Origin of the sequence: Roseicyclus mahoneyensis (genome assembly GCF_003148775.1) — a bacterium.
In the GTDB taxonomy this organism is placed as follows: domain Bacteria; phylum Pseudomonadota; class Alphaproteobacteria; order Rhodobacterales; family Rhodobacteraceae; genus Roseicyclus; species Roseicyclus mahoneyensis.
Genome location: NZ_QGGW01000001.1, coordinates 899,475 through 953,538, shown reverse-complemented (window position 1 = coordinate 953,538; position 54,064 = coordinate 899,475). Strand labels below are relative to the sequence as shown.

Sequence of the window (54,064 nt, the reverse complement as noted above, 5' to 3'; positions counted from 1 at the left end):
GCGCAAAGCTTGCGTGCAGCAGCGGCATTGCGATGACGCCATCCAACCCGCTGACCTGCCGGGGGATCAGGCCGAAGGCCGGGTTCAAACCGTAGCCCGTGATCCAATTGACCAGCTGCACCGCCCAGAGCAGGGCCACGAAGGCCACAAGCATCTTGGTGCGCCGAAGGACCGCGCGCATGTGATCCCGTTTCGTCATGTCAGCGACAGTAGACGTCTCCACAGCGCCTTCAACGGTTTTCGCGCGCTGCGCAGGATGCCGTCTGTGGGAACGGGAATGCGCGGCCGCCAATCTCCTCAAGGGCCGAGCCAAACGAGCGGCTGCTTGTGGACAGCCAAGATGCGGCATCCGAGCAAGTTTTCCACGGCGGTGGTTCCCTCAGCCCCGCGGTCAGGGTCGATCCGTCTCCCGGTCCGGTGCTCGAAAGGCTGCGAACGGAATGTCGACAAAGCCTCCGATGCGGGAAACCATCGCGCGGTCGGGCAGGAACGCGGCCGGAAAGTCGGTGTCGTCGGGCGAGGGCGTGATCGGGCAAAGGCCTTACCAGCCGCCCGTCGCGGACTGCGGGGCGTGCCAGATGTTAGCCCCCCGCATCACCTCCACACCATCTGTCGCACGGCATGGTGCGACACGGGCCAGCCAGTAGAGCCGATCACGCAAGACGCCTGACCGCGCGCGCTGTTCGCGCGAAGGTGTGGGCAGCGAGCATATCGGCTGGCTGCATTTCCCGACGATCTGGAACCAGTTGCTGATCGATCAGCGGGACAGGTTCGACTGACCCTTTGCAGGTGCAGCGACGAATGTTCTGGACAGCGCCCGTCCCCGCACCAACCTTAGCGCGTCATCTTGCGGCACCCGCCCCAGACCGGCGGTTGCCATCCATCTTTCAAGGGGAGGGGCGCAAGCCATGTGTGAAGTCTTTGCCGGACAGGACCCGCATCGCTATGCCCTGACGACGCGACGGCTCAGGATCAATGGCCAGAGCACCAGCATCAGGCTGGAAAACGCCTTTTGGGACATCCTCGACCAGATCTCGACCCACGACGGGGTCAGCACGCCCGCCTTCATCTCGCAACTGCATTCCGAGGTGCTGATCCTGCGCGGCGAGCCGCAGAACTTTACCTCTCTCCTGCGCACGGCCTGCCTTGTGTTCATGGCCTCGGGCACCCGCCCCCAAGCGGCGCAACTGGCCGCCGAATAGCGCGGCCTGCGGCGGGTCATGCGGGGTAGTATCCTGATACTACCCGGCCCGGATCCGCCTGAGTCTATCCTGTTCCGAGACAAGACAACGGACAGGAGTGAGTGTTGGCCAAGGCAATCCACAGCATGATCCGCGTGCTGGACGAGGCGCGGTCGGTCGCCTTCTACCGCGAGGCCTTTGGCCTGACGGTGGCGGACCGGCTCGATTTTCCCGAATTCACACTGGTCTATATGTCGAACGACGAAAGCGCGTTCGAGTTGGAACTGACTGTCAACAAGGGCCGCTCCGCCCCTTATGATCTGGGCGACGGCTATGGCCATTTCGCGGTCTCGGTCGTCGATGCCGCCGCCGAACACGCCCGTTTCGAAGCTGCCGGGCTTGCCCCGCGCAAGCTGGTGGATTTCGCCCCCGCGGGCGAGGTGATCGCGCGCTTCTTCTTCGTCGCGGACCCGGACGGCTACCAGATCGAGGTTCTGCAAAGAGGCGGCCGGTTCCAGTAACCGGCCAATGGCGGTGCGGGGAGGCATCGCCACATTCAAAGGGAGGAACTACCATGAGCAAGCCACAGACCACCCAAGGTCTGACACGTCGCCAGCTTTTGGCACGCGCCAGCGCCGCGGGGGCCTTTGTCCTCGGGGCGGGATTTGTCGCAGCACCCGACGCGGCCTGGGCCATCGAGACAACCCATCTCGACCCCGAGACCTTTGCGACGCTGGTGCAGATGGCCCGCGATATCTACCCGCACGATCACGTCGGCGATGAATACTACGTCATCGCCTTGCGCGGCTACGACAGCGCCGAACAGGCCGCAGCGATCACCGCGGGCATTGCCGCTCTGGACGCGGCGGCGCGCGGGCGCGGCTTTCCCAGCTATCTCGGCACCGGATGGGAACGCGACCGCGTCGACATCCTGCGCGCCATGGAAGAAAGCGCCTTCTTCCAGCAGATCCGCGGCGGACTGGTGACCGGCCTCTACAACCAAAAAGAGGTCTGGCCGCTCTTCGGCTACGAGGGCGAAAGCTACAGCCAGGGTGGATATCTCCACCGTGGCTTCGACGACATCACCTGGCTGTGATCTGAAAGGGAGGAACACACCATGGCAGCTCCATTCGACCTCAACGACGACGGCGTGGTCGTCATCATCGGCACCGGCGCGGGCGGCGGCGTTCTGGCCAACGAACTGGCCCAGCGTGGCGTCAGCGTCGTGGCACTAGAAGCAGGCGGGCGCTACCTGCCCGAGGATTACCTCAACGACGAGTGGGACAGTTTCGGGCAGCTTGCCTGGACCGACCCGCGCACCACGAGCGGAGACTGGCGCGTCGCGCGGGATTTCTCGGGCCTGCCCGCATGGATCGTGAAAGCGGTCGGCGGCACCACAACCCATTGGGCGGGTGCCTCGATCCGGTTCCAGCCGCATGAGTGGAAGGCGGCCACCACCTATGGCCGGGTGCAGGGGGCCAACCTGCTCGACTGGCCCATCGACGATGCCGAGATGGCGCCATGGTACGAACTGGCCGAGACCAAGCTGGGCGTGACCCGCACCGGCGGGCGCGAAGGGCTCCCCGGCAACAACAACTACAAGGTCTTCGAGGCGGGCGCCCGCGCGCTCGGTTACGAAGAGGTTCATACCGGCCGGATGGCGATCAACGCGGCCGATTTCGACGGTCGGCCCGCGTGCCAACAGACAGGTTTTTGCTTTCAGGGCTGCAAATGGGGCGCCAAGTGGTCGGCGGCCTATACCGACATCCCGCGGGGCGAGGCGACCGGCAACCTCGAGGTGCGCGAGAACGCCCATGTCGCGCGCATCTTGCATGATGACCGCGGGCTGGTCACGGGGGTCGAATATTTCGACCGCGACGGCAACCTTCAGTTCCAGCGCGCGCGCATCGTCGCCGTGGCGGGCAATTCCTTCGAAAGCCCGCGACTGCTGCTCAACTCGGCCTCGTCCATGTTCCCGGACGGGCTGGCGAATTCCTCGGGTCAGGTCGGGCGCAACTACATGCGCCATGTGACCGGGTCAGTCTATGGCGTGTTCGACCAGCCGGTGAAGATGTGGCGCGGCACGACCATGGCGGGCATCGTTCAGGACGAATCGCGCCACGACCCGTCGCGCGGCTTCGTCGCGGGTTATGAGCTGGAGACGCTGGCGCTGGGCTTGCCCTTCATGGCCGCCTTCCTCGATCCGGGCGGCTGGGGCCGCGAATTCACATCGGCGCTGGACAGCTACGAGAACATGGCGGGCATGTGGATCGTGGGCGAGGACATGCCGCAGGAAACCAACCGCGTGACCCTGAACCACGCCGTCACCGACCGTTGGGGCCTGCCTGTGGCCAATGTGCATTTCGACGATCACCCCAATGACGTTGCGATGCGGAACCACGCTTATGCGCGGGGTCAGGCGATCTACGAGGCGGTGGGCGCGACCCGCACCTTCCCGACGCCGCCCTATCCCTCGACCCATAACCTGGGCACCAACCGCATGTCCGAGAACCCGCGCGACGGTGTGGTGAACCGCTGGGGCCAGACGCATGACATTGCGAACCTGTTTGTCTCGGACGGCTCGCAGTTCACGACCGGCGCAGCCGAGAACCCGACGCTGACCATCGTGGCCTTGGCGATCCGGCAGGCAGACCATATCGCGCGGCAGATGTCGGCGGGGGCCCTCTGACAGCCGCGAGGCCCGGGCGCCCTTGGGTGCCCGGCACGATCGTGACCGAAAGGCCGCGTCCCCCGGGGGGCGCGGCCTTTGCGCGGGCAAAGGGGAACGGCTGTTTGGCGACCCACGGGTCGCGCAGACCCGCGCCATCTCGGCCAAGGCTTCAAGATCGCCGCGAATGCACAGGTTGCCGGGCTGGCACAGATCGACCTGCCCCTCAGGCGTCCCCTTCCTGATGGCGCCACCCCCTCCAGTGCGCACTCATCCATGCCGAGTTTGCGGATCTGGCGTTGGGAGAAACTGAACGACTTGCAGCCGGTCAGCTCGGGCAGGAGAGCGACCCGGCGGCGTCTGGGCCGCGGGCCCGAGGGGATGCGGAGGCATGACCCCGGCCTTCCCGACCTCGTGGAAGAAGGCGACAGGGCTCCGTGCAGCTCTGTGCTTCGGTCAGGGTGCACGGTCAGCGCGGGCGCGCGCCGCATATCGATCAGCGGCACACCACGGCCTTGAGAAAGCGTTCCAGCGGGGTGACATGCCGTTGTCACCCGAGATGCAGACGATGGCGTCGGTGATACGGCGGGCGATCACGGCGGAGCCAAAAGCAGCAATGGAAAGGAACGGGACAGATAACCCGAGTCGAAAACGGCCAGAGCCATCGCCCCATCTGCTGCCTGCGCGCCATGGGCGCCGAAGCATTTGGGACGCGGTCGCGCCCATGCTCAGGAATGTAGGTCCGACCGTGGGACAGGGGCGGCGGACACCTACCCGCCGGTGCCATGCAGCCCTTGGGTAGATCGTTTTGAATCAAAGATTTACCGACAAGTGGCAGAAAACACCCCCGGAAAAGACTGGCCGAAACGCCCGATTTGGCAGAGTTGCCCCCGCAGGAACACACAACACCCGAGGGGAATGGTAGGCCCGGCAGGACTTGAACCCGCAACCAAAGCGTTATGAGCGCTCTGCTCTAACCAATTGAGCTACAGGCCCCCCAAGCCACGGATTACCAGACGCTCCCCCCCCGTCAAGCGCCCCTCGCTTGCTCCGGACCCGATCCTGACCTATTGCCTCGGGCAATGCGCCCCAGACGGAGAACCCCGCCGATGCCGCCCCTGTCCTTGCTCGCGCTGCGCTATCTGGCCTGGCTGATCGGTCTGCGCGTGCTCTTCGGTTTGCTGGTTCAGGTCGCGGGCCTGCCCAATTCGGCGGCGACGGGCGTGATCCTTGCCGCGGCGCCGCTTACCGATGTCGGCATGCAGGCTGTCCGGCGCGCGACCCGCGCCTTGCACCTCAAGGATTGGGCAGCGATTTGGGGCCTGTGCCTGTCGATCTTCATCACGGTGCAGGTGATCTTGCCGGTTATCTTTCTGGCGCCGATGCGTGCGCTTCTGGCCGACCCAGAGGGGCTGCGGCAGGTCGCCCTGCTGATCGCGCCCACGGCCGCGATGATGGCGCTGTTTCTGTGGATCGGGCAACGCTCGGTCAAGGGTCCGGGTCGGCCGGGCAACTGACACATGGACGGGGCCGCGCGGCCTTGCTAGGGCCTCTCCCAAATCCGAGAAGGAGCGCCTTTGATGACCGACCGCAAGAATGGCCTCACCTATGCAGAGGCGGGCGTCGATATCGACGCGGGCAACGCACTGGTCGACCGGATCAAGCCCGCCGCCGCTGCCACCGCGCGGCCCGGCGTGATGAGCGGGCTTGGCGGGTTCGGCGCGCTGTTCGATCTCAAGGCTGCGGGCTATGACGACCCGATCCTTGTGGCCGCGACCGACGGGGTGGGCACCAAGCTCAAGATCGCCATCGACACCGGCGAGTTTGACACGATCGGCATCGACCTTGTCGCGATGTGCGTGAACGATCTGGTGTGCCAAGGCGCGGAGCCCCTGTTTTTCCTCGACTATTTCGCCACCGGAAAACTCGAGGTCGACGCCGCCGCGCGTATCGTCGAGGGTATCGCGCTGGGTTGCCGCCTGTCGGGCTGCGCGCTTGTCGGCGGCGAGACGGCCGAGATGCCGGGGATGTATGCGCCCGGCGATTTCGACCTTGCGGGCTTTGCCGTTGGTGCAATGAACCGTGGTGCGGCGTTGCCCGCGGGCGTGGTGGCGGGCGATGTGCTGCTGGGGCTGGCGTCGGACGGAGTCCATTCCAACGGCTATTCGCTGGTGCGCCGCATCGTGGAACGCTCGGGTCTGGCGTGGGATGCGCCCGCGCCCTTTGCCGATGGCCCCTTGGGGCGCGCGCTGCTGGCGCCGACGCGGCTTTACGTCAAGCCGGCGCTCGCCGCGATCCGGGCAGGGGGCGTGCATGGGCTGGCCCATATCACCGGCGGCGGGTTGACGGAGAACCTGCCGCGTGTCCTGCCCGAGGGGCTGGGGGCCGAGATCGACCTTGGCAGCTGGTCGTTGCCGCCAGTGTTCCAGTGGCTTGCCGCCGAGGGTGGGCTGGCCGAGGCCGAGATGCTCAAGACCTTCAACGCCGGGATCGGCATGGTTCTGGTCGTGGCCGAGGATCGGGCCGAGGCGCTGGCGGCGCTGCTGTCCGACGCGGGGGAGAGCGTGCATCGTCTGGGCCATGTCGCGCCCGGCGCGGGCGTCAGCTATACGGGTGCGCTTGCTTGACCAAGCGCGTTGCCATCCTGATCTCGGGCGGCGGGTCGAACATGGTGACGCTTGCCCGGTCCATGACCGCTGATCACCCGGCGCGGCCCTGCTTGGTCCTGGCCAATGATCCGGCGGCCGGCGGGCTGGCGCGGGCCGAGGCGATGGGCATCCCGACCGCCGTCGTCGATCACCGCCCGTTCGGCAAGGACCGCGCGGCATTCGAGAGCGAATTGACCCGGGTGCTGAAGGGATATGCGCCAGACATCATCTGCCTTGCGGGGTTCATGCGCGTGCTGACCGAGGGGTTCGTGACCCGCTGGCAAGGACGGATGCTGAACATACACCCATCGCTGCTGCCCAAGTATCGTGGCCTGCACACCCATCAGCGCGCCATCGAGGCAGGCGATGCCGAGGCGGGTTGCACCGTGCACGAGGTGACGGCGGAACTGGACGGCGGCCCGATCCTCGGACAGGCGCGGGTGCCGGTCGAGGTGGGCGATACGCCCGAGCGGCTTGCCGCCCGCGTGCTGGAGCAGGAACATCGGTTGTATCCGATGGTGCTGAGGCGGTTCGCGGCGGGGGATCGGGATCGGGTCGATCTGTGAAACGGAAAGGTGCGCCGTGACAGGCGCACCCTACATTCGTCCCGGTTGCCGGTAGGGTGCGCCTGTCACGGCGCACCACCCAATCACAACAGCGATTTGACCTTCTCGGCCACCGCTTCGGCGGTGATGCCGAAATGCTTGTACAAATCGCCCGCGGGCGCGGATGCCCCGAACCCGTGCATGCCGACGAAGCCCGATTTCTCGCGGCGTCCCCGCTCGCCGAACAGCCAACGGTCCCAGCCAAAGCGGATCGCGGCTTCGACCGCCACCCGCACCGGGCCCGCGGGCAACACGCGCTTGCGGTAGGCTTCGTCGGTTTCCTCGAAGATTTCCCAGCAGGGCATGGAGACTACACGGGTGCCGATCCCTTCGGCCTCCAACAAAGCTCGCGCCTCCATCGCGATGGCGACCTCGGAGCCGGTGGCGAGCAAGATCGCCTGCCGCTTGCCCGTCGCCTCGGCCAGAACATAGGCGCCTTGGGCGACCATGTTCTTGGCCTTATGCTCCGTGCGCAGCGTCGGCAGCGCCTGACGGCTCAGCGCCAGTACGCTCGGCGTGGTCTTTTGCATCAAGGCAACCTCCCACGCTTCGGCGGTCTCGACCGCGTCGGCGGGGCGCATCACCAGAAGGTTGGGCGTGGCGCGCATCATCGTCAGATGCTCGACCGGCTGGTGGGTCGGCCCATCCTCGCCCAGACCGATGCTGTCATGGGTCATCACATAGGTCACCGGCAACCCCATCAGCGAGGCAAGCCGCATCGCGGGCCGGGCGTAATCGGTGAAGACCATGAAGGTGCCGCCATAGGGGCGCACGCCGCCATGCAGCGCCATGCCGTTCATCGCCGCGGCCATCCCGTGTTCGCGGATGCCGTAATGCACGTGGCGGCCCTTGCGGTCCTCGGGGCTGAAGACGCCCAAGTCCGCGGTATCGGTGTTGTTCGACCCGGTCAGGTCGGCCGAGCCGCCCAGATGTTCGCCCAAGATCGGGTTGATGACCTCCAGCGCCATCTGGCTGGCCTGACGGGTCGCGACCTTGGGGGCGTTGTCGGAATGCTGCTTTTTCAGCGCCTTGATCGTTGCCGACAGCTTTTTCGGCAGCTCAAGGGCAAAGGCGCGTGTGAACTCGGCCTTCTTGCCATCGGACAGCAGCGCGAATTGCGTCTCCCACTCTTTCCGCGCCTCGCGGCCTTTGGCGCCGACGCTCTCCCACCAGCTTTTCAGATCGGCGGGGATCTCGAAGGGGCCGTGCGGCCAGCCATAGGCGTCCTTGGCCGCCTGCAACTGCTTGGCGTCGGTCAGCGCGCCATGGCCCTTTGCGGTATCCTGCGCGGCATGTCCCAGCGCGATATGGGTCTTGCACGCGATCATGGCGGGGCGGGGGGATGCCTTAGCCGCCGTGATCGCACCATCGATCGCCACGGGGTCATGGCCGTCGACCTCGAACACATCCCATCCGCTGGCGGCAAAGCGCGCCTTCTGGTCGGTGCGGTCGGAAATCGACACCTTGCCGTCGATGGTGATGCCGTTGTCATCCCACATCACGATCAGGCGCGACAGTTCCTGACGGCCCGCCAGCGCGATGGCCTCCTGGCTGACACCCTCCATCAGGCAGCCGTCGCCGGCGATGCACCAGGTGTAATGGTCGATGACCCGCTTGCCCCATTTGGCACGCAGGAATTCCTCGGCCATGGCGAAGCCCACGGCGTTGGCAATGCCCTGACCCAAGGGACCGGTCGTGGTCTCGATGCCTTGTGCGTGGCCGTATTCCGGATGCCCCGCGGTGATCGCGCCCAATTGGCGGAAGTTCTTCACCTGCTCCAGCGTCATGTCGGGCGAGCCGGTGAGGTAGAGCAGCGCGTAAAGCAGCATCGACCCATGGCCCGCCGACAAGATGAAGCGGTCGCGGTTGGGCCAGTCGGGGGCGCTTGCATCAAAGCTCAGGTGTTTGTCGAACAGAACGGTGGCGACATCGGCCATGCCCATCGGCATGCCCGAGTGGCCCGAATTTGCAGCCGCGACGGCATCGAGCGTCAGCGTGCGGATGCAGGCGGCGCGGCGCCAGTGGTCGGGGTGGGCGGTGGCAAGCGCGGTCAGATCCATGGCGCGTCGGTCCTTCGTCAGGCAGCTTTGCAAGGGGGCGGCGGGCGCGAGTGTCCCGGCGCGTGTCGCCCGTCTCTTACCAGAGGCGGGGGGCGGCGCAACCGAAAGGGCGGCGAAACCACGCGAATGGGCTGCTGCGCGCGCAGGCGGGGTGCCGCGGGTCTTGCAAATCGGGGGGAATTGCGATTCGCTACACGCGCAAGGATGCAGGCCGCGATCTCGGGCAGGGACGGGCCGACCAATGACCGGGGGCGCAGGCACCAATGGGCGACAACGCCGAATTCGAGAAACTTTCGACGCTCGAGGCGCGGCTGGCCGCCGCGCTGGACCGTATCGCGGTGGGTCTGGGCGAGACGCAGGTGATCGCGCCGGTCGAGGATCCGGGCATCACCTCGGGTGCCTTCGAGGATGCGCTGATCCGCGCCGAGGCCGCCGAGGCGCGCGCGGCCGAGTTGGAGGCCTATCTGGCCGCGCAGTCCGGCACAGCGGAATTGGACGATAGCACGTCCCTCATCACGGCGCTCGAAGCTCAGGTGGAACGCCTGTCCGCCGAACGTGCCGAGCGGGATGCGCGGATCGAGGCGCTGAACGCCGATCTGGCCGCCGTGGCCGCACAGGCCGCCGACCCGGCGCGTGACGACAAGATCGACAGGCTGACCGCGCAGGTCGCCGATCTGGAGGGGCGGGTGGCCCGCCTGCGCGCCGAACGCGCCGAGGCCATCGCCGAACGCGACGAGGCGCGCGACATCGCCGAGGAATTGCAGGCGGCGGGCGGCATGGGCCCCGACGACCGCGCCATGGCGTTGCGCGCCGAGGTGCAGGAACTGCGCACGATCAACGAGCGGCTGACCAAGAATCTCGCCCGCCTGCGTGGCGAGAACGCGGGCGATCCGACGGTGTTGAACAAGGCGCTGGTGGTGGAGCTGGACGCGCTCAAGGCCGCGCGCGCCTCGGAGGCAGCGGAACTGGAACGCATCTTGGCCGATCTCGATCGCGCCGGGGCAGGGGAGAGCGGACATGCCTGAGGTTCAGATCGAGATCGGGGGGCGGCAATTTGCCGTCGCCTGTCAGGACGGGGAAGAACCCTATCTGCAGGCGGCCGCCAAGATGCTCGACACCGAGGCGGCGGTGATCCTTGGCCAGATCGGGCGGATGCCCGCCGACCGGATGCTGCTCATGGCGGGGCTGATGCTGGCCGACAAGACCGCCGCGCTGGAGGATGAGATCAAGACCCTGCAGGGCCGGATCGCGGCGCAGGAAAAATCCCTTGCCTCGGCCGAGGAACGTCTGGCCGACCGCGCGCGGCGCATCGGCGAGTTGCAAGATGCGGGCCCGCGTACGGAACTGCCCGACCGCTTCACCGACGGTCTGGCCGAACTTGCCGCGCGCGCCGAGGCCATCGCCGACGAACTGGACGCGCGCCGCGCCTAGGCTTGGCCGGTGCGGGGGGCGCCCAGCTGCCATCTGACAATGACGTTTTCCGACCGCCAAAGGGGGCCTGCGTCGATGAAGGCACCTGTTTCCGTCCCGCCCATGGCGGCGTAGAATGTCCGCGCGCGGGTATTGGCCGCGACCACCGCAAGGCACGCATCAGGCAGGCCAAGGCCGCGAAAATGGTCGAGGGCGCCCAGCAGCAAGCGCGCGCCAAGACCCGCGCCCCGCGCTTGGGCCAAGACATAAAGGTGCTTGATCTCGACAGCGCCGCTCAGCGCGGGCTGGCTAGGCGAGCCAAAGCTGACAAGTCCGAGGATATCGCCGGACCGTTCGGCGAGCATGGCCCCCGTGGTAGGCTCGCCCGAGGCCAGCGTGGCGCGCCAATAGGGCAGGCGGCGCGTCTCATCGAGCAGCCGGTACGCCTCGGGTGGTGCGATGTGGCCGTAGGTGTCGCGCCAGACGGCCACATGCAGCCGCGCCAGTCGCTCTGCCTCAATGGCGTGGGCGGCGCGGATGCGGATCAAGGCACAGGGCCGCGCGTTTAGCCCAGCAAAACCGGCAACAGCCGCGCCGCCTCGTCGCGCGGATGGCTGAGGTGGCTCCGATCCTCGCCGGGGTAGAAGCGCCCGCGCACGGCGGTCGGCATGGGGTTTGGCTGCAGCAGATGCACCGAGAGCGGGAATTTCGCCGTTTCGGCCTGCCACGACTGGATCAAGGCGCGCTGCGCCGCCTTGGACATGGCATAGGACCCGGCATATTTTTCGTCCCATCGGTCGTCGAAGAACACCGCCTGCGGCTTGGCCGAGGGTGCGATGAGCGGGTCGACGAACCCCACAAGCCGCGACAGCGCGCGGATGTTGGTGGCGATGCCACGGTCCAGATCCTTGGCGGTGATCTGCGGGGCGGGCGTCAGCGCGCTGACATGGATCGCCGAATGCACCCAGATATCGGCCCGGCCCCAGCGGTCGTGGATGGACCGGCACAGATGCGCCATCGCGGCCTCATTGGTGATGTCCATGGGCGCCAGCGTCGCCTCGCCGCCAAGCGCCTTGATGCGGTCGTCCAGCTCCTCGAGGCCGCCCACGGTGCGCGCGACCGCCACCACATGCGCGCCGCGCATCGCCAGCCATTCGGCGCTGGCCGCACCGATCCCGCGGGATGCGCCGGTCACCAGTGCGATCTGTCCATCAAAAGGCTTTTCCATGGCGCGCCAGTTGCCCCTTTCACGCCCGAAACGCAAGAGCCCGCGACAGGTCTGCGGCGGTGCGGCGCGCTTGACTTGGGCCTGCCGCACGAGGATACCCGGAGCAACGGTATTTTCGACCCTTGCACGGAGGCGACCATGGGCCGCGACACACTACTTTCCGCGACGATCGGGGATCAGGGCACGCTGAAAAAGGTGGCTTTGGTCCTGTTGGGCGCGCTGTTCATCGCGGCCGCGGCCAAGGTCACGGTGCCGATGTGGCCGGTGCCGGTGTCGATGCAGACATTGGCGATCTTGCTGGTGGGCTTTGGCATGGGCAGCCGGTTGGGGGCCGCGACGGTGATTGTCTATCTGGCGCAGGGCGCGATGGGTCTGCCGGTCTTTACCCCCTCGACCTTGCCGGGGATTGCGGGCCTGACGGGTCCGACCGGCGGTTTCCTGATCGGTTTCGTGGGTCTGGCCTGGCTTGCGGGCTATGCTGCAGAAAAGGGCCTTGCGCGCGGTGTCGTCTCGACGGCTGCGGTGGCGCTGGTGGCCTCGGCGCTTTTGTATGTGCCGGGGATCCTCTGGCCGATGGCGGTGGCCGGTGCGGCTGGTCTCGAGGCTGGATGGGTTGCGCGCGACGCCGCCTTCTACTGGGGGGCCTTTGTCGCGCCCTTCCTGCTGGGCGACGCGCTGAAGGCCGTGATCGCCGCGCTGGTCGTGACCGGGGCGTGGTCGGTGCTCAAGCGCCGCGCCTGAAACGCAAGGCAGAGCTTGGGAAGGGCCGCCCGCGGGGGCGGCCTTTTTCGTTTTGCGAAATCAGCTGCGCAAATGCTTCAGCACCTCATTAGCGCCCAGATCCTCGTAGAGCACCACGATGTCCGGCGCGCTCATCCCGCCGTCTTGTTGCGCGGGAAAGAGCGGATGTTTCTCGTCCGTGATCCAGTAGACGGGCACGCCGCCCCCGCCCACGGGCACGATCACGCCCTTGGTCAGCACCGGCCCGGATGACGCCGGGATACGGCAATAGAGCCAGCCGAAGAGATCGCCCAACCGGTCTGCATCGCCCCGCCCCTGCGCGGACCGGAAGCGCGCGAAATCTCCGATCGAGACATTGGCCCAGACGCTCAGGAAGACATGCTCATCCGTGCCCCTTACCGGGATCGGCAGATGCGCGCGCACCAGCAGGTCGCGGCCCCGGCGCGCATAGCGTTCGGTGATGATGTCGCCGCCGCCGTCAAAGGCGCTGTCGGGCTGCGGGGCGGGCGGATGGGTCCAGCCGAAGGGGCGCAGGCGCACTGCATGCGCCGCATCCACCACTTCGTTGCAGCACGCGCAGCGATAGCCGGGCGCTGTCAGACGCCGGGCAAGTTCATCATCGGGGATCGGTTTCGGCCCCTTGTTGCGCCGGAACAGTTTGAGCATCACTCGGCCGGTTCGACGGCATCCGCCAGCTTGAACCCGCGCGCCATCTGGTCGGTCGGTTTCACCGGGTAATCGCCCGAGAAACAGGCGTCGCAATAAGCAGGCTGCCGGGCGTCGCGCCCGCCTGCCACGCCCACCGCACGGTAGAGGCCATCAAGAGAGATGAAGCGCAGCGAGGCAACACCCAGATGCACGCGCATCTCATCCTCGGACATGGTCGCCGCCAGAAGCTTCTCGCGCTCGGGCGTGTCGACGCCGTAAAAACAGGGCCATGCGGTCGGCGGCGAGGCGATGCGGAAATGCACCTCGGCCGCACCTGCATCAAGGATCATCTCCTTGATCTTGCGCGAGGTCGTGCCGCGCACCACGGAGTCGTCGACCAAGATCACCCGTTTGCCGCGAATGAGCGCGCGGTTCACGTTCAGTTTCAACCGCACGCCCATGTTGCGGATCTGCTCGGTCGGCTCGATGAAGGTCCGGCCCATGTATTGGTTGCGGATGATCCCCATCGCATAGGGAATGCCGCTTTCCAGCGAATAACCGATGGCGGCGGGCGTCCCTGAATCGGGCACGGGGCAAACCAGATCGGCGTCTACCGGCGCCTCCTTGGCCAGTTCGCGGCCGATCGCCTCGCGCGTCTCGTAGACCGATTTGGTCCCGATGATGCTGTCGGGGCGGGAGAAATAGACGTGCTCAAAAATGCAAAAGCGCGGGGACTGCCGCTCGAAGGGCTTGAAGCTTTCGACCTTGTCGCCGGTGATCACGACCATCTCGCCCGGCTCGATCTCGCGCAGGTAATCCGCTCCGATGATGTCGAGCGCGCAGGTCTCCGACGACAGCGCGTAGCCATCGCCAAGCCGGCCCAGCACCAGCGGCCGCACGCCCAGCGGGTCGCGCACGCCGATCAGCTTGGTGCGCGTCATCGCCACGATGGAAAACGCGCCCTCGACGCGGCGCAGCGCGTCCTTCATCCGCTCGGGGATGGTGCGCTGCAGCGAGCGCGCCATCAGGTGGATGATGCATTCGCTGTCCGAGGAAGACTGGAAGATCGAGCCGCGCTCGATCAGCTCGCGGCGCAGCGCATCGGCGTTCACGATATTGCCGTTATGTGCAATCGCGGCGCCGCCCATGGCAAATTCGCCGAAGAAGGGCTGCACGTCGCGGATCTGGGTCGCGCCTTTGGACCCGGCGGTGGAATAGCGCACATGCCCGATGCCGATTTCACCGGGCAGCGTGTCCATGATGCTGGCCGAGGTGAAACTGTCCCGCACAAGGCCAAAGCGGCGCGCCGAGGAAAATCCGTGTTCGGGGTCGTGCGTCACGATCCCGCCCGCCTCTTGCCCGCGATGCTGGAGCGCATGCAGACCTAGCGCGATGAAATTCGCCGCGTCCGACACGCCGATCACGCCGAAAACGCCGCATTCCTCGCGCAGCTTGTCGTCGTCACTCGGGTCGAAAGGGTGACGGGGGAGGGCATCCATGTGGGGCGAATCTCCGGGCTGCGTCATCATGGGTGACATAGGCCCTCGGGGCGTCGCTGTCATCAAACGATCACAGATTTCGCCGGGGTGGCGCAAGCTGGACGGCGGGCTTGTGCCCGCGTAGCGTGGTGACGCGGCAAAAACGGGCATTGGAGGCACGCATGCGGGCAATCATCCTTCTGGCCGGGGTGGCGATGGCGGCAAGCTGGGGGCTGACATGGTTCGAGCCGCCCTTTGCCGGGTCCGACATCTCGCCGATGTCGTTGGTCAGCGACGGCGTCATCGCGCTGTCGGCGGATGCCGCATGGCAGACATGGGTCTTTGTCGGCGGCTTTGCCGCGGCGGGGCTGGCGGCCCTGTCGGCGATTCTCGGCCGGGGCTCCGCGATCCTTGCGCTGGCGGCGGGTCTGTCTCCCTTGGTGGTGTTGGGCGACGCGATCTTGCGCGCTGACGCCACGCGCCGTGATCTCGGCCTGCCCGTCCCGGTCGATTTCGGCGACCTCGCCCAAAGTTGGGATGTCTTGCAGGATTTCGTGCGTATGGGGCTTTACGCCTATGCGGGGGGCGCGGCGCTCTTGCTGCTGGCCGGGCTCTCGGTCTTCGCGTCGCGGCGCTAGGCGCTATTGCGGGGTGGCGCAGGTCGCGGTCAGTTGTTCGTAGCGGGCAAGGATCCAACCCGGCGCGTCCGAGGGGATTTCCGCCTCGACGCGGGTCTGCAAATGGGCAAAGACGCTCGCCGACCGGCTGTCGGACACCATCGCCACAGGCTCGGACCCCACCACGCGGTCATAGGCGATGAAGGCGACAACCACGAGCAGCACGCCCCGCGCCACACCGAAGAGGAACCCAAGGCCCGCATCCACGCCCCCGATGACCGAGCGTTGCACGGCAGTCGAAAACAGCGGCGTGAACAGTGAGATCACCACCAGAGCCACGGCAAACACGCCGGCAAAACTGGCCATCACGCCGAGCTCGCAGCTTTCGCCGATGAAATCGCCCAGGTAAGGCACTTCGCGGATCAGCGGCATGGCGTTGGGCGCAAAGATGAAGGCGACGACGGCCGCCAGTATCCAACCGCCGATCGACAGCGCCTCGCGCACGAAGCCCCGCGCATAGGCCAAGATCGCCGAAACGACGATCACGCCGGCCACGATGCCGTCGACAAGGGTGAAACCGTCCATACGCCTGCCTTTACCCGTTCTTGCCCCGGCTTACACCCGCGGCCCTATCCTGCCCCGAAAATCTCGCCCACGAAAGCGGGCAGATCCGCTATCGCCTGCACCTTCACGCCGCTGTCGGCGCCGATCTTGCAGCCCGCGGGTGCAATGGCCGAGGAAAAACCAAGTTTCGCCGCCTCTTTCAACCTGTTTTCCGCTTGCGACACGGGGCGCAGCGCCCCCGATAGCGAAACTTCGCCAAAGACGACGCAATCATGCGGCACGGCCACATCCTCGCGTGCCGACAAAAGGGCGGCAGCGACGGCCAGATCCGCGGCGGGCTCCGAGATGCGCATGCCGCCCGCGATGTTGAGATAGACGTCAAGCCCGGCAAACGAGATGCCGGCCCGTGCCTCCAGCACTGCAAGGATCATGGACAGCCGCCCGCCATCCCATCCCACCACCGCGCGGCGCGGTTGGCTGAGCGAAGACGGCGCCACAAGCGCCTGGATTTCCACCAGCACGGGGCGCGTGCCCTCTATGCCTGCGAAAACGACCGATCCGGGGGCGGGGGTTTCGCGGTCGGAAAGGAAGAGCGCCGAGGGGTTTGTGACCTCGGCCAGCCCCATGCCGGTCATCTCGAAGACGCCGATTTCATCCGCCGGGCCGAAGCGGTTCTTGACCGACCGCAGGATGCGGAACTGGTGCCCGCGCTCGCCTTCGAAGTAAAGGACCGTGTCGACCATGTGTTCGACCACGCGCGGGCCCGCGATCTGGCCGTCCTTGGTGACATGGCCCACCAGCATGACGGCGACGCCACGCCGCTTGGCGAAGGTCGTCAGCTCATGCGCGCTGGAGCGCACTTGCGAGACGGAGCCGGGCGCTGCCTCGACCGTATCAAGCCACATGGTCTGGATCGAATCGATGATGGCCAGATCGGGCGCCTCGGCCTCCAGCGTGGTCAGGATGTCGCGCAGGTTGGTCTCGGCGGCCAGCATGACGGAACTGTCGGCAAGGCCAAGGCGCTGGGCGCGCATGCGGACCTGTGCGGTGGCCTCCTCGCCCGAGACATAGATCACGCGGGCGCCCGCACGGGCGAAACTGGCGGCGGCTTGCAACAAAAGCGTGGATTTCCCGATGCCCGGATCGCCGCCCACCAGCGTGGCCGAGGCCGGCACCAGCCCGCCGCCCAGCACGCGGTCAAGCTCGCCCATGCCGGACGTGCGGCGCGGCGGTGCGTCTTCCTCGGTGCGCAGGTCGGTCAGGCCGATCCGCTTGCCCTTCATCGCGCCAAGCGCGGTCTTGCCGGGTCCCGAGGACAGTGGAGTCTCTTGGCTGATGGTGTTCCAGTCGCCGCAGGCGTCGCAGCGGCCCGACCATTTCTTGTGGGTCGCACCGCAGGCGGAACAGACGAAAAGGGTGACGGGTTTGGCCATGGGGCAGGCTTAGCCGAGCGGGACCACAGGCGCCAGTGCCCGGCTCAGATCACGCCCGCCTGCCACAAGATGGCAAGGCCAAGCCCAAGCGCCAGAAGCACCCTGATGCCGACAAAGCGCGCATCCGCCTGCCGCACATCGACAAGACCACGGTGAAAGCCGAAGGCAAGCCCGCCCGCCACCAATAGCCCGCCCAAGGGCACATGGCCCGCAAGGCGCAGCACTGCCCCCGCGACCAGCACGATCAGCCCGCCCGCCACCGGCGGCCCCGCGCGGCGCAGCAGGTTCAGCGCCATGCCCTGCTTGCGCGCACCCGTGCGCTCGCCGATCAGGCGTTGCAGCCACGCCAGCCCGGCAAGGGCAGCATAGACCGCCAGAACGACGGCAAGGGTGAGGGCGATCCGGTCCATCGGCTTGCGCTAGACCAAGTTCCCGCGCCGCGCCATCCGCTTGGTGGCCAGCGCGATACCGAAAGACATCACGACGCAGGCGGTGAAAAGCCAAAGTCCCCATGCGGTCTCCACCCTTCCGACGGCGATGCCCTTGGCCAGCGTGATGTAGACGGCGATCAAGAAGACATCCGCCATGGCGAGCTTGCCCAAAAGCTGCACGGCGGGCAGCAGCGTCAGCGGGGCCCTCGACAGGTGCATCAGCGCCAGTGCCATGGTCTTGGCCATCGGGGCGGCCAGCGCGAACAGGGCGACGAGGACGGCCAGCACCGCTTCGCCCTCGGTCCAGAGCGTGCCGATGCCCGACAGGATCGAAATCTCCGACAGCCCGAACAGCGGCAGCAGGCCCGCGCGCATCAGCGGCGCGGCCCATGCGATGGGGAAGAGGATCAAAAGCGCGAGGTTGAGCGCGGTCAGAAGGCGGAGCATGCGCGGCATATGGGGCGGCCTTGGGCCAGCCCGCAAGTCTCAGCGCACCGCCGCGATGGGGCCAACGGCCGAGCCGGTCACGAATTGGCGCAGATAGGGATCGGTAGCGCTGTCGATTTCAGCCACCGGACCATGCCAGCGGATCTTGCCGTCATGCAGCATGGCGACCTTGTCGGCGATGGCGCGGACAGACGACATGTCGTGGGTGATGGTCAGGGCGGTCGCGCCCATCTCGGTCACGATCTCGCGGATCAGGTCATTGATGACGCCCGACATGATCGGGTCGAGGCCAGTGGTGGGCTCGTCGAAAAAGATGATCTCGGGTTCCGCCGCGATGGCCCGCGCCAACCCCACTCGCTTTTGCATGCCGCCCGAAAGCTCGGACGGGTATAGGTCTGCCACGTCAGGTGTCAGGCCCACGCGGCGCAGTTTCTCGATCGCGATTTCGCGGGCCTCAAGCTTGGGCCGCTTTTGCGCCCCGCGTTGCAGGCGGAAGGCGACATTTTGCCAGACCGGCATCGAATCAAACAACGCGCCGCCCTGAAACAGCATCCCGAAGCGGGCGAGAAAGGCGTCGCGGTCGCCGGTCGTCACGTCTTGGCCGTCGACGGTGATGGTGCCGCTGTCGGGGATGACGAGGCCGAGGATGCATTTGAGGCAGACCGATTTGCCGGTGCCCGAGCCGCCGATGATGACGCAGCTTTCCCCCTTCGCCACGTCGAGCGTCAGGCCCCGAAGGACCTGCTTGGCCCCGAAGGCCTTGTGGACATCTGTAAGCGCGATCATGCGGTGAAGAACAGTTCGGTCAGAAGGTAGTTGGCGGCAAGGATCAGGATCGAGGCCGAAACGACGGCATTGGTCGTGGCCCGCCCCACGCCCTGTGCGCCGCGGCCCGAATTCATCCCGTGATAGCAGCCCATCAGCGCCACGAGGAAGCCGAAGACCGCGCCCTTGATCAGGCCCGAGGTGACATCCCATGGCTCAAGGAAATCGACGGTGTTGCGCAAGTAAGCGGCCTCGTTGAAGCCGAGCCTTGTGGTCGAAACCAGATAGCCGCCGAAAATCCCGATGGCATCGCCCACGGCCACCAGCACCGGCAGGCTGATCGTGGCAGCAAGTATGCGCGGAACGGTAAGGTATTTCAATGGGTTGGTGGATAGAGTGACCAGCGCGTCGATCTGTTCGGTGACCTTCATCGTGCCGATCTCGGCGGCGATGGCGGCGGCGACGCGCCCTGCGACCATCAAGCCGCCCAGCACCGGGCCAAGCTCGCGCACGATGCCGATGGCCACGATCTGCGGCACCACCGCCTGCGCATCGAAGCGCGAGCCGCCGGCATAGATCTGAAGCGCCAGCGCGCCCCCGGTGAAAAGTGCTGTGAGCCCCACGACCGGCAGCGAGAGCCAGCCGATGTGCAGAAGCTGGTGCAGGAATTCGCGCGGGTAGAAGGGCGGGCGCAGGATGTGGCTGACCGCCTGCGCGGCGTAGATCGCCACACGCCCGATGGCCGAAAGCAGCGCCAGCGTAGAGCGGCCGATAGCGGCGATTGGAGACAAGAACACCATCATGCGCCGATATAGCGGCGTTTGTAGCGCCGTCCGAGCGAGGTCAGGATCTCGTAGCCGATGGTGCCCGCCGCCTCGGCCAGCTGGTCGACGGTCTGTTGGGGGCAAAGGATGTCGAGATGATCGGGCACTTCGGGCAGGTCGGTCACATCGACCGTCAGCAGATCCATCGAGACGCGGCCTGCGAGACGGCATATGTTTTCGTTGGCATACAGTTGCGCGGTGTTGCTCATGTAGCGGATGAGCCCGTCTGCATAACCCGCTGAAACCGTGGCAATCCGTGTCTTTCGCCCGGCCGTGAAGCTGGCGGAATAGCCCACGGTTTCGCCAAAGGCCACGTCGCGGACCTGCACCACGGGCAGCGACAGGCGCACCACGGGTCGGGCTTGCGCGAAGGGCTGGCCGCCATAGAGGCCGACGCCGGGGCGGGTGAGGTCGAACTGGTAGTCTGCGCCCAGCAAGATGCCGCCGGTGGCGCTGAGGCTGCGGGGCGCGCTCACGCCCGCGGTCATTTTTGTGAAGGCGGCGAGCTGTGCGGCATTCATCGGATGCGCAGGGTCGTCGGCGCAGGCAAGGTGCGACATGACGAGGGTCAATGGCCCGGTTTCCAGACCCGCGCGGGACGCGCCCCAGTCGGGCGCTTCCATTCCCAGCCGGTTCATGCCCGTGTCAAGCTGAACCCCATAGGGCGCATCGGGCAGGGCCGTGCGGTGACGGGCGGCCTGTTCGGGGCTGTTGAGCATCGGGGTCAGCGCGTGGTCGCGGATCAGGCCGGTGTCACTCGCCATATGGCCGGAAAAGACGTTGATCGCGGGGCCGGGGCCTAGCGCTTTGCGCAGGGCTGCGCCTTCCTCGGCGGTCGCGACAAAAAAGCTGCGCGCCCCTTCGCGGGCGAGCCTGCTCGCCACCTCGGCCGCGCCGCAGCCATAGCCGTTCGCCTTGACCACCGCGCCGGTCTCGCCCCGTGACAGCCGGGCGAGCGCGCGCCAGTTGGCCGCGATGGCGTCGAGGTCGATGGTGAGGATGCCGGTGCCCATGGCGCTGTGTCCGGGTTCATGGTGGCGGGGTCAAGGGGGGGCTCTGCCCCCGGTCGCCTTTGGCGACCTCCCCCGGGATATTTTCGAAACAGAGAAGCGCGCGCGTTAACCTTGATGAAAGGTAACCGTCAGTAGCCCGGATCGGACCCCTGTTGCCAGGGTTTCACCAGATTGCCAAAGCGGGTGAAGCGGCCCTCGAAGCTCAGTTCCAGCGTTCCGATGGGGCCATGGCGCTGCTTGCCGATGATGACCTCGGCCTTGCCGTGCAAAAGCTCCATCTCCTGCTGCCAGCGGGTCATCGCCTCGAGGTTCTCCTCGCCCGGTTTCTCGCGTTCCTTGTAGTATTCGCCGCGGTAAACGAACATCACGACATCCGCGTCCTGTTCGATCGATCCCGATTCCCGCAAATCGGAGAGTTGCGGGCGCTTGTCTTCGCGGGACTCGACCTGGCGCGAGAGCTGCGAGAGGGCGATCACGGGAATGTTGAGTTCCTTGGCGATGGCCTTGAGGCCTTGGGTGATCTCGGAGATCTCGTTGACGCGGTTCTCGGACCGGCCCGAGCCGCGCAAAAGCTGCAGGTAGTCGACGATCAGAAGGTCGAGGCCGGCGGGCGTTCGCTTGAGGCGGCGGGCGCGGGCCGCGACCTGGCCGATGGGCAGGGCGGGCGTGTCGTCGATGTAGAGCGGGCAGCGTTCGAGGTCGCGGGCGGCATGCAGGTAGCGCTCGAATTCCGCCTCGGTCAGGTCACCCTTGCGGATCAGTTCCGAGGGGATTTCGGCTGCTTCCGACAAGATGCGCTGTGCCAACTGGGCCGCCGACATCTCGAGGCTGAAGAAGCCCACGACGCCGCCGTCGACCGTGCCTTCGGTGCCGTCTTCCTTGAGCCCGCGTTTCCATGCCTTGGCGATGTTGAAGGCGATGTTGGTTGCCAGCGAGGTCTTGCCCATGGAAGGACGGCCGGCAAGGATCAGCAGATCGGATTTGTGCAGGCCGCCCAGCATCCTGTCCATGTCGGTCAGGCCCGTGGAGATGCCCGCAAGCTTGCCGCCGCGGTTGTAGGCGGCGTTGGCCATGTTCACGGCGTCATAGAGCGCCGAGAGGAACGAGACGAAACCGCGGTTGGTGGTGCCGGCGGAGGCGAGGTTGAACAGTTCCGTCTCGGCCTCGACGATCTGGTCGTCGGGGGTGACGTCGTCGCGCATGGCGCGTGCGCGGTCGGTGACGCGCTGGCCCAGAGCGATCAACTCGCGCCGCACGGCAAGGTCATGGATCAGCTGCGCATAATCGCGCGCGGCCGAGGTGGCGATGGCCGAAAGCTGCAGGCGCAGCAGGTATTCCGCGCCGCCAAGGTCCTTGAGGCCGGGGATGTCGGCGACGAAATTCTTGAGCGTGGTGGCGTCCGTCGCCAGCCCTTTGGCGATGCGGGCTTGCGCCATGGAGAAGATCGCGCGGTGGACAGGGTCGTGGAAATGGTCGGGCTTGATCAGGTCGTCGACCCGGTCGAGCACGTCATTGGACGACAAGATGGCACCCAGAAGCTGCTGTTCTGCCTCGACGTTATGGGGCAGGGCGGGCGTGTCTCCGGATTGGGCGGCGGCGGTGGCGGGCACCGGCACATGCTCGTTCATTTCTGACCCCCCAATTCATTGCGCCGATCCTCGTTGACCGGGAATGCGGTGTTGGCCGGTATAGCCTTGGCACCCGCATCCGCGTCAACGGGCCAGATCTGTGAGTAACCTGTGAGCGGATTTGACCACCACATCTGGACGCGCATGCCACCCGCACACCTTCATCTGGGGCGCGTGTATCAGAAATGTGTCGGATTCGCCACGCGGCAAGCGCCACTGTCGCGCTCGGCCTTCAGGATAGTCCGCGGGCGACGCGCCAGCTATCGGGGTCTTGGAGGAATCGTTCCACTTCGGCGAGGGTGCCTTCGGTGAAATCGCCGCCGCGCCGGGCCTCGGCGATGACATCGGCCCAGGTGGCGAGGTAATGGAGCCGCAGGCCGTGCTCGGCCAGCCGCTCCTCGGTGCCCGGCATGACGCCATAGTAGAAGACCACCGCGGTATGCGCGCAGGTCGCGCCCGCGCCCCGGATCGCTTCGACGAATTTCAGCTTGGAGCCGCCATCGGTGGTCAGATCCTCGACGAGCAGCACGCGGTCGCCCTCGCGCATCTCGCCTTCGATCTGTGCGGTGCGGCCGTAGCCCTTGGGCTGTTTGCGCACATAGGACATGGGCAAGCCCATGCGTTCCGCGACAAAGGCGGCGAAGGGGATGCCCGCGGTCTCGCCGCCCGCGATATTGTCGAAGGCTTCCAGCCCGGCGGCCTCCATCACGGTGCAGCACAGGAAATCCATGCAGGTGGCGCGCACGCGGGGGTAGGAGATGATCTTGCGGCAGTCGATGTAGGTGGGGGCCTGTTTGCCGCTGGCATGGGTGTAGAGGGTCTCGGTGTTGAAATGCACCGCCTTGATGTCGAGCAGCATCCGGGCGGTCAGGCGGGCCATGGTGGCGCGATCGGGATAGGCGGTGGGGATCATGGGCGGCCGTCCGGAATTTGCATATTTGTGGAAAGATGAAGGCTCAGGCGATCACATGCCAATGGAGCGGGTGGCCCGGGTCAAAGACGGTGACGGGGCCTGCGCCGGTGATGATCTTGGCAGGGTAGTCGAGGGGCTCGGGGCGCTTTTCGAGCGTGATCGTGGTCTCGTTCGGGGCCAGGCCGTAGCGGGCGGGGCCGAAGAGGGAGGCAAACCCCTCGAGACGGTCGAGCGCGCCGTCCTCCTCGAAGACATGGGCGAGGCAGGACATGGTGTTGGTGGCCGAGAAGACGCCCGCGCAGCCGCAGGCCGCTTCCTTGGTCGGATCGGTATGGGGGGCTGAGTCGGTGCCGAGGAAGAAGCGCGGGTTGCCGGAGGTGGCCGCGCGGCGCAAAGCCTGCTGGTGCGTGGCGCGTTTGGCGACGGGCAGGCAGTAGTAATGTGGCCGGATGCCGCCCGCGAGGATGTGGTTGCGGTTGATCATCAGGTGATGGGTCGTGATCGTGCCCGCGATGTCGCCCGAGGCGCTTGCGACATAGTCGATGCCATGGCTGGTGGTGATGTGTTCCAGCGTCACCTTGAGGCTGGGGATGCGGGCCCTGAGCGGGTCGAGGACGGTCTCGAGAAACACCTGTTCGCGGTCGAAGATGTCGACATGCGGATCGGTCACTTCGCCGTGGATGCACAAGGTCAACCCGATCTCGGCCATTTTTTCCAGAACGCCCGTGACACGGGTCAGGTCGCGCACGCCGGATTGGGAATTGGTCGTGGCGCCTGCGGGGTAGAGTTTGACCGCGTGGACAAGGCCATCGGCGGCGGCGCGGGCGATATCCTCGGGGTCTGTCGTCTCGGTCAGGTAGAGCGTCATCAGTGGCTCGAACACCATGCCTTCGGGCAGGGCGGCCATGATCTTGTCGCGGTAGGCGCGCGCGTGCTCGCCCGTCACCACGGGAGGCACGAGGTTCGGCATCACGATGGCGCGGGCGAAATGGCGCGCTGTTTCGGGCAGGACACCGGCCAGCATCGCGCCGTCGCGCAGGTGCAGGTGCCAATCATCGGGGCGGCGGATTGTCAAACGCTGGGTCATGGGGCAATGCGGTACTAGGTTCGGGCGCGCCCTGCAAAGGGCAATTCTGGCGCAGGGGGCAGGAATGGAACGGTTCACATGGCGTCCGGCGCTGTTGGCACGGCACTGGCGGGTCGATGTCTCGGCCGAGGGTCTGGCAATGGGCGGAGCGCCGTTGCGCCCTTGGGCGGATCTTGACGAGGTCGGCTGGGCCTTTGACGAGGTGGCGCAGACGCTTGTCATCGGCCTGCGCTTGCGCTGGGGCAGGCGCGAGGTGGTGCTGGGCTATCGCGGGCGCGGCCCGATGCCGTCGGACTATGCGGCCATGCTGCGCGCGGTGGTGCGCGCCTTGGCAGCGGCGCGGCCTGATCTGGAGGTCGTGATCGGGCATGGCGGGCGGCCGCGTCGCGCCATGTTCGTCACCGGCGTCGGCCTTGCGGTTCTGGGTCTGGCGGGGGTCGCGCTGGGCCTGTGGTGGCTGGTCACGCTGTCTGTGGGCGAGGCCTTGGGGCCCGGGATCGTCGGGGCTGTCGTGGCGCCCATGGGCCTTGCCATCGCTCTGGCCAACAGGCCGTGGGTGGCCCTGCCGCGAATGCCCTTGGCGGATTTTGCGGCGGGGTTCGATCCGGGGCCCAAGTAAGCGGGGCGGTGGTCTTCCATACTTGCCGCCACGGGCGCGCGACGGGCATTCTGCCCCGTGTCGGCGGAGCGCGGAGGCCTCGATGGTGCTGCATGATTGGCAAGTGTCCCGGATCGACGGCAGGCAATCGCTGCGCTTGTCCGGGCAAGGCATCTGGCTGGGGGAGGAGATCAAGCCATGGTCCGACCTGACCGACGTGGCCTTTGTGAGATACCGGCCCGGACGCGGAACCAGCGAGGAGTTCTGGCTCTGGTTCGGGCCGCAGGATCGGCGTCGTCTGCGCTGGACGAGTGCCGGAGGGGAGCGCGCGGCCTGGGGCGCCATGCTGGTCGATTTCGCAGCCCATGCCGCCCGGCACAGGCCCGACCTGACGCTTCGTGACGGGCCCGATGCGGCGGACCTGCGCATGGCCTCTCGCATCGGGCTGGGGGTCGCGGCATTGGCTCTGACGATCATGGTCGCGGTCTTGCTGTCCGGTCCGACCTTGGGCCTGGGGCTGACGGCGGGCTGGATCGGGGTCGTGGGGGCGGGCGTCGGCCTCGCGATGCGGCACTTCTACAACCGAAGGGGCGAGGTGCCGCGGCTTGACTGGGCCAGCTTCGCGGCGCGCGAGGGGCAAGCGGAGCAACTGCCTGCGAATTGAGCAAACGCCGCCTGACGCGGCAGATGGACTGCGACGGCCCTTGCCACTGTGCGCCCGGCCTGCCTAGGCTCTGCCCAAGATGTTCGACGAGACGCCCACCCATGCGCAGATGCAGCGCGTCGCGGGCCGCGCCGGGGCCGTGATCGGGCCGGGCGGGCGGCTGGAACGGCTGTGGCAACAGGGCTCGGCCAAGGCGATGCTGCCCAAGATGCATGGCCGCGCGCCCGAGGTGGTGTTTCTCAATACAGCAGGCGGGCTTACGGGTGGCGACCGGCTGGATTACCGGCTGGAGGTGGCGGCCGATACCGTCGCGGTCGGCACCACGCAGACGGCCGAACGCGCCTATCGCAGCAGCGGCGGCGCGGCGCGGGTCGAGACACGGCTGGTGGTTGGGCCGGGGGCAAAGCTGCACTGGTTGCCCCAAGAGGTGATCGTGTTCGATGGCGCGGCGCTCGACCGACGCTTGAGCGTGGACATGGCCGAGGACGCCGAACTGGTGGTGCTGGAGACGCTGGTTCTGGGCCGCGCGGCGATGGGCGAGCGGCTGACGGATATCGCGCTGATCGACCGGCGCGAGGTGATCCGGGGTGGCCGATTGGCAATGGTGGAGGCGATCCGACTGGGGCCTGATGATCTGACGCGCGCGGGCGCTGCGGGCCTGTCGGGGGCTGTCGCAGTAGCTACGCTGACGCTTTTCGCGCCCGATGCCTTGGACAGGCTGGAGCGGTTGCGTGCGGTTTTGCTCAGCGAGGGGCCAGTGCGCGCGGCGGCGTCCGGTTGGGACGGGCGGGTCGTCGCGCGCTTCATGGCGCATGAGGCTTGGCCCCTGCGCCGGACGGTCGCCCGCGCGGTTGAAACGCTTACGAACGGCCCGCTGCCGCGGGTCTGGCAAATCTGACGGACGAGGACGGACATGAACCTTTCCCCAAGGGAAAAAGACAAGCTTCTCATCAGTGTGGCGGCCATGGTGGCGCGCGGACGGTTGGCGCGCGGCGTCAAGCTCAACCACCCCGAGGCGATCGCGCTGATCACCGATTTCGTGGTCGAGGGCGCGCGCGACGGACGCAGCGTCGCCGACCTGATGGAGGCAGGCGCACATGTGATCACCGCCGAACAATGCATGGAAGGCGTGCCCTCGATGATCCACGATGTGCAGGTCGAGGCGACATTCCCGGATGGCACCAAGCTTGTGACTGTCCACCATCCGATCCGCTGAGGAGGCAAAGCGATGATTCCAGGCGAGATTTTTCCGGTCGCAGGCGACATCGAACTGAACGCAGGGCGCGCTGGTCTCACGCTGGTCGTGGCCAATACTGGCGACCGGCCGGTGCAGGTCGGCAGCCATTACCATTTTGCCGAAACGAATGCGGCGCTGGACTTCGACCGCAATGCGGCGCGGGGCCATCGCCTTGACATCGCGGCGGGCACGGCTGTCCGCTTCGAGCCGGGCCAGACCCGCGAGGTGCAGCTGGTGCCCTATGGCGGGGACCGCGCGGTGTGGGGGTTCAACAAGGCGGTGATGGGGACGCTCTGACGCGCGCCACACCCCATTGAGGCGATGCAGGCAGGTCCTTGTCGGGCGGTGGAGCAACCTTTTTGGAAGGGACAACAAGATGTGTGGCCATTGCGTGATGGAAAATGTGAAGGAGCGGATGCTGTCGCGGCGGAATTTCTTCCGCGGCACGGTCGCGGCGGCAGGGGCGGCGGCGCTTGGCACGGGGGCCGCGCGCCCGGCCTTGGCGCAGGCGGCGCGGCAGATCGTGGACATGACCCACGAGCTGTCCGAGGAGTTTCCGACATTTGGCGGCGTGCCGGGCATCCGCTATGACAAGCAGTTCGATTTCGCCAGCGATGGTTACAATCTCTACACCTTGTCGATCGACGAGCATAGCGGCACCCATATCGACGCGCCGCTGCATTTCTCGCCCGATGGGCAATCTGTGGCCGAAATCCCGGTCGAAAGCCTCGCCTGTCCTTTGTGCGTGATCGACATCCGCGCCCGCGCCGCCGAGGACCCTGATGCGCAGGTGACGCCAGATGACCTGACTGCCTGGATCGCGGCGCATGGGCCGCTGCCCGATGGCGCATGCGTGGCGATGAATTCGGGCTGGGCGGCGAAGGTCGGAAGCGATGATTTCCGCGGCGCGGATGAGGCGGGCGGCCTGCACTTCCCGGGCTTCCACATCGAGGCGACGCAGATGCTGCTGGAGCAGACGGCGGCCGCCGCCATCGCGGTCGACACGCTCTCTCTCGATCACGGCCCGTCGCCCGATTTCGCCACCCATTACGCCTGGCTGCCTGCCGGACGCTACGGGATCGAATGCCTTGCCGGGCTTGACGCGATGCCTGCGGCGGGCGCCACGCTGATGGTCGGCGCCCCCAAGGTGCGCGGCGGCACCGGTGGCCCTGCGCGGGTGATGGCGCTGGTCTGATGGGCACCGTTCCCCTGCTGAAGGACGAGGATTTGTCGCCCGAGGCGGCCGAGGTTTTCGCCGAGATCCGTGCCCTGAGGGGCACGGATTACGTCAACAATTTCTGGCGCGCGATGGCGCATGATCCGGGCGGCCTGCGCGCGCTGTGGGACCGGCTAAAGGTGGTGATGGCCCCCGGCGCGCTCGACCCGCTGGTGAAGGAAATGATCTATGTTGCGGTCTCGACCGCCAACGGGTGCGATTACTGCATCCACAGCCATACGGCGGCCGCCAAGGGCAAGGGCATGACGCCCGCCCAGCACGCGGAACTGATGGCCGTGATCGGCATGGCGATGCAGACCAACGGTCTGGTGCAAGGCTTGGGCGTCGAGGTGGACGAGGTGTTTCGCGCCTGAGGTCAGGCGGCGGCCTCGGCCTCGGGAAGGGTCAGGCGGTAGCCCGTGCCGTAAAGCGTTTCGATCGCGTCGAAGCCGGGGTCGATGTCCCGCATCTTGCGGCGCAGGCGCTTGACGTGGCTGTCGACCGTGCGGTCGAGCACGAAGATGTCGCTGCCGTAAAGCCGGTCCATCAGGAAATCGCGCGTGCGCACATATCCGGGCCGCTCGGCCAGCGTTTGCAAAAGGCGAAATTCGGTCGCAGTCAGGTGCAGCGCTGCCCCGCGCCAGCTTGCCACCATGCGGTTGGTGTCAATCTCCAGCGGCGGGCAGGAGATCACGCTGTCAGCGCTGCTCCGACCCGGCTCCGAGGCGCGCGCGCGCCGCGACAGGGCGCGGATGCGTTCGGCCAGAAGCTGCGGCGACCAAGGACGGCGCACCACGGCATCAGCCCCCATGCGCAGGCCGACGATTTCCTCGACCTCATCCTCGCTGTCGGTCAAGATCACCACCGGCAGGCTGCTGTGTTCGCGCAACCGGCGCAGCACGGCATAGGCATCCACATCGTCCGTGCGCATGTCGAGCAGCGCAACCTCGGCCTTGCCCCCGATCAGGCCCGGAAGCGCGCTCTCCGGGCGCAGGTGCGAGGAGACGTCAAAGCCTCTGCGGCGCAGGTCACGGTCCAGCGCCGACAGCGCGCGCGGATCGGAATTGACGATGGCGATCTGCACGCGCTGGGCGTCGGGTGCGGCAACAGGCCCAACAGGATGGGCGACAGGATGGACTGTATCGATCTTCACGGTGTGTAACCCCCACGGTTTCAAATGTGGGTAACGACCGGGGTTGCGGGATTTTAGGCCGCATGGCGAAAAATCGGCCGCAAGCATGGGCAGGCCGGCTTTGAAATCTGCCCGTAATTTGGGCATAGGCGCTGTGCCTCTGTGCGTTTTTCGGCCCGAACAGGGCGCGCGCGGCAATCTTGCATCGTCCCCGGCGCCCGGCCCGGCTAGCGTCGGCCCGAGACCGCCAGCCAAGGACCAAAGCATGCCCACCCGCATTTCCCGCGCCACCTATGCCGACATGTATGGCCCCACCACCGGCGACCGCGTGCGTCTGGCCGATACCGACCTGATCATCGAGGTTGAGCGTGACCTGACCGCGCTGAATGTGGGGGCTGCGATGAGCGGCGGCACTGGCGCGAATGCAGCGGTCTACGGCGAGGAGGTCAAGTTCGGCGGCGGCAAGGTTATCCGCGATGGCATGGGCCAGAGCCAGCGCACAAGGGCCGAGGGCGCGGTGGATACCGTCATCACCAATGCGCTGATCGTGGACCATTCAGGTATCTACAAGGCCGATGTCGGCCTGCGAGACGGCCGCGTCCACGCCATCGGCAAGGCGGGCAACCCCGACACGCAACCCGGCGTCGACATTGTCATCGGGCCGGGGACCGAGGCCATCGCGGGCGAGGGGCGCATCCTGACGGCGGGCGGGTTTGACAGCCACATCCATTTCATCTGCCCCCAGCAGATCGAGGATGCGCTGCATTCGGGCCTGACCACGATGCTGGGCGGCGGCACCGGCCCCGCGCATGGCACGCTGGCCACCACCTGCACGCCGGGGCCGTGGCATCTGGGGCGCATGATGCAGGCGGCCGATGCCTTTCCGATGAACCTTGCCTTTGCGGGCAAGGGCAATGCCTCGCGCCCCGCAGCACTGGTCGAGATGATCGAGGCGGGGGCCTGCGCGCTGAAACTGCACGAGGATTGGGGCACCACGCCCGGCGCCATCGATTGCTGCCTGTCCGTGGCCGAGGACATGGACATTCAGGTCATGATCCACACCGACACGCTGAACGAATCGGGCTTTGTGGAAAACACGCTCGCGGCCATCGGTGACCGCTGCATCCATGCCTTCCACACCGAGGGCGCGGGCGGCGGCCATGCGCCCGACATCATGAAGGTGGTGGGCTTCCAGAACATCTTGCCAAGTTCGACCAACCCCACGATGCCCTACACGGTCAACACGCTCGAGGAACATCTCGACATGCTGATGGTCTGCCATCACCTCGACCGGTCGATCCCGGAGGACGTGGCCTTTGCCGAGAGCCGCATCCGCAAGGAAACCATCGCCGCAGAGGATATCTTGCACGACATGGGCGCGTTTTCCGTCATGGCGTCGGACAGTCAGGCCATGGGCCGGGTGGGCGAGGTCATCATCCGCACATGGCAGACGGCCGACAAGATGAAGAAGCAGCGCGGGCGTTTGCCTGAGGAGACGGGCGACAACGACAATGCCCGCGTGAAACGCTACATCGCCAAATACACCATCAACCCGGCCATCGTGCATGGCATCTCGCGCCACATCGGCAGCATCGAGGTTGGCAAGCGCGCCGATCTGGTCTTGTGGAACCCGGCCTTTTTCGGGGTAAAGCCCGAGATGGTGCTGATCGGCGGCACCATTGCGGTGGCGCAGATGGGCGACCCCAACGCCTCGATTCCGACCCCGCAACCGGTCTACAGCCGCCCGATGTGGGGCGCTTATGGCCGGTCGGTGGAACGGTCTTCGGTCACCTTTGTCAGCGGGGCGGCGCAAGCGGGCGACATTCGCGGGCAGTTGGGGCTGGCCAAGGACACGTTGCCGGTCGAGGGCATAAGGGGCATCCGCAAGCGCGACCTGATCCACAACAACGCCACCCCCCATGTCGAGGTCCATCCCGAGACCTACGAGGTGCGCGCGAACGGTGAATTGCTGACCTGCGCGCCTGCAACGGAGTTGCCGATGGCGCAGCGGTACTTCATGTATTGAGCCAGGCGCAGTCGCAGGGAGTATGCGGGCGATGATACGGCGTGTAGGTGCGATTTTGGCGGGCGGCGTGATGCTCGCGGTGGTGACAGGGGTGGTGACGGGCGCGGCGGCGCAGGGCATCTGCCCCACGGGCGTGGCGCGCGACGGGGTGTGGTTCGATTTCCCGGACCGCTCCGTTCTGACGCGGGTCTTGTCGGACGGCCGTGTGGAAGAGATCGAGTTCGGCCATGACGGGTCCTATATGTACGTATATCGCGCCCTCCCCATCGGCCTCGTGGTGGAGAGCTGGTCGATCGAGAACGGCTATGCCCCCAGAAACGAGGAAGAGACAGTTTCCTTTCTCGGCACGCCCAACCCGGTGCCTGATCCCATGGCGGGCGTGCGCTATGACGGCATCTCCACTTTGCGCTTCGGTGACGGATCGGAGTCGCGGGCGACGGTGAACGTGGTGGTAGGTGAGGCGCGGACGGTCGACATCGGCGGCTGCAGCTACACCGCCCATGACGTCGCGGTGACGCGCGTGGACCTTGACGGGGGCTTGCCGCAGAATGACGCCATGCTGTTCCTGCCCGACCTTGCGGTCACGCTCTTTCTGGGGTTTTCGGAGGGGGACGTGCCACCCGAGGATGCGCTGCCGCTGTCGGTGTCGCTGACGCCGCCGCGACCGCCGGGCGAGGCGGGCGGCGGGCTTGGGGCGGGCGCGGGCGTGTTGCCGCCACCGCTGCCCCAATTGGGCGGGGGTGCGGAGCAGAAATGATCGGCGCCGCCGGGCGCGCGGCCGCAAAGGATGGGCGATGAGCGATGACATGACGGCAGGGCGGGTGCACCGGGCCGGAGACTGGCCGGGGGCGGCCGATGACAGGCTCGTGCTGGATTACGAGGGGCGGTTTGTGCGGCGCAAGCGGCTGGTGCTCGCCTCGGGTGAGGGGCTGATGGTCGATCTGCCCGAGACGGTCTCGCTTGCGGCGGGCGACGCGCTGGAGACGGCGGAGGGCCGGATCATCGAGGTTGTCGCGGCCCCCGAACCCCTGCTGCGTGTCACCGGTGATCTGACCCGTCTGGCCTGGCATATCGGCAACCGCCACACGCCCTGCCAGATCGCGGGCGATCACCTGTTGATCCGCGCCGACCATGTGCTGGCCGACATGCTGGCCCGGCTGGGCGCCACGGTCGAGGCGGTCATGGGCCCCTTCACGCCCGAGGGCGGGGCCTATGGGCATGGCCGCACCCATGGTCATGACCATGGTGCGAGCGAGGATCACCCGCATGACGCATCCCACGGGCGGTCGCATGGCCCCGCACAGGAGCACGTGCACGACCACCATGACCACCCCCACCATCCCGCGACCAAGGGCTGATGCGCGACGCCGACCTGCTCAAGCTGACGCAATGGCTGTCGCCGGGGTTTCCGGTCTCCTCCTATGCGTATTCCCATGGGCTGGAGGCCGAGGTCGACGGGGGCCGCGTGGGCTGCGCGCGCGACCTGGAGGATTGGGTGGCGGCGGTTCTGGCGGCGGGCGCCGGGCGCAGCGATACGATCTTGTTGCTGGCCGCCCGGCGCGGCACGCAGGGCCCGGAGGCCTTGAGCGATCTGGCCTGCGCGCTGGCCGGCTCGCGCGAGCGTCTCGAAGAGACCAAGGCGCAGGGCCGTGCACTGGCCGAGACACTGGCGGCGCTGGGCGTGGGCGACGGTGTCGCGCGCCCCTATCCGGTGACGCTGGGGCTGGCCGCGCGCAGGCTTGACCTGCCCGACGGGCTTGTGGCGCGGCTTTATCTGCAGGCCTTTGCCGGCACTCTGGTCTCGGCCGCCGTGCGATTTGTTCCGCTGGGGCAGGCCGAGGGTCAGCGTGTGCTGGCCGCGCTTCATCCGGTGATCGAGCGCGTCGCGGCCGAAGGCTTGGTGGCGGGGCTGGAGGGGATCGGCACGGGTGTTTTCGGGGCGGATCTGGCGGCGATGCGGCACGAGAGCCTTGAGGTGCGGATCTTCCGGACCTGAGGTTCGGCTGTGAGCGGATGGGGGAAGAGGGGGCTCTGCCCCCGTCGCGTTCCGCGACTCCCCCGGGATATTTTGGAAACGAAGACGGGGACGCGGGGTACGCGTTAACCTTAACGGGATGTGAAGGAGGCGACACGATGGGCAGCGCGAACGGACCCTTGCGGGTGGGGATCGGCGGGCCGGTGGGGGCGGGCAAGACCACCCTGACCGAGAAACTGTGCCGTGCGATGGCCGCCGAGTTTTCGGTCGCGGTCATCACCAACGACATCTACACCTCCGAGGATGCGGAGTTCTTGCTGCGCGCACAGGTCCTGCCCGCCGACCGGATCATGGGGGTCGAGACAGGCGGCTGTCCACATACCGCGATCCGCGAGGATGCCTCGATCAATCTGGCCGCCGTGGCGGAGTTCCGTGCCCGCATCCCCGATCTGGACGTGATCTTCATCGAATCAGGCGGCGACAATCTGGCGGCGACCTTTTCGCCGGAACTGGCCGACATCACGCTTTACGTCATCGACACGGCCGCCGGGCAAGACATCCCGCGCAAGAAAGGGCCGGGGGTGACGCGGTCGGATTTCCTGATCGTCAACAAGATCGATCTTGCGCCTCATGTCGGCGTCGATCCGGTGCTGCTGGAGAGCGACGCGCGCGCTGCCCGTGGCGAACGGCCTTTCGTCATGGCCTCGCTCCGGCAAGGGCAAGGCGTAGCCGAAGTGGTGGGTTTTCTCAAACAGGCGGGCGGCTTATGAGGCGAGCGTCGCTGCCAGATCGGCAAAGCGCGTCTCGCCGGTGACATCGGCGGCATAGTCCGCGATGCGGCGCGCGCGGTCGAACTGGCCTTGGCTCTGGGCGGTTTGCGCCAGACGCCACAGATAGGCGGGATCGGCGCGGCGCACCGGGCGGATCAGCTCGGCGACGCGCGCCCGCGTCAGCCGTCCGTTGGCCAGCGCCCGCAACATGGGCACGAGCAGCCCGCCGGCGGCCACCAGCTGATGGGGCGCAGGCCCGGCGAAGCGCAGGGCTGCATGGGTGATCTGCGCGCCCCGGAACTGGGCCGCATGGGCCGCGGAGGCGGGATCTGTCGGGTCGAACAAGATGACCACGTCGCGCGCGGCCGCGACAAGGCTGGGCGCGTCACCGTAGCGGCTGAAATCGCGGATGCGGTCGCGGCGGAAGCGGCGGTCAAAGCCCGCGCGCTCGGGGTCGAGCGTGGCCACGGGCGCCGAGACCAGAACCGACGCGCCCGGCGCGGCCGAGGCATAGGCGCAGGCGGCATGCCCGTTGGCGGGGCCGAAGCCCAGAAAGATCACCTGTGCGAAACTGTCGAAGAATCCGCTCGCGGCCAGCGTGTCGAAAAACGCCATCACATCATGCGACCGGAACCAGCTGTCGCCGGTCGACAGGATCGACAGCAGCGACCATTCACGTTTCTGCACCGCCTCGAAGCCCGGCGGCAGGCCGTCGGGTTCCTCGGAATAGACCCGTGTTGCACGGTCGAAGCTCACCACCAGCGTGTCGCCCTCCTGCACGAAGAGCGCGAGGGCCTCGCTGCCCACCCGCTCGAAGAACCCGTGGTTGCGCCCGATGTCCGCCAGCCGCGAGAGCCAGTCGGCACGGCCGGGACTGGCAGCGGCAGTGGTCCGGGTGGGGAGAGGGGCAAGGGTCATCTTGGACTCGCGGCGTCGAAAGGGTGTCTGTGCGGGACATGTCGCGGCGCACTGTGTCAAAGAAGGGAAATTGCGGCGGCGTTTCAAGGGGATTTGGTTGCTGATCCGTAAACGAACTGATGCCGCATCCGTGGCTCGGCCCTTGACCGCTATTGGTCGGGCGGGGTTGATGGGGCAGATCACACGACGGCAGGCGGAGGCATTGGCGCAATGAATTCGATCGACGAGGTGCAGGCGGGCCTTGCCGCGCAGGGCTATGTCTGCGGTCGGGCGCTGGCCACGGTGGTGTTCTTGTCGCTGCGCCTTGGTCGCCCGCTGTTTTTGGAAGGCGAGGCTGGCACCGGCAAGACCGAGATAGCCAAGGCGATTGCGGCGGCGTTGGGGCGGCGGCTGATCCGATTGCAATGCTACGAGGGGCTGGATGCCTCGAGCGCCGTTTACGAATGGAATTTCGCGGCGCAGATGGTGGCGATCCGCGCCGCCGAGGCGGATGGGTCCGCCGACAAGGATGTGCTAAAGCGCGATCTCTTTTCGGGCGATTACCTGATCGAGCGGCCGCTGTTGCAGGCCATGCGCCCCGATGCGGGCGGCGCGCCGGTGCTGCTCATCGACGAGATCGACCGCACCGACGAGCCCTTCGAGGCCTTCTTGCTGGAAGCGCTGAGCGATTATCAGGTGACGATCCCGGAACTGGGCACGATCCGCGCGCCCGAGCCGCCGATCGTGATCCTGACCTCGAACCGCACGCGCGAGGTGCATGACGCGCTGAAACGGCGCTGTCTGTATCATTGGGTCGATTACCCCGATCTGGAGCGTGAACTGGCCATCCTCAAGGCCCGCGTGCCCGAGGCCGCGGATGCCCTGAGCCGCGCAGTGGTGGGCTTTGTCCAGCAGCTTCGGACCGAGGACCTGTTCAAGCGCCCCGGCGTGGCGGAAACGATCGACTGGGCCAAATGCCTTCTGGCGCTCGACGTGCTGGAGCTTTCGCCCGAGGTCATCGCCGACACGCTGGGCGCAATCCTGAAGTATCAAGACGATATTCAGCGCCTGCAGGGCTCCGAGGCCAAACGTATCCTCGACCGGCTGGCGGCAGAGGTGCCGACCTGACACGTCTTGGTAGGGTTTTCCCGCCAAGGTGCGTCTTTTCTTTGACAGCTCGCGAGGGACGGGAGTTAATTTCGAGGCGACAACAACTTGACCATTGGGGATTGATGATGGCACGTCTCAAGCTTTTTATTGCCGCGGTTTTCGCGGTGCTTGTCTTTACCGGGGCACAAACAGGCGGCGCGTCCGCGCAGGCCTGCCCGTCGTGGAACAACCCGACCGTGTTTGGGTCGGCCACTCTTAACGGGGGGTTCTTGCCTGACCCCTATGTGCGCAACCTGACCGCGGGCGGTCGGGTCAGCCTTGCGGCCTGCACCAACGGTCAGTGGAGCGGCTGGGTCGTGACGCGCCCCGACTTCCGCCTGTTTTACAACGGCCGTTCGCCGACAGGTCGGCTGACCTTCGCGCTCGAGGCGCGATCGAACGTCGACACTGTCTTGCTGGTCAACGCGCCTGACGGGTCGTGGCATTACAATGACGATTACCGCGGCTTCAACTCGGCTGTGGTGTTCAACAACCCGATGTCGGGCCAGTATGACGTCTGGACCGGCAGTTACCATCAGTCGTCCAACAACCCGGCTCAGCTGATCATCACCGAGTACAACTACTGATCGCAGCAAGGCTTGCCGGAGCCCGCCCCCGATGCGTGTCGCACCGGGGGCAGGTCGCGCCCTGAAGCGCTGCTTGACCGGCGCGGGCTTGGGCTGTCTTGATGGGGTATGGCCGAACATGCCCCCCTTAGCTTGCCTGACGATCCGCAACTGGTGACCAACATCACCCATTTTGCCCGTGCCCTGCGCGTGGCTGGATTGCCTGCGGGGCCGGGGCGGGTGGCCGATGCGATCCGCGCGGTCGAGGCCGCGGGCTTTACCAATCGCGCTGATTTCTACCACACGCTGATGGCCTGTTTCGTGTCGCGCCCTGAACACCGGGCGCTTTATGACCAGCTCTTTCGGCTCTATTGGCGCGATCCGCGGTATCTCGAACACATGATGTCGATCTTGACGCCGCAGGTGCGCGGCGTGGCCGAGGAGCGGCAGTTGCGCCCCGCCGAAAAGCGCGCTGCCGAGGCGCTGCTGCATGGGGTGGACCGCGATGTGCCCGACATTCCCGAGCCCAAGGATCAAGGCACCGAGATCGAAATCGACGCGAGCCTGACCATGAGCCGAGAGGAACGGCTCAAGACGCTGGATTTCGAACAGATGTCGCTGGCCGAGATGGCCGAGGCGAAACGCATCATCGCCCGGCTGTCGCTGGCCGTGCCGCCTCTGAAAAGCCGCCGCACCATGGCCGCACCGCGCGGCGCGCTGCCCGATTGGCGGCGCACGATGCGGGCGGGCCTGTCGCGTGGCGGCGAGATGACGGATTTTGCCCGCAAGGCGCGGCGCACCCGCTGCCCGGCGCTGGTGGCCTTGTGCGACATTTCGGGGTCGATGTCGTCCTATTCGCGCGCGGTGCTGCATTTCCTGCACGCGGTCGCCAATGAAAAAGGGGCGGGCTGGGCGCGGGTGCATGCCTTCACCTTCGGCACGCGGTTGACCAACATAACCCGGCATTTGTCGCAAAGGGACGTGGATGCGAGCCTCAAGGCCGCAGGCGCCGAGGCGCAGGATTGGGAGGGTGGCACCCGAATCGCCAGCTGCCTCGAGACGTTCAACCGCGACTGGTCGCGACGCGTGTTGGGGCAGGGCGCGGTCGTGCTCATCATCACCGACGGGCTGGACCGCGACGCACCGCAAAGGCTGGAGCGCGCGATGGAACGGCTGCACCTGTCGGCGCGCCGGGTGATCTGGGTCAATCCCCTGTTGCGGTGGGAGGGGTTCGCGCCCAAGGCGGCGGGCATCCGCGCTATGCTGCCCCATGTCGACACGTTCCGCGCGGGCCATAACATCGCAGCCCTCGAAGGTCTGGCCGAGGCACTTTCGCGCCCCGGTGACGTCGGCGAAAAGGCGCGGCTCTTGGCAATGTTGCGCTGATTGCGCCGGTTGCGGTGCGATGTAATTGGTTAACATCGCGGTTCCGATCATACATTGGCCACCATTCATGGCCCTGTCCAATAGATCGAGTCCCCTTATGCGCCGTACCTTCCGCACCACCACCGCTCTTGTCGCCAGCCTGTCCATCGTTGCAAGCCATCTGCCCCTGATCGCGATCGCGCAGGAGTTCGATGCCAGCCAATGCCTGGTCGGCGAGGATGAGGCGACCTGCCTTGCCCGCCTGCTCGTAGAGGGCGCAGCGGCCCCACCGCCCCTAGACGCCACTGCCGAAGCGGCACGTCTGGCCGAGGAAGCGGCGGCCACTGAGGCTGCACGTCTGGCCGAAGAGGTGGCGGCGACTGAGGCTGCACGTCTGGCCGAAGAGGCGGCGGCGACTGAGGCGGCACGTCTGGCCGAGGAGGCGGCGGCGACTGAGGCTGCACGTCTGGCCGAAGAGGCGGCGGCGACTGAGGCTGCACGTCTGGTCGAAGAGGCGGCGGCGACTGAGGCTGCACGTCTGGCCGAGGAGGCGGCGGCGGCCGAAGCTGCACGTCTGGTCGAAGAGGCGGCGGCGACTGAGGCTGCACGTCTGGCCGAGGAGGCGGCGGCGGCCGAAGCTGCACGTCTGGCCGAAGAAGCAACGGACGCCGAAGCAGCGGCGGCCATTCTGGCGGAAGCCCTTGCCGCCGCCGAGGCCGCGCGCCTGGCAGAAGAGGCAGCAGCGGCAGAGGCAGCGCGTCTGGCTGAGGAAGCCGCCGCAGCGGCGGCTGCGCAGGAGGTCACTCCTGATGCCAGGCCGGTCGAGGAAACCTTGGCCGAAGATCCCGCGCCCGTCATACCCGAGGCCATGGTGCCGGAGGCCACGGCAGAAGCACCTGAAGGCGAAACCACCCCCCTTTCGGAAGCGGATGCGCTGGCCGCAGCCCTAGCGGCCGCGGCGGTGGCGGCAGGGCTGATGCCCGAGGAAATCTCGCCCGAGGATCAGGCCGAACTTGCCGCCGCGCAGGAAGCCGCAGCCGCCGCCGAACTGAGGATTGCCGATCCCGTGGACGCTATCGCAGAGGTCGAGGCGCAGATTGCCGCCGAGGCCGAGGCCAGCGAGGCGGCGCTGCAATCGCTGGCGCTGATGCCCGAGGCCGCACCCTCCAGCGAGGTCGTGACCGAAGTCATCACCGAGGAGACTGCCCGCCAGTCCGACGAGGATTTCGGGGCCATCGTCACCTCGGAACCGGCTGCCCCTGCCAACACCGCCGCCGCCGAGGATTCGCGGGATCGCGGCCGGATCGAGGGCGCGATCCTTGGCGGTATCGCGGGGCTTGTCGTGGGCTCCATCCTGTCAGGCAACCGGCAGGTGGTGAACCGCGCCGATGACCGTGTGGTGGTCCTGCGTCCGCAGGGCGACTATCAGGTGATCCGCGACGATGACGCGCTGATGCGCCGCCCCGGCAACGCGGTCGTCACCGAAAGCTTCGCTGACGGATCGTCGCGCAACGTCATCACCCAGCCCGACGGCACGCAGGTCATCACAGTGCGCGGCCCCGACCTGCAGATCCTGCGCCGCACCGTCGTGGCCCCGAATGGCACGCGTACGGTCCTGATCGACGACACGCGTCGGTTCGAACCGGTTCTGGTCTCGCAACTGCCGCAGATCCGGCCGGGTGCGGGGATGGCGGCCGCGGGCACCTCGTCCGATCAGGCGGCGCTGGCGCGTGCGCTGGCGGCGCAGGGGGTATCTGACCGGGGCTTTTCGCTGGCGCAGGTCCGAGGCATCCGCGCTGTGCGTGACCTTGCCCCTGCGGTGAACCTCGAGAATGTCACCTTCGCCAGTGGCTCGGCCGCGATCACCCCCGATCAAGCCGCGCAATTGCTGTCGCTGGGGCGCTTCATGGCCGACGCCATCGCCCGCAACCCCGGCGAGATCTTTCTGATCGAAGGGCACACCGATGCGGTGGGCAGTGCGGCCTTCAATCTTGCGCTCTCGGATCGGCGGGCGGAAACCGTGGCGCTGGCCCTGACCGAGTTCTTCGGCGTGCCACCGCAAAACATGGTGATCCAAGGCTATGGCGAGGAGTTCTTGCTGATCCCGACGCTCGACAATGAACGGCTGAACCGCCGGGTCGCCGTGCGGCGAATCACTGACCTGTTGCGGGTGGCCGCCGCCAACTGACGGGCCCGAGACGGGCGGCCTTTGACAAGCCGCGCCCCCTTCGCCATCGTCGCCCCGAGCGGAGATGGGGGAGGGGGCGCGGATGTCTGACATAGCACTGGAACGCATGCCGGAGCTGGCGCTGGACTGGCACAAGGCCGGGCGCGGCGCGGTGATGGCCACTGTGGTCGAGACATGGGGCTCGGCCCCGCGCGCGGTCGGATCGCAGATGGTCGTATCCGGCGCGGGCGAGATGGAAGGCTCGGTCTCGGGCGGCTGTGTCGAGGGCGCGGTGGTTCTCGAGGCGATGGAGCTGGTCGGCTCGGGCGCGGCGAAACTGCTGGAGTTCGGCGTCTCTGATGACGAGGCTTTTGCCGTCGGTCTGGCCTGCGGCGGGCGCATCCGGGTGTTGGTGGAACCTGTGGGCGGGTCCTTGCCGGTCGCGTTGCTGGAGGATCTGGTGGCGGCGCGTTCGGCGCGTCGTCAGGTCGCCTATGTCGCCGATCTGGAGGGCGGCGCGCGGCGGCTGGCGGGGTTTGCCGATCATCCCGACCGTTTCCGCATGGACCGCTCGGGCGTGGAAGAGGACGGGCGGACCTTCGTCCATGTCCATAACCCGCCGCTCCGGATGCTCATCGTCGGCGCGGTCCATATCGCGCAGGCGCTGGTGCCGATCGCCCGGATCGCCGGCCATGACGTGAGCGTCATCGACCCGCGCCCGGCCTTTGGCGCGGCGGCGCGTTTTCCCGGTGTGGATATCGTAGAAGACTGGCCCGACGAGGCGCTGGCGGCCCTTGGCCTCGATGCCCGCACGGCGGTGGTCACGTTGACCCATGACCCCAAGCTTGACGATCCGGCGATCCGGGCGACGCTGGCGTCGGATGTCTATTACCTCGGCTGTCTTGGCTCATCGCGCACCCATGCCAAGCGCGTTGCGCGGCTGGAGGAGGCAGGGTTCACCCAAGACCAGATCGCGCGCATCCATGCGCCTGTGGGCCTTGATATCGGGGCGCGGGGGCCGGGCGAGATCGCCGTATCGGTGCTGGCCCAGATCACGCAAAGGCTGCGCCGGGGATGAGGTTCGGGAAGGTTGCGGTGGATGAGGCCGAAGGCGCGGTGCTGGCCCATGCCGTACCCGTTCCGGGCGGCAAGCTGAAAAAGGGCCGCGTCCTGTCCGGGGCTGATCTTGCGGCCCTGCGCGCGGCGGGGCTTGCCGATGTGATCGTCGCAAGGCTCGACCCCTGTGACGTGCCCGAGGATGCGGCGGCCGCAAAGCTGGCGGCGGCACTGGTGCCGGACCCCGCGGCGGCGGGATTGCGGCTCGAGGCGCCCTTTACCGGCCGGGTCAATATCCGCGCGACCGGGGCGGGGGTGGTGGCGCTGGATGTGGGGGCGATTGCCCGGCTCAATGACATCGATCCGATGATCACGCTGGCGACCGTGCCGGAATGGCAGCGGGTCGAGGCGGGCATGATGGTCGGCACGGTCAAGATCATCGCCTATGCCGTGCCCGAGACCGCGCTGGCGGCCGCCTGTGCCGTTGGGGCAGGGGCGATGCGGCGGCAGCCGCCCCTGCTGGCCTCGGCTGACCTCATCGTGACCGAGACCGCGCCGGGTGCCGCCGCCGAGGAGGACAAGGGCGTGCGCGCGGTCTGGGCGCGCGTCGCACGGCTGGGTCTGGCGCAAGGGTCCACGCGCATCGTGCCCCATGAGATGGGCGCGGTGGCGCAAGCCATCGCCGGATCGACGGCCGAGATGGTGCTGATCCTGACCGGCTCGGCCACGTCGGACATCGCCGATGTGGTGCCCGCGGGCCTTGTGGCGGCGGGCGGCGCGGTGATCCGCTTTGGGATGCCGGTCGATCCGGGGAACCTTCTGGTGTTGGGCCGGATCGGGACGCGCCCGGTGATCGGGCTGCCGGGCTGCGCGCGTAGCCCCGCGCTGAACGGGGCCGATTGGGTGCTGGAGCGGGTGGCCTGCGGCGTCGCGGTCACTGGGGCGGATATCGCGGCCATGGGGGTGGGCGGCTTGCTCAAGGAAATCCCCACGCGTCCGCAACCGCGGGAGCGTCGCCTCACGCCGCCGTGATCGCCGCGGCGCTCGGTCGCGCCAAAATACCCGTTTGCGTTTCCCGGATTTGGTGATTGGATACCCCCATAACCGAGGGAGGAACTGAATGACCCAGGTGACGATGACCGTGAACGGCAAAGCCGTTTCCGGCGACGTTGAAGGCCGCACCCTGCTGGCCGAATTTCTGCGCGAAAAGCTGCGCCTGACAGGCACACACATCGGCTGCGACACCAGCCAGTGCGGCGCGTGCGTGGTGCATGTGGATGGTCAGGCGATCAAGAGCTGTACGGCACTGGCCGCAGATCTGGACGGCGCAAGCGTCGTGACGATCGAGGGGATGGCGAACCCCGATGGCTCGCTGTCGGTGATCCAGCAGGCGTTTCAGGATCATCACGGGCTTCAGTGCGGCTTTTGCACGCCGGGCATGGTGATGTCGGCCGCCGCCCTGCTCAAGGAAAACCCCAAGCCCACCGAGACCGAGGTGCGCGCCTATCTGGAAGGCAATATCTGCCGCTGCACGGGCTATCACAACATCGTCAAGGCGATCTTGGCTGCCAGCGGGCAGGATGTGAGCGCCATCGCCGCGGAATGACCCCGGTCCGGCCCGCGGAGGAGGCGGGCCGGGCTTGCATATTTCGGGAAAGATGAAGGGGCGGCCAAACGCTCCTGTCCCCGAGGCCCCCTATGGTGGTGGGCCGGGGAGGTGACTTAAGGGAGGACGACCATGCCCAAGGATCATGGGATCGGCGCCAGCAGCAAGCGGCGCGAAGATGTCCGGTTTCTGACCGGACGCGGACGCTACACCGATGACATCAACCTGTACGGCCAGACCTATGTGCATTTCCTGCGCTCGGACGTGGCGCATGGCCGGCTGAACGCGGTCGACACCAGCGCGGCCGAAGCCATGCCGGGGGTGATCCGCATCTTCACCGGCAAGGATTTCGAAGGCGTGGGCGGTCTGCCCTGCGGCTGGCAGGTGACCGACCGTCACGGCCAACCGATGCAGGAGCCGCCGCACCCGGTGCTGGCACAGGGCAAGGTGCGCCATGTGGGTGATCCGATCGCTGCCATCGTGGCCGAGACGCCCGCGCAGGCGCGAAATGCGGCCGAGGCCATCGTGCTCGATATCGAGGAACTGCCCGCCGTCATCGACATGAAGCAGGCGCTGAGCCCCGATGCCCCCAAGGTGCATGACGATCTGACCAGCAACCTGTGCTACGACTGGGGCTTTGTCGAGGATAACAAGGGTGCTGTAGACGAGGCATTCGCCAAGGCCGCCCATGTCACCACGCTGGAACTGGTGAACAACCGCCTTGCGCCCAACGCGATGGAACCGCGCGTGGCTGTGGGCGATTACAACCCCGGCACCGATGACAGCACGCTCTACACCACCAGCCAGAACCCGCATGTGATCCGGCTGCTCATGGGGGCCTTTGTGCTGGGTATCCCCGAGCACAAGCTGCGCGTGGTCGCCCCCGATGTCGGCGGCGGGTTCGGCTCCAAGATCTTCCACTACGCCGAGGAGGCGTTCTGCACCTTTGCCGCCAAGCAGATCAAGCGCCCCGTCAAATGGACCTCGAGCCGGTCCGAGGCCTTCATCAGCGACGCGCATGGCCGCGACCATGTCACCAAGATCGAGCTGGCGCTGGACGGTGACAACAATTTCATGGCGATCCGTACGGAAACCTACGCCAACATGGGGGCGTACCTCTCGACCTTCGCGCCCTCGATCCCGACATGGCTGCATGGCACGTTGATGGCGGGCAACTACAAGACGCCGCTGATCTATGTGAACGTGAAGGCGGTCTTTACCAACACCGTGCCCGTCGATGCCTATCGCGGCGCGGGCCGGCCCGAGGCGACCTTCCAGCTGGAGCGGCTGGTTGACAAGGCGGCGCGTGAACTGGGTGTCGACCCGGTCGATCTGCGGCGGCAGAACTTCATCACCACCTTCCCCTATGCCACGCCCGTGGCGGTGGAATACGACACCGGCGACTACAACGCGACAATGGACCAATTGCTCACGATGATCGACCGCGACGGGTTCGACGCGCGGGCGGCGAAATCCAAGGCCGAGGGCAAGCTGCGCGGGCTTGGCATCAACTGCTACATCGAGGCCTGCGGCATCGCGCCCTCGGCGCTTGTGGGGCAGTTGGGCGCACGGGCGGGGCTCTACGAGAGCGCCACGGTGCGGGTGAATGCCACCGGCGGCATCGTGGTGATGACCGGCTCCCATTCGCACGGGCAGGGGCATGAGACCAGCTTTGCCCAAGTGGTGGCCGACATGATCGGCGTGCCCGAGGCGCAGGTGGAAATCGTGCATGGCGACACCGCAAATACCCCGATGGGCATGGGCACCTATGGCTCGCGCTCCATCGCGGTCGGGGGCTCAGCCATGGTGCGGGCGACCGAGAAGATCATCAACAAGGCCAAGAAGATCGCGGCCCATCTGATGGAAGCCTCCGACAGCGACATCGAGCTGAAGGACGGACAGTTCACTGTCGCAGGCACCGACAAGTCGGTCGCTTGGGGGGATGTGACGCTGGCGGCTTATGTGCCGCACAACTATCCCCTGACCGAGCTGGAACCGGGGCTGGAGGAAACCGCCTTCTACGATCCCAACAACTTCACCTATCCCGCCGGCGCCTATGCCTGCGAGGTGGAGGTGGACCCCGAGACCGGCAAGGTGACCCTTTGCTCCTTTGCCGCCGCCGATGATTTCGGCAATGTCATCAACCCGATGATCGTGTCGGGCCAAGTGCATGGCGGGATCGCGCAGGGCGTGGGTCAGGCGCTTTTGGAAAATGTCAGCTATGACGAGAACGGGCAGCTTCTGTCGGCCAGCTACATGGATTACGCCATGCCGCGCGCCGATGACCTGCCCTTCTATCAGGTCGATCATTCCTGCGTCACGCCCTGCACCCACAACCCGCTGGGCGTGAAGGGCTGCGGCGAGGCGGGGGCGATCGGGTCGCCGCCGGCCATCGTCAACGCGGTGATCGACGCGCTGCACCGGGGGGGCATGACCCATGTCGGCCATATCAACATGCCGCTGACGCCCGCGCGTGTCTGGGCCGCGATGCAGGGCTGAGGGCTTCGGAGGCAGGGGGGCCAGCCCCCCTGACCCCCCGGGATATTTGGAAAACGAAGAAGGGCGGGACCCTTCGGGAGGAACGGATGTACAACTTCGAATTCACGAAACCCGCGACCATCGCCGATGCGGTGGCCGCCCTTGGGCAGGACGATGCGCAGGCGCTGGGCGGCGGACAGACCCTGCTGCCCACGATGAAGCAGCGGCTGGCGTCACCCGGCACGCTGGTCAGCCTCAACGCTATTCCCGAGATGATCGGCGTCTGCGTCAATGACGTGGGCGAGGTCTGCATCGGGGGGGCCACGACCCACGCCGTGGTCGCGCGCGAAGCTGCGGCCAGTTACCCGGCGCTTGCAGCCCTCGCCAGCCATATCGGCGATCCGGCGGTGCGCAACCGCGGCACCATCGGCGGCTCTCTTGCCAACAATGACCCGTCGGCCTGCTATCCTGCGGCGGCTCTGGGGTCAGGGGCCACGATCAAGACCAACCTGCGCGACATCGCGGCGGATGACTATTTCCAGGGCATGTTCGAGACCGCGCTGGAAGATGGCGAGATCATCACCGAGGTCCGTTTCCCGGTGCCGCACAAGGCGAATTACCAGAAATTCGTCCAGCCCGCCTCGCGCTTTGCCTTGGTGGGGGTGTTCGTCGCGAAATACGCGGACGGGGTGCGGGTGGCTGTCACCGGCGCCTCGTCTGAGGGGGTGTTCCGCTGGGCTGAGGCAGAGGCGGCATTGAGCGCCAATTTCTCGAAGTCGGCGGTCGAGGGGCTGGCGGCACCCGAGGGGGCGATGATCTCGGACCTGCATGGAACGGCCGAGTATCGGGCGCATCTGGTCAAGGTGATGACCGGGCGCGCGGTTGCCGCGGCGGGCTGACACTTGTCGGTCATGCAAGACAAAACGCCGGGGCAACCCGGCGTTTTTCATTTTAGATCAAGGGTTTCAGGCGTATTTCTGAACCATCCGCGCCGCCCGCGCCATCTTGCGCATGGCCGAGGGGCTGACGCCCAGTGTGTTGCGGACCGACCGCGAAAAGCCCGCAAGCGTTTCGAACCCGCTGGCGCGTGCGATTTCCGAGACCGGCATTGCGGTGTGGCGCAGCAACTCCGCGCCATGTTTCAGGCGCAGCGCAAGGTAGTGGTCCGAGGGCTTTACCCCAAGCGCCCGCACGCAGCGCCCGCGCAGCGCCTTGCGGCTGAGGCCCAGACTGTCGGCCAGATCGGCGAGCGACAGCGGATCGGCCAGATGGGCTCGCATCTCGGCCTCCATCTGCGCGATCACCGGATCGTCGGTTTCCGAGCGCTCCTCGGCCACCGGGCGCGGCTCGCGCAGACGCCCGGTGCTGAGCGCGCGCGCCACTTCTTCGGCCAGTGCAGGCGTCGTCGTCTCGGCGATCCAGGCGCACAGCGCATCGCCTGCGGCGACGCCCCCCGCGATGGTCAGCCGCCGGTCGTCAAGCACATGCGGCCGGTCGGAGACTTCGACCGCGGGGAATGTCTCGTCGATGGCCAGCGCATCACGCTGCACCACCGCGCGGCGGCCATCCAGATGCCCAAGCCGCGCAAGGATCGTGGTGCCTGTGGCGATGCCGCCCAACCGTCCGCCCGCCGCATCGACCTGCGTGAGAAAGGCCTGAAACCCGTTCGGAATGCGCTTGGGTAGGCTGTCGCCTGACATCACGAGCACAAGGTCAACAGCCTCGGCACCGTCCCAATCAGGGCGGTCCGGCGCCATAACCGCGCTGTTTGAGGCCTTGATTGCGGCATGACCCGGAATGCGCGTGTCGCAGCCAAGAAGGGGCTGCCCCGCCATGCGGTTGGCGATGTCGATCGCCTCGCGCGCCAAGGCATAGGCCAGCATCGGGAAACCGGGGAAAAGAACGAAACTCACATGTGCCATATTTCAGAGGGTGCCGCAGCATCCCGGTCGGTTCAAGACAAGTCACACGCCGCCTGTGAAATATGCGCAACCGCGGCAGCACGGCCACAAGTCACCGTCGCCGGGGTATCGCGGATGGACTCGGGGCAGGCGATGACGTGTCCAGCGCGTCGAGGTCGATCTCGACGGCGAAGGTCAATCCGCCGTCTGTTGTGTGGCTCAGGCGCATCTGCAGATCCAGATCGGTGATCAGCCGCACCGTGCCGGGGGCGGGACCGGCCGATCCCCCGGTCAACCCCATCGAAGCCGTGCCGGATATCTCGATACCGTCGGCCAGCACAGCGCCAGCGACGCAAGACAGCGTCGCGGCAAGGGCAAGGCGGGCAAAGGATCGGGCGGTCATGGCGCAGAGTATCCTTAAATGCATCTGGCACAAAACGACAAAAAAAGGCGCGCCAAACGGCGCGCCCCACATCGGATCAGGCCGGCGTCACCTGGACGGGCCGATCATCATAACCATCTGCCGGCCTTCCAGCTTGGGCATGTTCTCGATCTTGCCCAGCCCTTCGACATCGGCGGCGACGCGTTCCAGCAGGTCGCGGCCAAGGTTCTGGTGCGCCATCTCGCGGCCGCGGAAGCGCAGCGTGACCTTCACCTTGTCGCCATTCTCGAGGAATTTGGTGACGCTGCGCATCTTGACCTCGTAGTCATGAGTGTCGGTGTTCGGGCGGAACTTGACCTCCTTGACCTCGATGATCTTCTGCTTCTTGCGTGCCTCGGCCTCGCGCTTTTGGGTCTCGTATTTGTATTTGCCGAAATCCATGATCTTGCACACGGGCGGTTCGGCATTTGGCGAGATCTCGACCAGGTCCAGCCCGGCCTCCTCGGCCATGGCCATCGCGCGGGCCGGGGTCACGACCCCGACGTTTTCCCCCTCTGCGCCGATCAGGCGGATCTCGGGGGAACGGATACGGTCGTTGATGCGCGGGCCGGTTTCGCGTTGCGGCGGCGCATTGTGGGGTCTGCGGGCTATGAGGGGCCTCCTGAAGTTGCCGGGTGTCGAGGCGGCAAGTTACGCGCAAGACCCGCGTCTTTCAAGGCGATTTGGGCAGGAGGTCGCCGGTTTCGCATCGGCCGCTGCAGTGCAGCATTGTGCTTGCGGCTAGACGGAGATATGCGCCGCATACAAACAGTCATCCGAAGGGGGACATCATGAACCGGGCACTGATCATCGTCATCATCCTCGCCGCACTTGGCGCCGGGGGATATTTCCTGATGCAGTCGAACGCGAACCAAGCTGCCGAACAGGCCGCCGCAGCAGAAGCTGCAGCCGCTGAGGCCGCCGCCGCTGAAGAGGCTGCCGCCGCCGAGGCCGCCGCCGCAGAAGCTGCCGCCGCCGAGGCCGCGGCCGCAGAAGCCGCCGCCGCCGAGGCCGCCGCCGCAGAAGCTGCAGCCGCAGAAGCCGCGGCCGCAGAAGCCGCCGCCTCAGAAGCTGCAACCGCTACCTCCGAGGCCGTGGAGGCCGCTGCCGAGGCCGCCACCGAAGCCGTCGAGGCCGTGGAGGGTGCGGTCGATGCCGCCACCGCCGAAACCGCCGTCGCGGCTGAAGAGGCAGGCGATGCGGCCTTGGCCGGGATCTTCACCGCCGAGGGTTTCGATTACGATCAGGCCATCGCCGCGCTGCAGGCTGCCGACATCTCGCCCGTCACCCGCACCGCAGTGAGCACGGCGCTTGAGGGCGCGCGCGACAACCCCGCGCTGCTCGAGGCGGCGCTGCTGCAGGCTCGTCAGGCGCTCGGCATCGCCAACTGAGCCTTCACAGCGCAGGAAAAGGCCCCCCGCGGAGATTCCGCGGGGGGCCTTTTGATGTGCGGTCGCGCTGGGTGTTCAGTCTAGAAATGCCTTCTCCACCACGTATTCGGCAGGCTTGGAATTCGCCCCCTCGGTCAGGCCATAGCCTTCGAGCATCTCCTTGATCTCGAGATTGAAGGCGAGATTGCCGCAGACCATCGCGCGGTCGCTCTCGGGGCAGAGCGGGGCCACGCCCAGATCGGTGAACACCTCGCCCGAGCGCATCAGGTCGGTGATGCGCCCCATCTTGGCGCTCTGTTCGCGCGTCGTCGTGGGATAGTAGCGCAGCTTGCCCGCGAAACCCTCGCCGATCAACTCGGCCAGCAGCTCGTCCTTGCGGATATCCTCCACCAGCTTGGCGCCATAGGTCAGCTCGCCCAGCTCGCGGCAGGTGTGGGTCAAGATGACCTCGTCGTAATCGGCATAGGTCTGCGGGTCGCGCAAAAGGCTCGCAAAGGGCGCGATGCCGGTGCCGGTGGCAAAGAACCAGATCCGCTTGCCCGGGATCAGCGCATCATGGACCAGCGTGCCGACGGGCTTGGGGCGCAAGATGATCTCGTCGCCCGGCACGATATGCTGCAGCCGCGAGGTCAGCGCGCCGTCCGGAACCTTGATCGAATAGAATTCCAGCTCGTCATCCCAAGACGGCGAGGCGATGGAATAGGCCCTGAGCAGCGGCTTTTGCTTGCCGGTCTCGGGGTCGGGATCACCCATCAGGCCGATCATCACGAATTCACCCGACCGGAATCGCAAGCTCGGCGGCCGCGTGCAGCGGAACCGGAACAGGCGGTCGGTGTAATGCTCCACCTCGGTCACAGTCTGCGCATCGGGCAGGGTGGGCGTCGCCTTGGGGATGTTCGGTGCGTCGATATCTTTCACGGGTCTGTGCTCGCTCATGTCCATCTGGGCACCTCTCTAACGCTCGGTGCCTGTTTAAGCCTTGATCTGGGTCAGGGAAACCCCGGGGTCAGCCCCTCAGCCGCGCCTGATGGTCGCCCGCCCGCCAGTCGGCGCGCGCCAGCCACTGATCCTCGGGCTGGCGGGCCGCGATCTGCGGCGCCAGCTCGATCTCGTCGAATCCCGCGCGCCGGGCCATCGCATACTGATCTGCCAGCACCGGTCCCGCCGCGCGCAGGCGTCCGGTGTAGCCCATGGCACGCAGGCGCCGCGCCACGGTAAAGCCACGCCCGTCGTTGAATGCGCCAAACCGGATCCGGATCAGCGCGATGCGCCCCAGATGCGGGGCCAGCTCTGCCAGATCCTCGCCGGGGTCAAGGTCGATGCCCAGGACATCCACCGCTCCCGCCTCGGCCAGCGGCACGACCTGCCCGGCCCAGTCATCTTCCCTAAAGCCATCGTCTTGCATGAGAATTGCCATCTGTGTGTCTCTCATCTTTCCAAAAATATGCACGGCGAAAGGTCACCGCCTCTCACGACGCCGCCTTGAGCGGGCCGCGCACCATCCGGCCATCCACGAAATGGATGCCGCATTCCTCCTTGTCGGTCCCGCGCCAGCGCCCGGCGCGCGGGTCCTCGCCCGTGGCGACGGGCGTCGTGCAGGGCGCGCAGCCGATGGAGGGATAGCCGCGCGCCACCAGCGGATGGCGCGGCAGGCGGTTGTTGATCATGTAATCGGCCACATCCAAGGGCGCCCAATGGGCGAGCGGGTTGATCTTGATCCGGCCCGTTCCCGTCTCGGCTTCGAAAAACGCCAGTTCCGCCCGCGTGCCCGACTGGAACCGCTTGCGGCCCGTGATCCATGCATCGAAGGGCGCCAGCGCGCGCTCCAGCGGCTCGGTCTTGCGGAGCGCGCAGCAGGCATCCGGGTCGGTCCGGTGCAAATCGCCTTCCGGGTCATGGGCGCCGACGCGCACGGGCGCGGCGCGGATGATCCGCAAATCCTCAAGGCCCAGCCGCTCGGCCACCTCGCGCTGATACTCCAGCGTCTCGGCAAACAGCATCTGCGTATCGACGAACAGCACAGGCGTGGCGGGGTCGACGACCGCCACCATATGCAAAAGTACCACCGATTCCGCCCCGAAGGAGGACACCAGCGCCACCGCCCCCGTATCGCCGTCCCGCAAGGCATGCTCGACCACCGAGGTGGCCGCGCGATGCTTGTAGCGCGCGTTCAGCCCCGCGATCCGGTCGGCAAGCCCCGTGTCAGGCGGCGGCATCGGCGCGCACCTCGGGATCGTCGTAGAGCGCCGCCTTGAAGGGTGCCATGCCGAGGCGGCGGTAGGTGTCGAGGAAAGTCTCGCCCGGCCCCTCGCGCAGGGTCAGGTAGGCGCGCAGAATGCGCTCGATCGCCGGGATGATCCGGTCATAAGCAAAGCCGGGGCCGGTGCGCTCGCCGATCACCGCATCGGGGCCGCCATCGCCGCCCAGCGTGATCTGGTAGCTTTCGACCCCCGCCCGGTCCAATCCCAAAATGCCAATATGGCCGACATGATGATGCCCGCAGGCGTTGATGCAGCCCGAGATCTTGATCTTGAGCGGGCCGATCTCGTGTTCCAGCTTCAACGCCTCGAAGCGCAGCGCGATGCCCTGCGCCACAGGGATCGATCGCGCGGTCGCCAGCGCGCAATAATCCATGCCGGGGCAGGCGATGATGTCCGACACAAGGCCCACGTTGGCCGTGGCAAGGCCAGCGGCCAGAAGCGCCTCTTGCACGGCCTTGAGGTGCCGTTTGGGCAGATGCGGCAAGATCACGTTCTGCTCGTGGCTGATGCGCAACTCGTCATGGGCGTAGCGTTCCGCCAGATCGGCCAGCACCCGCATCTGCGCGCTCGTCGCATCGCCGGGCGTCTCGCCATGCGCCTTGAGGCTGACGGTCAGGATCGCGTAACCGGGATGGCGGTGCGGCGTCACGTTGGTGTCGGTGAAGGCACGAAAGACCGGATCGGCGGCGCGCCATGTCTCGTAGCTGCCAACGGCACCAGCCTCGAAGCGGGGCGGCGCGAATTGCGCGGTGATCGCGGCCAGCATCTGCTGGTCGATCCCGGAAAACAGCGGCTTGCGCGCCGCAAATTCGGCCTCCACCTGCGCGCGGATTTCCTCGATCCCGGTCTCGTGGACGGTGATCTTGATGCGCGCCTTGTACTTGTTGTCCCGTCGGCCAAGCAGGTTGTAGACGGCCACGACCGCCTCCAGATAGGGCAGCAGGTCCGCCAGCGGCACGAACTCCGCCAGCACCTTGCCGATCATCGGCGTGCGCCCCAGCCCGCCGCCCACCAGCACGGTCGCGCCGATCTTGCCGTCGCGTTCCACCAGCCTCAGGCCGATGTCATGGGCCGCCGTCACCGCGCGGTCATCCTTGTGACCCGTCACCGCCACCTTGAATTTGCGCGGCAGGAACTGGAATTCCGGGTGGTCGGTCGACCACTGCCGGATCAGCTCGGCCACCGGGCGGGGGTCGATCACCTCGCCCTCCACCGCGCCCGCGAAATGGTCGGCGGTCACGTTGCGAATCGTGTTCCCGCTGGTCTGGATCGCATGCATCCCCACATCGGCCAGCGCATCGAGCATGTCGGGCACATCGGCGAGCTTGGGCCAGTTGAACTGGATGTTCTGGCGCGTGGTGAAATGGCCATAGCCCTTGTCGAAAGCGTCGGCGATCATCGCCAGCTGCCGCATCTGCGCGGAATTCAGCGTGCCATAGGGGATCGCCACGCGCAGCATGTAGGCATGAAGCTGCAGGTAAAGGCCATTCATCAGGCGAAACGGCTTGAATTCATCCTCGGTGAGGCTGCCGTCGATGCGGCGGGCGACCTGAGCCCGGAACTGGGCCACGCGGCTGCGGACGAAACTCTCGTCGAATTCGGAATAGCGGTACATTACTGCGCCTCCTGCTTGCCATGGGCGTAGTTGGAGGGCCCGCGGGTGCGGAAGTCCTCGCGGAAATGGGTGGGTTCGGGGCCCTTCGGTCCGGGGCGCGCATCGGCGAGATAGGCGCCCACGACCTCGTGGCCGCGGGCATGAGCGTCGAGCAGGTGCAGATCAGCCGTCGCCTCATCCTCGATCAGGGCGGCCTGTTCCATCCGCCGCGTCCATTGGCCTTGCGCATCGAGCCAGACCACATCGCCCTCGAGCAGCGCATTGGCGGTCAGCACCTTGGGGGTATAGGGGCGGGACATCAGGCGAATTCCTCTTTCAGGTCGGCACTCTGCCGGGGCAGGGCGGCCTCGGCCCAACGGGGGGCAAGACCGTAGAGCAAGATCACGGGGCCGGTCGGTGCGGCGTCTTCGAGGTCCGAGGCAAGACGCCCGAGCGTCGTGGCTATGGTGCGGGCATCAGACCGCGCGGCGTTTTCCACCGCCGTCACGGACGTGTCGGGGGATGCGCCATGCATCATCAGGCGGCCTTGGATGAACCGCGCCCCACGCGCGCCCATGTAGATCGCGGCGACCGTGCCGGGGCGGGCCAGCCCGCGCCAATCCTGTTCGGCAAAGCCCTTCATGTCGTGGCCCGTCAGGATGCGCAGCGCAGAGTTGCGGTCGCGTTTGGTCAGGCTCTGTCCGATCTGGGCTGCCGCAGCACTTGAGGCCGTGATGCCGGGCACGACCGACCAGTCGAGGCCTGCAGCGTCGAGCGCCGCAATCTCCTCGTCCAACCGACCAAAGACCGAAGGATCGCCACCCTTTAGCCGCACCACATGCGCGCCCTGCGCCGCATGTTCCACCATCAGTGCGCAGATTTCGTCTTGCGCCATCGCGGGACCAAAGCCCTGCTTGCCGGCGTCGATCAAGATCGCCTCGCGGCGCGCGAGTTCCAGGATCGCAGGGGCCACGAGCCTGTCGTGGATCACCACATCCGCCCGGTCGAGCAGGCGGCGCGCCTTGAGCGTCAGCAATTCCGGATCGCCCGGGCCCGCGCCGACCATGTCCACGCGGCCACGCGTAGGGGCCTCCGCCAGATGGCGCGCCAAGAGATCGTGCAATGCCGGCTCAAGACCTGCTTCGCCCTGTTTCTCAATGGCCTGCGGGGCGGTGTTGAAGTAGTATTCCGCCCAGAACTCTCGC

Annotated in this window: 60 protein-coding genes and 1 tRNA gene (2 of these 61 only partly in view); 33 read left to right on the top strand and 28 right to left on the bottom strand. The window is 66.8% G+C overall.

The window, feature by feature from the left end:
* A protein-coding gene (locus tag C7455_RS04710) for a rhomboid family intramembrane serine protease (protein WP_109665929.1) crosses the window boundary here: on the bottom strand, positions 1–199 show its start. 401 nt of this gene lie to the left of the window's left edge; only the first 199 of its 600 coding nucleotides appear in the window; its start codon is at positions 197–199; its stop codon lies beyond the left edge, outside the window.
* Positions 200–908: 709 nt separating this feature from the next.
* Here C7455_RS04710 and C7455_RS04700 point away from each other — a divergent pair.
* From C7455_RS04700 to C7455_RS04685, 4 genes are all read left to right on the top strand, one after another.
* Entirely contained in the window at positions 909–1,202 is a 294-nt protein-coding gene (locus C7455_RS04700) for a ribbon-helix-helix domain-containing protein (protein ID WP_109665927.1), read from the top strand.
* A gap of 104 nt (positions 1,203–1,306) precedes the next feature.
* Entirely contained in the window at positions 1,307–1,702 is a 396-nt protein-coding gene (locus C7455_RS04695) for a VOC family protein (RefSeq protein ID WP_109666190.1), read from the top strand.
* Positions 1,703–1,755: 53 nt separating this feature from the next.
* Positions 1,756–2,277 (top strand): Twin-arginine translocation pathway signal, encoded by a 522-nt coding sequence (locus C7455_RS04690; RefSeq protein ID WP_109665925.1) that lies wholly within the window; start codon positions 1,756–1,758, stop codon positions 2,275–2,277.
* Between the two features lie 21 nt (positions 2,278–2,298).
* The gene (locus tag C7455_RS04685) at positions 2,299–3,870 is read left to right on the top strand and encodes a GMC family oxidoreductase (protein ID WP_109665923.1); all 1,572 of its coding nucleotides are present in this window, start codon (positions 2,299–2,301) and stop codon (positions 3,868–3,870) included.
* 898 nt (positions 3,871–4,768) lie between these two features.
* On the opposite strand, the gene C7455_RS04680 is transcribed toward C7455_RS04685, so the two are convergent.
* Positions 4,769–4,845 (bottom strand) — tRNA-Ile (locus C7455_RS04680).
* A 113-nt stretch (positions 4,846–4,958) separates the two neighbouring features.
* Between C7455_RS04680 and C7455_RS04675 the strand changes: the two genes are divergently transcribed.
* The 3 genes from C7455_RS04675 (at position 4,959) to purN (ending at position 7,063) form a co-directional block, all read left to right on the top strand.
* Entirely contained in the window at positions 4,959–5,366 is a 408-nt protein-coding gene (locus C7455_RS04675) for a hypothetical protein (protein WP_109665921.1), read from the top strand.
* Between the two features lie 63 nt (positions 5,367–5,429).
* Positions 5,430–6,476 (top strand): phosphoribosylformylglycinamidine cyclo-ligase, encoded by a 1,047-nt coding sequence (gene purM, locus C7455_RS04670; RefSeq protein ID WP_109665920.1) that lies wholly within the window; start codon positions 5,430–5,432, stop codon positions 6,474–6,476.
* Positions 6,473–7,063, top strand: a complete 591-nt coding sequence (purN, locus tag C7455_RS04665) for a phosphoribosylglycinamide formyltransferase (RefSeq protein WP_109665918.1) — start codon at positions 6,473–6,475, stop codon at positions 7,061–7,063. Before purM ends, purN begins: the two co-directional genes overlap by 4 nt.
* Before the next feature lie 83 nt (positions 7,064–7,146).
* Here purN and tkt read toward each other — a convergent pair whose 3' ends face one another.
* Positions 7,147–9,162: a transketolase gene (gene tkt / locus C7455_RS04660; protein ID WP_109665917.1), complete on the bottom strand. Its 2,016-nt coding sequence runs from the start codon at positions 9,160–9,162 to the stop codon at positions 7,147–7,149.
* A 263-nt stretch (positions 9,163–9,425) separates the two neighbouring features.
* Between tkt and C7455_RS04655 the strand changes: the two genes are divergently transcribed.
* Both C7455_RS04655 and C7455_RS04650 read left to right on the top strand, forming a co-directional pair.
* Positions 9,426–10,187, top strand: a complete 762-nt coding sequence (locus C7455_RS04655) for a hypothetical protein (RefSeq protein ID WP_109665915.1) — start codon at positions 9,426–9,428, stop codon at positions 10,185–10,187.
* Positions 10,180–10,593: a cell division protein ZapA gene (locus C7455_RS04650; RefSeq protein WP_109665913.1), complete on the top strand. Its 414-nt coding sequence runs from the start codon at positions 10,180–10,182 to the stop codon at positions 10,591–10,593. Before C7455_RS04655 ends, C7455_RS04650 begins: the two co-directional genes overlap by 8 nt.
* Here C7455_RS04650 and C7455_RS04645 read toward each other — a convergent pair.
* Together C7455_RS04645 and C7455_RS04640 are read right to left on the bottom strand one after the other, a co-directional pair.
* On the bottom strand, positions 10,590–11,120 hold the full coding sequence (locus C7455_RS04645; protein ID WP_109665911.1) for a GNAT family N-acetyltransferase: 531 nt from the start codon (positions 11,118–11,120) through the stop codon (positions 10,590–10,592). The two genes, C7455_RS04650 and C7455_RS04645, sit on opposite strands and share 4 nt — an antisense overlap.
* A gap of 17 nt (positions 11,121–11,137) precedes the next feature.
* The gene (locus C7455_RS04640; protein WP_109665910.1) at positions 11,138–11,800 is read right to left on the bottom strand and encodes an SDR family NAD(P)-dependent oxidoreductase; all 663 of its coding nucleotides are present in this window, start codon (positions 11,798–11,800) and stop codon (positions 11,138–11,140) included.
* Positions 11,801–11,938: 138 nt separating this feature from the next.
* On the opposite strand from C7455_RS04640, the gene C7455_RS04635 reads away from it, so the two are divergent.
* On the top strand, positions 11,939–12,541 hold the full coding sequence (locus C7455_RS04635; RefSeq protein WP_109665908.1) for a biotin transporter BioY: 603 nt from the start codon (positions 11,939–11,941) through the stop codon (positions 12,539–12,541).
* Between the two features lie 60 nt (positions 12,542–12,601).
* On the opposite strand, the gene C7455_RS04630 is transcribed toward C7455_RS04635, so the two are convergent.
* Positions 12,602–13,207 carry a DUF2199 domain-containing protein gene (locus C7455_RS04630; RefSeq protein WP_109665906.1) on the bottom strand — a complete coding sequence of 202 codons (606 nt, stop codon included), beginning with the start codon at positions 13,205–13,207 and terminating at the stop codon, positions 12,602–12,604.
* The gene (gene purF / locus C7455_RS04625; RefSeq protein WP_425450621.1) at positions 13,207–14,718 is read right to left on the bottom strand and encodes an amidophosphoribosyltransferase; all 1,512 of its coding nucleotides are present in this window, start codon (positions 14,716–14,718) and stop codon (positions 13,207–13,209) included. Before purF ends, C7455_RS04630 begins: the two co-directional genes overlap by 1 nt.
* Before the next feature lie 131 nt (positions 14,719–14,849).
* On the opposite strand from purF, the gene C7455_RS04620 reads away from it, so the two are divergent.
* On the top strand, positions 14,850–15,305 hold the full coding sequence (locus tag C7455_RS04620; protein WP_109665902.1) for a hypothetical protein: 456 nt from the start codon (positions 14,850–14,852) through the stop codon (positions 15,303–15,305).
* Between the two features lie 3 nt (positions 15,306–15,308).
* Here C7455_RS04620 and C7455_RS04615 read toward each other — a convergent pair whose 3' ends face one another.
* The 10 genes from C7455_RS04615 to pyrC all read right to left on the bottom strand — a co-directional run bounded on the left by C7455_RS04615 (position 15,309) and on the right by pyrC (position 24,389).
* Complete coding sequence (locus C7455_RS04615) at positions 15,309–15,869, bottom strand: CvpA family protein (RefSeq protein WP_109665900.1); 561 nt, start codon at positions 15,867–15,869, stop codon at positions 15,309–15,311.
* Positions 15,870–15,913: 44 nt separating this feature from the next.
* Positions 15,914–17,281, bottom strand: coding sequence for a DNA repair protein RadA (gene radA, locus C7455_RS04610; protein WP_109665899.1), 1,368 nt, complete (start codon positions 17,279–17,281; stop codon positions 15,914–15,916).
* Between the two features lie 44 nt (positions 17,282–17,325).
* Entirely contained in the window at positions 17,326–17,691 is a 366-nt protein-coding gene (locus tag C7455_RS04605) for a hypothetical protein (protein WP_109665897.1), read from the bottom strand.
* A 9-nt stretch (positions 17,692–17,700) separates the two neighbouring features.
* The gene (locus C7455_RS04600; RefSeq protein ID WP_109666188.1) at positions 17,701–18,159 is read right to left on the bottom strand and encodes a paraquat-inducible protein A; all 459 of its coding nucleotides are present in this window, start codon (positions 18,157–18,159) and stop codon (positions 17,701–17,703) included.
* Positions 18,160–18,198: 39 nt separating this feature from the next.
* The gene (locus C7455_RS04595; protein WP_109665895.1) at positions 18,199–18,945 is read right to left on the bottom strand and encodes an ABC transporter ATP-binding protein; all 747 of its coding nucleotides are present in this window, start codon (positions 18,943–18,945) and stop codon (positions 18,199–18,201) included.
* On the bottom strand, positions 18,942–19,724 hold the full coding sequence (locus C7455_RS04590) for an MlaE family ABC transporter permease (protein ID WP_109666186.1): 783 nt from the start codon (positions 19,722–19,724) through the stop codon (positions 18,942–18,944). The genes C7455_RS04595 and C7455_RS04590 overlap by 4 nt, the downstream gene beginning before the upstream one ends.
* Positions 19,724–20,761 (bottom strand): alanine racemase, encoded by a 1,038-nt coding sequence (gene alr, locus C7455_RS04585; protein WP_109665893.1) that lies wholly within the window; start codon positions 20,759–20,761, stop codon positions 19,724–19,726. Before alr ends, C7455_RS04590 begins: the two co-directional genes overlap by 1 nt.
* A gap of 128 nt (positions 20,762–20,889) precedes the next feature.
* Positions 20,890–22,389, bottom strand: a complete 1,500-nt coding sequence (locus C7455_RS04580) for a replicative DNA helicase (RefSeq protein ID WP_109665891.1) — start codon at positions 22,387–22,389, stop codon at positions 20,890–20,892.
* Positions 22,390–22,621: 232 nt separating this feature from the next.
* Positions 22,622–23,302 (bottom strand): orotate phosphoribosyltransferase, encoded by a 681-nt coding sequence (locus C7455_RS04575; protein ID WP_109665889.1) that lies wholly within the window; start codon positions 23,300–23,302, stop codon positions 22,622–22,624.
* Between the two features lie 43 nt (positions 23,303–23,345).
* Entirely contained in the window at positions 23,346–24,389 is a 1,044-nt protein-coding gene (gene pyrC, locus C7455_RS04570; protein WP_109665887.1) for a dihydroorotase, read from the bottom strand.
* 64 nt (positions 24,390–24,453) lie between these two features.
* Here pyrC and C7455_RS04565 point away from each other — a divergent pair, with 64 nt between their 5' ends.
* The 7 genes from C7455_RS04565 to C7455_RS04535 all read left to right on the top strand — a co-directional run bounded on the left by C7455_RS04565 (position 24,454) and on the right by C7455_RS04535 (position 28,478).
* Complete coding sequence (locus C7455_RS04565; RefSeq protein ID WP_109665885.1) at positions 24,454–25,008, top strand: hypothetical protein; 555 nt, start codon at positions 24,454–24,456, stop codon at positions 25,006–25,008.
* 82 nt (positions 25,009–25,090) lie between these two features.
* Positions 25,091–25,651 (top strand): hypothetical protein, encoded by a 561-nt coding sequence (locus tag C7455_RS04560; RefSeq protein WP_109665883.1) that lies wholly within the window; start codon positions 25,091–25,093, stop codon positions 25,649–25,651.
* A 79-nt stretch (positions 25,652–25,730) separates the two neighbouring features.
* Positions 25,731–26,549: an urease accessory protein UreD gene (locus C7455_RS04555; protein ID WP_109665881.1), complete on the top strand. Its 819-nt coding sequence runs from the start codon at positions 25,731–25,733 to the stop codon at positions 26,547–26,549.
* A 15-nt stretch (positions 26,550–26,564) separates the two neighbouring features.
* Positions 26,565–26,867, top strand: a complete 303-nt coding sequence (locus C7455_RS04550) for an urease subunit gamma (protein WP_109665879.1) — start codon at positions 26,565–26,567, stop codon at positions 26,865–26,867.
* A 12-nt stretch (positions 26,868–26,879) separates the two neighbouring features.
* Positions 26,880–27,185 (top strand): urease subunit beta, encoded by a 306-nt coding sequence (locus tag C7455_RS04545; protein WP_109665877.1) that lies wholly within the window; start codon positions 26,880–26,882, stop codon positions 27,183–27,185.
* A 79-nt stretch (positions 27,186–27,264) separates the two neighbouring features.
* Entirely contained in the window at positions 27,265–28,083 is an 819-nt protein-coding gene (locus C7455_RS04540; protein WP_109665875.1) for a cyclase family protein, read from the top strand.
* A complete protein-coding gene (locus tag C7455_RS04535; protein WP_109665873.1) occupies positions 28,083–28,478 on the top strand; it encodes a carboxymuconolactone decarboxylase family protein in 396 nt (131 codons plus the stop codon). The genes C7455_RS04540 and C7455_RS04535 overlap by 1 nt, the downstream gene beginning before the upstream one ends.
* A gap of 2 nt (positions 28,479–28,480) precedes the next feature.
* On the opposite strand, the gene C7455_RS04530 is transcribed toward C7455_RS04535, so the two are convergent.
* Positions 28,481–29,257: a response regulator transcription factor gene (locus C7455_RS04530; protein WP_170118991.1), complete on the bottom strand. Its 777-nt coding sequence runs from the start codon at positions 29,255–29,257 to the stop codon at positions 28,481–28,483.
* A gap of 244 nt (positions 29,258–29,501) precedes the next feature.
* Between C7455_RS04530 and ureC the strand changes: the two genes are divergently transcribed.
* The 5 genes from ureC to ureG all read left to right on the top strand — a co-directional run bounded on the left by ureC (position 29,502) and on the right by ureG (position 34,007).
* Positions 29,502–31,262, top strand: coding sequence for an urease subunit alpha (gene ureC / locus C7455_RS04525; RefSeq protein WP_109665869.1), 1,761 nt, complete (start codon positions 29,502–29,504; stop codon positions 31,260–31,262).
* A gap of 31 nt (positions 31,263–31,293) precedes the next feature.
* A complete protein-coding gene (locus tag C7455_RS04520; protein ID WP_146199920.1) occupies positions 31,294–32,019 on the top strand; it encodes a hypothetical protein in 726 nt (241 codons plus the stop codon).
* 37 nt (positions 32,020–32,056) lie between these two features.
* On the top strand, positions 32,057–32,620 hold the full coding sequence (locus C7455_RS04515) for an urease accessory protein UreE (protein WP_170118990.1): 564 nt from the start codon (positions 32,057–32,059) through the stop codon (positions 32,618–32,620).
* The gene (locus tag C7455_RS04510; RefSeq protein WP_109665866.1) at positions 32,620–33,258 is read left to right on the top strand and encodes an urease accessory protein UreF; all 639 of its coding nucleotides are present in this window, start codon (positions 32,620–32,622) and stop codon (positions 33,256–33,258) included. The genes C7455_RS04515 and C7455_RS04510 overlap by 1 nt, the downstream gene beginning before the upstream one ends.
* 137 nt (positions 33,259–33,395) lie before the next feature.
* The gene (gene ureG, locus C7455_RS04505) at positions 33,396–34,007 is read left to right on the top strand and encodes an urease accessory protein UreG (protein ID WP_109665865.1); all 612 of its coding nucleotides are present in this window, start codon (positions 33,396–33,398) and stop codon (positions 34,005–34,007) included.
* Here ureG and C7455_RS04500 read toward each other — a convergent pair.
* Positions 34,002–34,925 (bottom strand): phosphoadenosine phosphosulfate reductase, encoded by a 924-nt coding sequence (locus C7455_RS04500; protein WP_109665863.1) that lies wholly within the window; start codon positions 34,923–34,925, stop codon positions 34,002–34,004. The genes ureG and C7455_RS04500 overlap by 6 nt on opposite strands.
* Positions 34,926–35,135: 210 nt before the next feature.
* Here C7455_RS04500 and C7455_RS04495 point away from each other — a divergent pair, with 210 nt between their 5' ends.
* The 9 genes from C7455_RS04495 (at position 35,136) to C7455_RS04455 (ending at position 46,190) form a co-directional block, all read left to right on the top strand.
* Positions 35,136–36,032 (top strand): AAA family ATPase, encoded by an 897-nt coding sequence (locus C7455_RS04495; RefSeq protein ID WP_109665861.1) that lies wholly within the window; start codon positions 35,136–35,138, stop codon positions 36,030–36,032.
* A 104-nt stretch (positions 36,033–36,136) separates the two neighbouring features.
* Positions 36,137–36,640 (top strand): peptidase S1, encoded by a 504-nt coding sequence (locus C7455_RS04490; RefSeq protein ID WP_109665859.1) that lies wholly within the window; start codon positions 36,137–36,139, stop codon positions 36,638–36,640.
* Between the two features lie 108 nt (positions 36,641–36,748).
* A complete protein-coding gene (locus tag C7455_RS04485) occupies positions 36,749–38,005 on the top strand; it encodes a vWA domain-containing protein (protein ID WP_109665857.1) in 1,257 nt (418 codons plus the stop codon).
* Positions 38,006–38,102: 97 nt separating this feature from the next.
* Positions 38,103–40,172, top strand: a complete 2,070-nt coding sequence (locus C7455_RS20580) for an OmpA family protein (RefSeq protein ID WP_281269397.1) — start codon at positions 38,103–38,105, stop codon at positions 40,170–40,172.
* An 82-nt stretch (positions 40,173–40,254) separates the two neighbouring features.
* Positions 40,255–41,229 (top strand): XdhC family protein, encoded by a 975-nt coding sequence (locus tag C7455_RS04475; protein ID WP_109666182.1) that lies wholly within the window; start codon positions 40,255–40,257, stop codon positions 41,227–41,229.
* Positions 41,226–42,239, top strand: a complete 1,014-nt coding sequence (locus C7455_RS04470; RefSeq protein WP_109665854.1) for a molybdopterin-binding protein — start codon at positions 41,226–41,228, stop codon at positions 42,237–42,239. The genes C7455_RS04475 and C7455_RS04470 overlap by 4 nt, the downstream gene beginning before the upstream one ends.
* Before the next feature lie 88 nt (positions 42,240–42,327).
* A complete protein-coding gene (locus tag C7455_RS04465; RefSeq protein WP_109665852.1) occupies positions 42,328–42,813 on the top strand; it encodes a (2Fe-2S)-binding protein in 486 nt (161 codons plus the stop codon).
* A 132-nt stretch (positions 42,814–42,945) separates the two neighbouring features.
* A complete protein-coding gene (locus C7455_RS04460; RefSeq protein WP_109665851.1) occupies positions 42,946–45,312 on the top strand; it encodes a xanthine dehydrogenase family protein molybdopterin-binding subunit in 2,367 nt (788 codons plus the stop codon).
* Between the two features lie 86 nt (positions 45,313–45,398).
* Positions 45,399–46,190 carry an FAD binding domain-containing protein gene (locus C7455_RS04455; RefSeq protein ID WP_109665849.1) on the top strand — a complete coding sequence of 264 codons (792 nt, stop codon included), beginning with the start codon at positions 45,399–45,401 and terminating at the stop codon, positions 46,188–46,190.
* A gap of 66 nt (positions 46,191–46,256) precedes the next feature.
* On the opposite strand, the gene C7455_RS04450 is transcribed toward C7455_RS04455, so the two are convergent.
* The 3 genes from C7455_RS04450 to infC form a co-directional block, all read right to left on the bottom strand.
* Positions 46,257–47,213, bottom strand: coding sequence for a GlxA family transcriptional regulator (locus C7455_RS04450; RefSeq protein ID WP_109665848.1), 957 nt, complete (start codon positions 47,211–47,213; stop codon positions 46,257–46,259).
* A 91-nt stretch (positions 47,214–47,304) separates the two neighbouring features.
* Complete coding sequence (locus C7455_RS04445) at positions 47,305–47,595, bottom strand: porin (protein ID WP_170118989.1); 291 nt, start codon at positions 47,593–47,595, stop codon at positions 47,305–47,307.
* An 87-nt stretch (positions 47,596–47,682) separates the two neighbouring features.
* A complete protein-coding gene (gene infC / locus C7455_RS04440; protein WP_245904227.1) occupies positions 47,683–48,138 on the bottom strand; it encodes a translation initiation factor IF-3 in 456 nt (151 codons plus the stop codon).
* Between the two features lie 266 nt (positions 48,139–48,404).
* On the opposite strand from infC, the gene C7455_RS20305 reads away from it, so the two are divergent.
* The gene (locus C7455_RS20305; RefSeq protein ID WP_211315430.1) at positions 48,405–49,004 is read left to right on the top strand and encodes a hypothetical protein; all 600 of its coding nucleotides are present in this window, start codon (positions 48,405–48,407) and stop codon (positions 49,002–49,004) included.
* A gap of 75 nt (positions 49,005–49,079) precedes the next feature.
* Here the strand turns inward: C7455_RS20305 and C7455_RS04425 are convergent, their stop codons facing one another.
* The 6 genes from C7455_RS04425 to cysG form a co-directional block, all read right to left on the bottom strand.
* Positions 49,080–49,940 (bottom strand): ferredoxin--NADP reductase, encoded by an 861-nt coding sequence (locus C7455_RS04425; protein WP_109666180.1) that lies wholly within the window; start codon positions 49,938–49,940, stop codon positions 49,080–49,082.
* A gap of 70 nt (positions 49,941–50,010) precedes the next feature.
* Complete coding sequence (locus tag C7455_RS04420) at positions 50,011–50,421, bottom strand: DUF934 domain-containing protein (RefSeq protein WP_109665842.1); 411 nt, start codon at positions 50,419–50,421, stop codon at positions 50,011–50,013.
* Between the two features lie 52 nt (positions 50,422–50,473).
* A complete protein-coding gene (locus tag C7455_RS04415; protein WP_109665840.1) occupies positions 50,474–51,220 on the bottom strand; it encodes a phosphoadenylyl-sulfate reductase in 747 nt (248 codons plus the stop codon).
* Entirely contained in the window at positions 51,207–52,880 is a 1,674-nt protein-coding gene (locus C7455_RS04410; protein ID WP_109665839.1) for a nitrite/sulfite reductase, read from the bottom strand. The genes C7455_RS04415 and C7455_RS04410 overlap by 14 nt, the downstream gene beginning before the upstream one ends.
* Positions 52,880–53,179 (bottom strand): DUF2849 domain-containing protein, encoded by a 300-nt coding sequence (locus tag C7455_RS04405; protein ID WP_109665837.1) that lies wholly within the window; start codon positions 53,177–53,179, stop codon positions 52,880–52,882. The genes C7455_RS04410 and C7455_RS04405 overlap by 1 nt, the downstream gene beginning before the upstream one ends.
* Positions 53,179–54,064 carry the 3' portion of a siroheme synthase CysG gene (cysG, locus tag C7455_RS04400; RefSeq protein WP_109666179.1) on the bottom strand. It continues 521 nt past the right edge of the window, so the window shows 886 of its 1,407 coding nt (coding positions 522–1,407); the start codon falls outside the window, past its right edge; it ends in the stop codon at positions 53,179–53,181. The genes C7455_RS04405 and cysG overlap by 1 nt, the downstream gene beginning before the upstream one ends.

Excerpts from the sequence above, each read along its gene's own strand:
- C7455_RS04420 (WP_109665842.1), bottom strand. The coding sequence starts at position 50,421 with ATGGCAATTCTCATGCAAGACGATGGCTTTAGGGAAGATGACTGGGCC.
- C7455_RS20305 (WP_211315430.1), top strand. The coding sequence starts at position 48,405 with ATGAACCGGGCACTGATCATCGTCATCATCCTCGCCGCACTTGGCGCC.
- C7455_RS04460 (WP_109665851.1), top strand. The coding sequence starts at position 42,946 with ATGCCCAAGGATCATGGGATCGGCGCCAGCAGCAAGCGGCGCGAAGAT.
- C7455_RS04555 (WP_109665881.1), top strand. The coding sequence starts at position 25,731 with ATGTTCGACGAGACGCCCACCCATGCGCAGATGCAGCGCGTCGCGGGC.
- C7455_RS04630 (WP_109665906.1), bottom strand. The coding sequence starts at position 13,207 with ATGCTCAAACTGTTCCGGCGCAACAAGGGGCCGAAACCGATCCCCGAT.
- C7455_RS04540 (WP_109665875.1), top strand. The coding sequence starts at position 27,265 with ATGTGTGGCCATTGCGTGATGGAAAATGTGAAGGAGCGGATGCTGTCG.
- C7455_RS04450 (WP_109665848.1), bottom strand. The coding sequence starts at position 47,213 with ATGGCACATGTGAGTTTCGTTCTTTTCCCCGGTTTCCCGATGCTGGCC.
- C7455_RS04415 (WP_109665840.1), bottom strand. The coding sequence starts at position 51,220 with ATGCCGCCGCCTGACACGGGGCTTGCCGACCGGATCGCGGGGCTGAAC.
- C7455_RS04475 (WP_109666182.1), top strand. The coding sequence starts at position 40,255 with ATGTCTGACATAGCACTGGAACGCATGCCGGAGCTGGCGCTGGACTGG.
- purM (WP_109665920.1), top strand. The coding sequence starts at position 5,430 with ATGACCGACCGCAAGAATGGCCTCACCTATGCAGAGGCGGGCGTCGAT.
- C7455_RS04565 (WP_109665885.1), top strand. The coding sequence starts at position 24,454 with ATGGAACGGTTCACATGGCGTCCGGCGCTGTTGGCACGGCACTGGCGG.
- radA (WP_109665899.1), bottom strand. The coding sequence starts at position 17,281 with ATGGCCAAACCCGTCACCCTTTTCGTCTGTTCCGCCTGCGGTGCGACC.
- tkt (WP_109665917.1), bottom strand. The coding sequence starts at position 9,162 with ATGGATCTGACCGCGCTTGCCACCGCCCACCCCGACCACTGGCGCCGC.
- C7455_RS04655 (WP_109665915.1), top strand. The coding sequence starts at position 9,426 with ATGGGCGACAACGCCGAATTCGAGAAACTTTCGACGCTCGAGGCGCGG.
- C7455_RS04700 (WP_109665927.1), top strand. The coding sequence starts at position 909 with ATGTGTGAAGTCTTTGCCGGACAGGACCCGCATCGCTATGCCCTGACG.
- C7455_RS04545 (WP_109665877.1), top strand. The coding sequence starts at position 26,880 with ATGATTCCAGGCGAGATTTTTCCGGTCGCAGGCGACATCGAACTGAAC.
- C7455_RS04550 (WP_109665879.1), top strand. The coding sequence starts at position 26,565 with ATGAACCTTTCCCCAAGGGAAAAAGACAAGCTTCTCATCAGTGTGGCG.
- C7455_RS04675 (WP_109665921.1), top strand. The coding sequence starts at position 4,959 with ATGCCGCCCCTGTCCTTGCTCGCGCTGCGCTATCTGGCCTGGCTGATC.
- C7455_RS04425 (WP_109666180.1), bottom strand. The coding sequence starts at position 49,940 with ATGAGCGAGCACAGACCCGTGAAAGATATCGACGCACCGAACATCCCC.
- C7455_RS04575 (WP_109665889.1), bottom strand. The coding sequence starts at position 23,302 with ATGATCCCCACCGCCTATCCCGATCGCGCCACCATGGCCCGCCTGACC.
- C7455_RS04635 (WP_109665908.1), top strand. The coding sequence starts at position 11,939 with ATGGGCCGCGACACACTACTTTCCGCGACGATCGGGGATCAGGGCACG.
- C7455_RS04455 (WP_109665849.1), top strand. The coding sequence starts at position 45,399 with ATGTACAACTTCGAATTCACGAAACCCGCGACCATCGCCGATGCGGTG.
- C7455_RS04595 (WP_109665895.1), bottom strand. The coding sequence starts at position 18,945 with ATGATCGCGCTTACAGATGTCCACAAGGCCTTCGGGGCCAAGCAGGTC.
- C7455_RS04495 (WP_109665861.1), top strand. The coding sequence starts at position 35,136 with ATGAATTCGATCGACGAGGTGCAGGCGGGCCTTGCCGCGCAGGGCTAT.
- C7455_RS04535 (WP_109665873.1), top strand. The coding sequence starts at position 28,083 with ATGGGCACCGTTCCCCTGCTGAAGGACGAGGATTTGTCGCCCGAGGCG.
- C7455_RS04485 (WP_109665857.1), top strand. The coding sequence starts at position 36,749 with ATGGCCGAACATGCCCCCCTTAGCTTGCCTGACGATCCGCAACTGGTG.
- C7455_RS04465 (WP_109665852.1), top strand. The coding sequence starts at position 42,328 with ATGACCCAGGTGACGATGACCGTGAACGGCAAAGCCGTTTCCGGCGAC.
- alr (WP_109665893.1), bottom strand. The coding sequence starts at position 20,761 with ATGGGCACCGGCATCCTCACCATCGACCTCGACGCCATCGCGGCCAAC.
- C7455_RS04615 (WP_109665900.1), bottom strand. The coding sequence starts at position 15,869 with ATGGACGGTTTCACCCTTGTCGACGGCATCGTGGCCGGCGTGATCGTC.
- C7455_RS20580 (WP_281269397.1), top strand. The coding sequence starts at position 38,103 with ATGCGCCGTACCTTCCGCACCACCACCGCTCTTGTCGCCAGCCTGTCC.
- C7455_RS04405 (WP_109665837.1), bottom strand. The coding sequence starts at position 53,179 with ATGTCCCGCCCCTATACCCCCAAGGTGCTGACCGCCAATGCGCTGCTC.
- C7455_RS04580 (WP_109665891.1), bottom strand. The coding sequence starts at position 22,389 with ATGAACGAGCATGTGCCGGTGCCCGCCACCGCCGCCGCCCAATCCGGA.
- C7455_RS04520 (WP_146199920.1), top strand. The coding sequence starts at position 31,294 with ATGATACGGCGTGTAGGTGCGATTTTGGCGGGCGGCGTGATGCTCGCG.
- C7455_RS04685 (WP_109665923.1), top strand. The coding sequence starts at position 2,299 with ATGGCAGCTCCATTCGACCTCAACGACGACGGCGTGGTCGTCATCATC.
- C7455_RS04620 (WP_109665902.1), top strand. The coding sequence starts at position 14,850 with ATGCGGGCAATCATCCTTCTGGCCGGGGTGGCGATGGCGGCAAGCTGG.
- C7455_RS04600 (WP_109666188.1), bottom strand. The coding sequence starts at position 18,159 with ATGCTCCGCCTTCTGACCGCGCTCAACCTCGCGCTTTTGATCCTCTTC.
- C7455_RS04590 (WP_109666186.1), bottom strand. The coding sequence starts at position 19,724 with ATGGTGTTCTTGTCTCCAATCGCCGCTATCGGCCGCTCTACGCTGGCG.
- C7455_RS04410 (WP_109665839.1), bottom strand. The coding sequence starts at position 52,880 with ATGTACCGCTATTCCGAATTCGACGAGAGTTTCGTCCGCAGCCGCGTG.
- C7455_RS04490 (WP_109665859.1), top strand. The coding sequence starts at position 36,137 with ATGATGGCACGTCTCAAGCTTTTTATTGCCGCGGTTTTCGCGGTGCTT.
- purF (WP_425450621.1), bottom strand. The coding sequence starts at position 14,718 with ATGATGACGCAGCCCGGAGATTCGCCCCACATGGATGCCCTCCCCCGT.
- ureC (WP_109665869.1), top strand. The coding sequence starts at position 29,502 with ATGCCCACCCGCATTTCCCGCGCCACCTATGCCGACATGTATGGCCCC.
- C7455_RS04445 (WP_170118989.1), bottom strand. The coding sequence starts at position 47,595 with ATGACCGCCCGATCCTTTGCCCGCCTTGCCCTTGCCGCGACGCTGTCT.
- C7455_RS04650 (WP_109665913.1), top strand. The coding sequence starts at position 10,180 with ATGCCTGAGGTTCAGATCGAGATCGGGGGGCGGCAATTTGCCGTCGCC.
- C7455_RS04510 (WP_109665866.1), top strand. The coding sequence starts at position 32,620 with ATGCGCGACGCCGACCTGCTCAAGCTGACGCAATGGCTGTCGCCGGGG.
- pyrC (WP_109665887.1), bottom strand. The coding sequence starts at position 24,389 with ATGACCCAGCGTTTGACAATCCGCCGCCCCGATGATTGGCACCTGCAC.
- C7455_RS04560 (WP_109665883.1), top strand. The coding sequence starts at position 25,091 with ATGGTGCTGCATGATTGGCAAGTGTCCCGGATCGACGGCAGGCAATCG.
- C7455_RS04500 (WP_109665863.1), bottom strand. The coding sequence starts at position 34,925 with ATGACCCTTGCCCCTCTCCCCACCCGGACCACTGCCGCTGCCAGTCCC.
- C7455_RS04470 (WP_109665854.1), top strand. The coding sequence starts at position 41,226 with ATGAGGTTCGGGAAGGTTGCGGTGGATGAGGCCGAAGGCGCGGTGCTG.
- C7455_RS04515 (WP_170118990.1), top strand. The coding sequence starts at position 32,057 with ATGAGCGATGACATGACGGCAGGGCGGGTGCACCGGGCCGGAGACTGG.
- C7455_RS04640 (WP_109665910.1), bottom strand. The coding sequence starts at position 11,800 with ATGGAAAAGCCTTTTGATGGACAGATCGCACTGGTGACCGGCGCATCC.
- C7455_RS04690 (WP_109665925.1), top strand. The coding sequence starts at position 1,756 with ATGAGCAAGCCACAGACCACCCAAGGTCTGACACGTCGCCAGCTTTTG.
- C7455_RS04605 (WP_109665897.1), bottom strand. The coding sequence starts at position 17,691 with ATGGACCGGATCGCCCTCACCCTTGCCGTCGTTCTGGCGGTCTATGCT.
- ureG (WP_109665865.1), top strand. The coding sequence starts at position 33,396 with ATGGGCAGCGCGAACGGACCCTTGCGGGTGGGGATCGGCGGGCCGGTG.